48 protein-coding genes (2 of these 48 running past the window's edge) are annotated in these 57,008 nt (G+C 69.8%); 28 read left to right on the forward strand and 20 right to left on the reverse strand.

From position 1 onward, the window contains the following. Positions 1-1,382, reverse strand: partial view of a non-ribosomal peptide synthetase gene (locus T336_RS0107975; RefSeq protein ID WP_026432144.1) — the 5' portion only. It extends 2,968 nt beyond the left edge of the window; 1,382 of the gene's 4,350 nt are visible here — the first part of the coding sequence; the start codon lies at positions 1,380-1,382; the stop codon falls past the left edge of the window. 393 nt (positions 1,383-1,775) lie between these two features. After that, positions 1,776-4,532: a bifunctional [glutamate--ammonia ligase]-adenylyl-L-tyrosine phosphorylase/[glutamate--ammonia-ligase] adenylyltransferase gene (gene glnE, locus T336_RS0107985; protein ID WP_019703439.1), complete on the reverse strand. Its 2,757-nt coding sequence runs from the start codon at positions 4,530-4,532 to the stop codon at positions 1,776-1,778. 101 nt (positions 4,533-4,633) lie between these two features. On the opposite strand from glnE, the gene T336_RS0107990 reads away from it, so the two are divergent. Genes T336_RS0107990 through T336_RS0108005 form a run of 4 tightly spaced genes read left to right on the forward strand, consistent with a single transcriptional unit; the run spans position 4,634 to position 12,477 of the window. After that, a complete protein-coding gene (locus tag T336_RS0107990) occupies positions 4,634-8,884 on the forward strand; it encodes a YhdP family protein (RefSeq protein ID WP_026432145.1) in 4,251 nt (1,416 codons plus the stop codon). Further along, positions 8,884-9,699: a carbon-nitrogen hydrolase family protein gene (locus T336_RS0107995; RefSeq protein WP_035225470.1), complete on the forward strand. Its 816-nt coding sequence runs from the start codon at positions 8,884-8,886 to the stop codon at positions 9,697-9,699. Before T336_RS0107990 ends, T336_RS0107995 begins: the two co-directional genes overlap by 1 nt. A gap of 7 nt (positions 9,700-9,706) precedes the next feature. Next, positions 9,707-11,848, forward strand: a complete 2,142-nt coding sequence (locus T336_RS24905) for an ATP-binding protein (protein ID WP_404821584.1) — start codon at positions 9,707-9,709, stop codon at positions 11,846-11,848. Next, positions 11,848-12,477, forward strand: coding sequence for a response regulator transcription factor (locus tag T336_RS0108005; RefSeq protein ID WP_013596932.1), 630 nt, complete (start codon positions 11,848-11,850; stop codon positions 12,475-12,477). The genes T336_RS24905 and T336_RS0108005 overlap by 1 nt, the downstream gene beginning before the upstream one ends. An 18-nt stretch (positions 12,478-12,495) precedes the next feature. Here T336_RS0108005 and T336_RS0108010 read toward each other — a convergent pair whose 3' ends face one another. Both T336_RS0108010 and T336_RS27495 read right to left on the reverse strand, forming a co-directional pair. After that, positions 12,496-13,149: a YiaD family glycine zipper/OmpA-like lipoprotein gene (locus T336_RS0108010; protein ID WP_019703436.1), complete on the reverse strand. Its 654-nt coding sequence runs from the start codon at positions 13,147-13,149 to the stop codon at positions 12,496-12,498. A gap of 151 nt (positions 13,150-13,300) precedes the next feature. Then, on the reverse strand, positions 13,301-13,435 hold the full coding sequence (locus T336_RS27495; protein WP_258165697.1) for a hypothetical protein: 135 nt from the start codon (positions 13,433-13,435) through the stop codon (positions 13,301-13,303). Between T336_RS27495 and mltA the strand changes: the two genes are divergently transcribed. The 3 genes from mltA to T336_RS0108025 all read left to right on the forward strand — a co-directional run bounded on the left by mltA (position 13,434) and on the right by T336_RS0108025 (position 16,550). Next, the gene (gene mltA, locus T336_RS0108015) at positions 13,434-14,603 is read left to right on the forward strand and encodes a murein transglycosylase A (protein WP_244883899.1); all 1,170 of its coding nucleotides are present in this window, start codon (positions 13,434-13,436) and stop codon (positions 14,601-14,603) included. The genes T336_RS27495 and mltA overlap by 2 nt on opposite strands. 207 nt (positions 14,604-14,810) lie before the next feature. Next, the gene (locus T336_RS0108020) at positions 14,811-15,242 is read left to right on the forward strand and encodes a DUF8788 domain-containing protein (RefSeq protein WP_026432149.1); all 432 of its coding nucleotides are present in this window, start codon (positions 14,811-14,813) and stop codon (positions 15,240-15,242) included. A gap of 258 nt (positions 15,243-15,500) precedes the next feature. Then, positions 15,501-16,550 carry a hypothetical protein gene (locus T336_RS0108025; RefSeq protein WP_244883900.1) on the forward strand — a complete coding sequence of 350 codons (1,050 nt, stop codon included), beginning with the start codon at positions 15,501-15,503 and terminating at the stop codon, positions 16,548-16,550. Positions 16,551-16,584: 34 nt separating this feature from the next. Here the strand turns inward: T336_RS0108025 and T336_RS0108030 are convergent, their stop codons facing one another. The 3 genes from T336_RS0108030 to T336_RS0108040 all read right to left on the reverse strand — a co-directional run bounded on the left by T336_RS0108030 (position 16,585) and on the right by T336_RS0108040 (position 19,506). Next, a complete protein-coding gene (locus T336_RS0108030) occupies positions 16,585-18,309 on the reverse strand; it encodes an MFS transporter (protein ID WP_026432151.1) in 1,725 nt (574 codons plus the stop codon). Between the two features lie 157 nt (positions 18,310-18,466). After that, positions 18,467-19,033, reverse strand: a complete 567-nt coding sequence (locus tag T336_RS0108035) for a hypothetical protein (protein ID WP_026432152.1) — start codon at positions 19,031-19,033, stop codon at positions 18,467-18,469. Continuing rightward, a complete protein-coding gene (locus tag T336_RS0108040; protein ID WP_013596925.1) occupies positions 19,030-19,506 on the reverse strand; it encodes an Lrp/AsnC family transcriptional regulator in 477 nt (158 codons plus the stop codon). The genes T336_RS0108035 and T336_RS0108040 overlap by 4 nt, the downstream gene beginning before the upstream one ends. Before the next feature lie 177 nt (positions 19,507-19,683). Between T336_RS0108040 and T336_RS26570 the strand changes: the two genes are divergently transcribed. Next, positions 19,684-19,839: a hypothetical protein gene (locus tag T336_RS26570; RefSeq protein WP_156957816.1), complete on the forward strand. Its 156-nt coding sequence runs from the start codon at positions 19,684-19,686 to the stop codon at positions 19,837-19,839. Next, positions 19,839-23,414, forward strand: a complete 3,576-nt coding sequence (locus T336_RS0108045; protein WP_026432153.1) for an indolepyruvate ferredoxin oxidoreductase family protein — start codon at positions 19,839-19,841, stop codon at positions 23,412-23,414. Before T336_RS26570 ends, T336_RS0108045 begins: the two co-directional genes overlap by 1 nt. A 22-nt stretch (positions 23,415-23,436) precedes the next feature. On the opposite strand, the gene T336_RS0108050 is transcribed toward T336_RS0108045, so the two are convergent. Further along, complete coding sequence (locus T336_RS0108050; RefSeq protein WP_019703137.1) at positions 23,437-24,129, reverse strand: RES family NAD+ phosphorylase; 693 nt, start codon at positions 24,127-24,129, stop codon at positions 23,437-23,439. Then, complete coding sequence (locus tag T336_RS0108055; RefSeq protein WP_019703136.1) at positions 24,126-24,497, reverse strand: MbcA/ParS/Xre antitoxin family protein; 372 nt, start codon at positions 24,495-24,497, stop codon at positions 24,126-24,128. The genes T336_RS0108050 and T336_RS0108055 overlap by 4 nt, the downstream gene beginning before the upstream one ends. 239 nt (positions 24,498-24,736) lie before the next feature. On the opposite strand from T336_RS0108055, the gene yajC reads away from it, so the two are divergent. The 4 genes from yajC (at position 24,737) to T336_RS0108075 (ending at position 30,665) form a co-directional block, all read left to right on the forward strand. Beyond that, positions 24,737-25,069 carry a preprotein translocase subunit YajC gene (gene yajC, locus T336_RS0108060; protein WP_019703135.1) on the forward strand — a complete coding sequence of 111 codons (333 nt, stop codon included), beginning with the start codon at positions 24,737-24,739 and terminating at the stop codon, positions 25,067-25,069. 182 nt (positions 25,070-25,251) lie between these two features. Continuing rightward, positions 25,252-27,150 (forward strand): protein translocase subunit SecD, encoded by a 1,899-nt coding sequence (secD, locus tag T336_RS0108065; protein WP_026432154.1) that lies wholly within the window; start codon positions 25,252-25,254, stop codon positions 27,148-27,150. Between the two features lie 15 nt (positions 27,151-27,165). Then, positions 27,166-28,119, forward strand: coding sequence for a protein translocase subunit SecF (secF, locus tag T336_RS0108070; RefSeq protein WP_019703133.1), 954 nt, complete (start codon positions 27,166-27,168; stop codon positions 28,117-28,119). A 152-nt stretch (positions 28,120-28,271) separates the two neighbouring features. Next, positions 28,272-30,665 carry a DUF1631 family protein gene (locus T336_RS0108075; RefSeq protein ID WP_026432155.1) on the forward strand — a complete coding sequence of 798 codons (2,394 nt, stop codon included), beginning with the start codon at positions 28,272-28,274 and terminating at the stop codon, positions 30,663-30,665. A gap of 51 nt (positions 30,666-30,716) precedes the next feature. Here T336_RS0108075 and recX read toward each other — a convergent pair whose 3' ends face one another. After that, positions 30,717-31,187: a recombination regulator RecX gene (gene recX, locus T336_RS0108080; RefSeq protein ID WP_019703131.1), complete on the reverse strand. Its 471-nt coding sequence runs from the start codon at positions 31,185-31,187 to the stop codon at positions 30,717-30,719. 65 nt (positions 31,188-31,252) lie between these two features. After that, positions 31,253-32,317, reverse strand: coding sequence for a recombinase RecA (recA, locus tag T336_RS0108085; RefSeq protein ID WP_019703130.1), 1,065 nt, complete (start codon positions 32,315-32,317; stop codon positions 31,253-31,255). Positions 32,318-32,478: 161 nt separating this feature from the next. On the opposite strand from recA, the gene T336_RS0108090 reads away from it, so the two are divergent. The 3 genes from T336_RS0108090 (at position 32,479) to T336_RS0108100 (ending at position 35,278) form a co-directional block, all read left to right on the forward strand. Beyond that, on the forward strand, positions 32,479-33,003 hold the full coding sequence (locus T336_RS0108090) for a MarR family winged helix-turn-helix transcriptional regulator (RefSeq protein WP_051647087.1): 525 nt from the start codon (positions 32,479-32,481) through the stop codon (positions 33,001-33,003). 111 nt (positions 33,004-33,114) lie between these two features. Beyond that, complete coding sequence (locus T336_RS0108095) at positions 33,115-33,789, forward strand: response regulator (protein ID WP_026432157.1); 675 nt, start codon at positions 33,115-33,117, stop codon at positions 33,787-33,789. Between the two features lie 31 nt (positions 33,790-33,820). Further along, a complete protein-coding gene (locus tag T336_RS0108100) occupies positions 33,821-35,278 on the forward strand; it encodes a sensor histidine kinase (RefSeq protein ID WP_026432158.1) in 1,458 nt (485 codons plus the stop codon). Between the two features lie 119 nt (positions 35,279-35,397). Here the strand turns inward: T336_RS0108100 and T336_RS0108105 are convergent, their stop codons facing one another. The 3 genes from T336_RS0108105 to T336_RS0108115 form a co-directional block, all read right to left on the reverse strand. Further along, complete coding sequence (locus tag T336_RS0108105) at positions 35,398-35,763, reverse strand: DUF4148 domain-containing protein (protein ID WP_026432159.1); 366 nt, start codon at positions 35,761-35,763, stop codon at positions 35,398-35,400. 205 nt (positions 35,764-35,968) lie between these two features. Continuing rightward, entirely contained in the window at positions 35,969-36,322 is a 354-nt protein-coding gene (locus T336_RS0108110; protein WP_019703126.1) for a DUF4148 domain-containing protein, read from the reverse strand. A gap of 134 nt (positions 36,323-36,456) precedes the next feature. Then, positions 36,457-38,136, reverse strand: coding sequence for an adenylate/guanylate cyclase domain-containing protein (locus T336_RS0108115; protein ID WP_026432160.1), 1,680 nt, complete (start codon positions 38,134-38,136; stop codon positions 36,457-36,459). A gap of 87 nt (positions 38,137-38,223) precedes the next feature. Here T336_RS0108115 and T336_RS0108120 point away from each other — a divergent pair, with 87 nt between their 5' ends. Beyond that, on the forward strand, positions 38,224-38,964 hold the full coding sequence (locus T336_RS0108120) for a Crp/Fnr family transcriptional regulator (RefSeq protein WP_026432161.1): 741 nt from the start codon (positions 38,224-38,226) through the stop codon (positions 38,962-38,964). Positions 38,965-38,973: 9 nt separating this feature from the next. Here the strand turns inward: T336_RS0108120 and T336_RS0108125 are convergent, their stop codons facing one another. Beyond that, positions 38,974-39,900 (reverse strand): LysR substrate-binding domain-containing protein, encoded by a 927-nt coding sequence (locus T336_RS0108125; protein WP_026432162.1) that lies wholly within the window; start codon positions 39,898-39,900, stop codon positions 38,974-38,976. Positions 39,901-40,021: 121 nt separating this feature from the next. On the opposite strand from T336_RS0108125, the gene T336_RS0108130 reads away from it, so the two are divergent. From T336_RS0108130 to xopAC (T336_RS0108145), 4 genes are all read left to right on the forward strand, one after another. Beyond that, positions 40,022-40,990, forward strand: a complete 969-nt coding sequence (locus T336_RS0108130; protein ID WP_026432163.1) for a tripartite tricarboxylate transporter substrate binding protein BugE — start codon at positions 40,022-40,024, stop codon at positions 40,988-40,990. A 21-nt stretch (positions 40,991-41,011) separates the two neighbouring features. Next, positions 41,012-41,899 carry an N-formylglutamate amidohydrolase gene (locus T336_RS0108135; protein ID WP_026432164.1) on the forward strand — a complete coding sequence of 296 codons (888 nt, stop codon included), beginning with the start codon at positions 41,012-41,014 and terminating at the stop codon, positions 41,897-41,899. A 140-nt stretch (positions 41,900-42,039) separates the two neighbouring features. After that, positions 42,040-43,680 carry a XopAC/AvrAC family type III secretion system effector gene (xopAC, locus tag T336_RS0108140; protein ID WP_026432165.1) on the forward strand — a complete coding sequence of 547 codons (1,641 nt, stop codon included), beginning with the start codon at positions 42,040-42,042 and terminating at the stop codon, positions 43,678-43,680. 255 nt (positions 43,681-43,935) lie between these two features. Further along, positions 43,936-45,378, forward strand: a complete 1,443-nt coding sequence (gene xopAC / locus T336_RS0108145; RefSeq protein ID WP_280513488.1) for a XopAC/AvrAC family type III secretion system effector — start codon at positions 43,936-43,938, stop codon at positions 45,376-45,378. Here the strand turns inward: xopAC (T336_RS0108145) and T336_RS0108150 are convergent. From T336_RS0108150 to T336_RS0108160, 3 genes are read right to left on the reverse strand one after another with little or no spacing between them, the layout of a single operon-like run. Then, positions 45,375-46,124 carry an SPOR domain-containing protein gene (locus T336_RS0108150; protein ID WP_026432167.1) on the reverse strand — a complete coding sequence of 250 codons (750 nt, stop codon included), beginning with the start codon at positions 46,122-46,124 and terminating at the stop codon, positions 45,375-45,377. The two genes, xopAC (T336_RS0108145) and T336_RS0108150, sit on opposite strands and share 4 nt — an antisense overlap. 14 nt (positions 46,125-46,138) lie before the next feature. After that, positions 46,139-46,990, reverse strand: a complete 852-nt coding sequence (locus T336_RS0108155) for a biotin--[acetyl-CoA-carboxylase] ligase (RefSeq protein ID WP_026432168.1) — start codon at positions 46,988-46,990, stop codon at positions 46,139-46,141. After that, on the reverse strand, positions 46,987-47,544 hold the full coding sequence (locus T336_RS0108160; protein ID WP_026432169.1) for an SET domain-containing protein: 558 nt from the start codon (positions 47,542-47,544) through the stop codon (positions 46,987-46,989). Before T336_RS0108160 ends, T336_RS0108155 begins: the two co-directional genes overlap by 4 nt. Positions 47,545-47,659: 115 nt before the next feature. Between T336_RS0108160 and T336_RS0108165 the strand changes: the two genes are divergently transcribed. The 3 genes from T336_RS0108165 to T336_RS24915 are packed head-to-tail and all read left to right on the forward strand — an operon-like array spanning position 47,660 to position 51,441. Continuing rightward, entirely contained in the window at positions 47,660-50,608 is a 2,949-nt protein-coding gene (locus T336_RS0108165; RefSeq protein ID WP_026432170.1) for a DNA topoisomerase III, read from the forward strand. Beyond that, a complete protein-coding gene (locus T336_RS24910; protein WP_035225476.1) occupies positions 50,605-50,883 on the forward strand; it encodes a hypothetical protein in 279 nt (92 codons plus the stop codon). Before T336_RS0108165 ends, T336_RS24910 begins: the two co-directional genes overlap by 4 nt. 42 nt (positions 50,884-50,925) lie before the next feature. After that, positions 50,926-51,441, forward strand: a complete 516-nt coding sequence (locus tag T336_RS24915) for a GNAT family N-acetyltransferase (protein WP_051647088.1) — start codon at positions 50,926-50,928, stop codon at positions 51,439-51,441. Positions 51,442-51,584: 143 nt separating this feature from the next. Here T336_RS24915 and T336_RS0108180 read toward each other — a convergent pair whose 3' ends face one another. Further along, positions 51,585-52,712 carry a Fic family protein gene (locus tag T336_RS0108180; RefSeq protein WP_026432171.1) on the reverse strand — a complete coding sequence of 376 codons (1,128 nt, stop codon included), beginning with the start codon at positions 52,710-52,712 and terminating at the stop codon, positions 51,585-51,587. A 192-nt stretch (positions 52,713-52,904) separates the two neighbouring features. Here T336_RS0108180 and T336_RS0108185 point away from each other — a divergent pair, with 192 nt between their 5' ends. After that, positions 52,905-53,414 (forward strand): RDD family protein, encoded by a 510-nt coding sequence (locus T336_RS0108185; RefSeq protein WP_026432172.1) that lies wholly within the window; start codon positions 52,905-52,907, stop codon positions 53,412-53,414. Positions 53,415-53,539: 125 nt separating this feature from the next. Beyond that, positions 53,540-53,923: a VOC family protein gene (locus T336_RS0108190; RefSeq protein ID WP_019702365.1), complete on the forward strand. Its 384-nt coding sequence runs from the start codon at positions 53,540-53,542 to the stop codon at positions 53,921-53,923. Here the strand turns inward: T336_RS0108190 and T336_RS0108195 are convergent, their stop codons facing one another. After that, positions 53,924-54,784: an alpha/beta fold hydrolase gene (locus tag T336_RS0108195; RefSeq protein ID WP_026432173.1), complete on the reverse strand. Its 861-nt coding sequence runs from the start codon at positions 54,782-54,784 to the stop codon at positions 53,924-53,926. Positions 54,785-54,912: 128 nt separating this feature from the next. On the opposite strand from T336_RS0108195, the gene T336_RS0108200 reads away from it, so the two are divergent. Together T336_RS0108200 and T336_RS0108205 are read left to right on the forward strand one after the other, a co-directional pair. Further along, positions 54,913-55,518 (forward strand): class I SAM-dependent methyltransferase, encoded by a 606-nt coding sequence (locus tag T336_RS0108200; protein ID WP_019702683.1) that lies wholly within the window; start codon positions 54,913-54,915, stop codon positions 55,516-55,518. Positions 55,519-55,611: 93 nt separating this feature from the next. Beyond that, a protein-coding gene (locus T336_RS0108205) for a DEAD/DEAH box helicase (protein ID WP_026432174.1) crosses the window boundary here: on the forward strand, positions 55,612-57,008 show its 5' portion. 451 nt of this gene lie beyond the right edge of the window; the window shows 1,397 of its 1,848 coding nt (coding positions 1-1,397); the start codon lies at positions 55,612-55,614; the stop codon falls past the right edge of the window.

The following is a 57,008-nucleotide window of genomic DNA, read 5'->3' on the forward strand; positions in this document are numbered from 1 at the left end:
GCCGCGGGCTCCGCGTGGACCGTTCCGCCGCACCTGGACAGGAAGGCCGGGCGTTCATCCTCGGTGATGACCTCCACGCACCCGATGGCCTGCGTGGGAAGATCGGTCAGCTTGTCGAGAACCCCGAGCAGCCGGGCCTGGTGGGCTGCCAGTTCGGCGGCGGTGTAGAGATCGGCATGGGTGTCGAAGTCGATCCGCAGGTCCTGGCCATTCCCGTGCTCATACATGAAGATGCCGAGATCCTGGGGGGATCCGTTGGTGAGGTTGCGGGTCTCGATGGTGCAGTCCCCGAGGCGCAGGGCGTAGTCGAAGGGCTCCACGTTGACCATGGTGGTGAAGAGGGGAGAGTCTTTCGCCTGCAGTTCCAGATCCGTGCGCAGTTGCTCGGAGCGGTAGGCCTGGTGGCGCAGGATCTTGCGCATCTGCTGGCTGACCTCGCGCAGCAGGGCCGTGAAGGGCAGGTCGGGCCGCATGGACAGGCGCAGGGGCACTGCGTTGGCGACCATGCCCGGCACGCGCCGCATGCGGTCGTTGTAGCGCGCCGTCACCGGAACGCCGATCACCAGGTCGGACAGGCCCGTCATCCGGTAGAGATAGGTGGCCGTCGCGGCGATGAGGGTTTGAGGCAGTGTGGCGCCGTGCAGTGCGGCCGTGTCGCGCAGCGCGGCGACGCGCGCCGCCGGCCAGTACGCCGTGTGCCGCAGCAGCCGTCCGATGTTGCTGCTGCGCCGTTCGGCGAGGGTCAGCGGCTCGGGGCGGTCGCGCATCCGCTCCATCCAGTATTCGCGGTCTTTCAGGGCACGCGCGGAGTCGCGGTAGGCCTGGTCCTCCTCGATCAGGACGGACAGTGGTTTCAGCTCGGAATCGGCCGGCGCGGCCGTGCCGTTCACCAGTGCCGTGTACAGGTCTGCCGCCCGGATCGCGACGATGACAGCGGCGAAGCCGTCGTTGGCGTAGTGGTGCCCGCGCTGGTACCAGATGTGGTGGTCCGGAGCGATGCGGAGCACTGCGCTGTACCACATGGGCTCCCGCTCGACATCAGTGCGGCGGGCAGAATTTCGTACCATCCATTGTTCCGCCGATGCCCGTGGATCACCGTCGCCACTGAAATCGAGCAGGGAAATGCTGCCCGAGAACTCGGGCTCCAGCCACTGCCGGGGGCCCTGGGGCGTGTCCTCGACACGCAGCCGGAGGGACTCCGTCTCCGCGCACAGGGTGCGCAAGGCCTGCAGAAACAGCTGGGGATCGAAGTTCCCGCGAATCTCGATGGCCTCCGCGATATTGAAGTGGGCATCGGGCGGCGCGAAACGTGTAAGCAGCCACATGCCCATCTGGGCTGCGGTCAGTGGAAGGTAATGGACAGGGGAATGACTGGCGCGCATGGCGGCTCCGTTCGGCTCGTTGACAACGATGGAATGGGAGACGGACCAGCAGATGCCCACGGGCGCGGGCCCGCAGAGTGGTTCGTTGGTACAGCCGCGCACGACGCGCTGAGGGTGCAACCCAGGCGTCGAACGACCGCGTACAGGCAAGGATGCCCTCCCTCCTGACTTCGGCCCCTTGAGAGGCTCTTCACAGTGATGAGTCCGCGTCTCCAGCGGTCATCGGCACGCTGTTGTGTAAGTTCTTGTCGCCTAAACGTATCGTTGCCAAAAAGCTCCCCCGCATCAATGCCCGCCCATTTATGGCTTGGATAAGGGGAGTCCCCCACTTTGCTTCGGGAAAGATGCGAAATGCAGCGGGGGGTGGAGGCGGCTTTGCGCCGCCGCGGGGCATCACGTCGTGGTCGTGTCGCCGAACACAGCGCGCCACAGCGCCATCACGGCCTCGCGCTCGGCGTGCAGGGTGGAGGGCGCCACGCGCGTGGGCTCTTCGTTGAGCCGCGCGCGGTGCTGCACCTGGCGCAGTGTCCGGTAGGCCGACGCGGCGGCCGCGCCCACTCCCGCGGGCAGCAGGCCGGCGGCCTCCGCGCGCTGCAGCAGGGCGATGTTGCCGACGTTGTCGCACAGCCCCGGGTGCTCGCCCGCGTGCGCCAGAACGAGGTACTGCACGGCGAATTCCGCATCCACCATGCCGCCCACGCTGTGCTTCACGTCGAACTGCCCTGGGGGCACCGGATGCGCGGCACGCACGCGCTCGCGCATGGCAACGATTTCCGCGTGCAGGCCGGCGGCGTCGCGCGGGGCCGTGATGACGGCCGTGCGCACGGCGTCGAAGCGGTCGCGCAGCGCATCGCTGCCGAGCACGAAGCGCGCGCGCGTCATGGCCTGGTGTTCCCAGGTCCAGGCGGTGTTGCTGCCGCGGCGCTGCTGGTAGTTGGCATAGGCCTCGAAGCTCGTGACCAGCAGGCCCGAACTGCCGTTGGGCCGCAGGGCGGTGTCGATCTCGTAGAGGTCGCCTTCGCCGGTCTTCACCGTGAGCCAGTTGATGAGCTTGCGCGCGAAGGCGGCATAGATCTCGGGGGCGCGGTCATCGTCGTCGTCGAACACGAAGACGATGTCCAGGTCGCTGCCGTAGCCCAGTTCCTTTCCGCCGAGCTTGCCGTAGCCGATGATGCCGAACTGCGGCACGTCGCGGTGCCGGTTGCGCAGCCGGTCCCAGCACCACGCGGCGGTCACGCGCAGCACGCAGTCGGCCAGGGCCGACAGATCGTCGGCCACCTGTTCCACGGTGATGCGGCGCTCCACGTCGCGCGCGAGGGTGCGGAAAGTCTCCGCATGCTGGGCGCGGCGCAGCAGGTTGAGCAATGCCTCGTCGTCGTCCTCGCCGGTGGAGCGCAGCGAGCCGATGCGCAGCTCCATTTCGTGCTCGAAATCCGCCGGGACGAAGCGCTCGGACAGCAGCGCGTCCCCGGCCAGTTCGTCGATCACGCCAGGATGCTGGAGCATGTAGCGCGCTGGCCACTGGGCGGCGCCCAGGAGGTGCATCAGGTGCTCGTGCACCGACGGTCGCTCCAGCAGCAGTGCGAGATAGCTCTCCCGGCGCAGCAGCGGCTCCAGCCAGGCGACGAGCCGTACTGCGGCGTCCTCGTTCACCCGGCCTTCGGCCAGCCAGCGTGCCGTGCGCTGCACCAGTCGCAGCAGCCGGGCGCGGGCTTCATCGCGCAGCGCGGCCACGCGCGGATGGTCACGCCATTCGGCCACGCGTTCGCGCACTTTCGGGGGGAGTTGTTCCAGCAGCGCGTCGAATTCGGGCACCGGTGCCGATTGCGCGCGCGGTCCGCCGCAACCGCCTCCACTGCACTGGCGCTTGCCGGGGCCGCCCAGCAGCGTGTCGAACTCCTGCGCCACCAGTTCGCGGTGCGCGTCGAGCTGGTGCAGGAAGGCGCAGCAACCGAGCCCCAGCGTGCTGGCGATCCAGGCGAGGTCGTCGTCGCGCGTGGGCAGCACGTGGGTCTGCTGGTCGTCCAGGTACTGGATGCGGTGCTCCACGCGGCGCAGGAAGGTATAGGCCTCGGCCAGCGCATCGGCCGTCTCCTGCGGCATGAGGCCGGCGCGCGCGAGGCGCTGCAGGGCTTCCAGCGTGGGGCGGCAGCGCAGCTCGGGGAATTGCCCGCCGCGCACCACCTGCAGCAGCTGCACGGTGAATTCGATCTCGCGGATGCCTCCGCGCGAGAGCTTGACGTCGTTGGCCCGTTCGGGGTGGCCCGCACTGCGCTTCGCGGCATGGTCGCGGATCTGCCGGTGCAGCGAGCGCAGCGAATCGAACACGCTGTAGTCGAGGTAACGGCGGAAGACGAACGGCAGCACCACCGCGCGCAGGCCCTGCACGGCCGGATGGCCCAGGCCGTCGCGCGGCGCCACGATGCGGCTCTTGAGCCAGGCGAAGCGCTCCCATTCGCGCCCCTGCACCTGCAGGTATTCCTCCAGGGCGGCGAGCGAGACGGCGGGCGGGCCGGAGTTGCCGTTGGGGCGCAGGGCCAGGTCCATGCGGAAGACGAAGCCGTGCTCGGTGGTTTCCCCCACCAGGGCGTGGATGGCCTTCACGGCCCGCCCGAAGTATTCCTGGTGGGAGAGGCGGCCGCGGCCGCCGTCCACCCCGGCGGTCTCGCCCTCGTGCTCATAGACGTAGATCACGTCGATGTCGCTGGACACGTTCAGTTCGCGCGCACCCAGCTTGCCCATGCCGACGATCCAGAGCGCCACCGGCCCGCCATCCGGGCCCTGCGGCGGGCCATGGCGGGCGTCCAGCTCCTGGCGCGCGTGGCGCAGGGCTTCGTCGAGCGCGAGTTCCGCGAGTTCGGTCGTGGCCCGGGTGATGTCGGACAGCGGCGCGCCTTCCTCGCAGTCCAGCCGGATCAGCCGCTCCATGACCAGCTGCCGCAGCACGCGCAGGGCGGCGCCCGTGTCGTGCCCGAGCGCGCGCAGGGCCTGCAGGGCCTCGGCCATGGTCTGGCGGGTGGGGGCGCCCGGCGGCAGCAGCGCGGTTTCGCCGGCATAGCGGCGCTGCAGCCGCTGGTGGAATCGGGAATGGGCGGCCCCGGCGGCATGCGCCGCGGAGGCGCCGCCGGGCTCAGCGAACGGTGTGGACATATGGCAAGGAAGAGGCACTGAAACTGTACATACCGACACCCTTTGGGGCTGAACCCGCACAGCGGGCGCGGGTCATAATTCCTGCCACATCCAAGCCCACCATGATTGAGACGACACCGCACCCCTCCCGCCTGCTCCGATGCATGGCGGGCCTTGCGCGGTGGTCACTGGGACTGCTGGTCGCCTTCTGGCTGCTGGTCGCCGTGGCCTGGGGGGTGCTCCACGGCTGGATTGTGCCGCGAATCGGAGAGTGGCGCCCCGCGCTGGAAGCCCAGGCCACGAAAGCCTTGGGGGTACCCGTGCGCATCGGGGCGCTGTCGGCGCGCTCGGAAGGCCTGGTGCCGGCCATCGAACTGACCGACGTGGCCCTGCTCGATCCGCAGGGCCGCGAAGCCCTGCGCCTGCCGCGGGTGGTGGCGGCGCTCTCGCCGCGCTCCGCGCTGCGCCTGGGATTCGAGCAGCTGTACATCGAGCGGCCCGAACTGGACGTGCGCCGCGAAGCCGACGGCCAGCTGGTGGTGGGCGGCATGCGGTTGCATGGCGGGGCGGGCTCCGGCGACGGCGGCTCGGCCGCCGACTGGGTGTTCTCGCAGGGCGAGGTGGCGCTGCGCGGCGGCACGGTGCGCTGGACGGACGCGATGCGCGGAGCGCCTCCGCTGGAGCTGTCCGACGTGGACATCGTGCTGCGCAACCGGGGCTGGCGGCATGTCATGCGACTGGACGCCACGCCGCCCCCGTCCTGGGGCGACCGGTTCACGTTGATGGGCCGCTTCCGGCAGCCGCTGCTCACCACCCATGGCGGCGCCTGGAGGCAATGGAGCGGACAGTTGTTCGCGCAGTTCGGCCGGGTGGATGTCTCCCGCCTGCGCCAGCATGCGGACATCGAGGGCATCGATGTGGTGCGGGGCCGCGGTGCCCTGCGCGCCTGGCTGGACGTGCGGCGCGGCGAGGTGGCCGGCGGCACGGCGGACGTGGCGCTGGCCGACGTGGAGGCCACGCTGGGAAAGGGCCTGGAGCCCCTGGCACTGGCTTCGGTCGCGGGCCGCGTGGGTGGTCGCTGGCTGGAAGGCGGCTTCGAGGCGTCCACCGAGGGACTGCAGTTCCTGACCCGCGACGGCCTGCGCTGGCCTGGCGGGAACGTGTCCATGCGGCAGGCCGGCAGGGATCCGCGTGCGCCTGAGCGCGAGCAGGGCGAGTTGCGCGCTGACCGGCTCGACCTGGCGGCGCTGGCCCAGGTCGCCAGCCGCCTGCCGCTGGGCGACGCACTGCATGGGGCGCTCGACCGGTTCGGCCCGCGGGGCGTCGTGGAGGAGATCCAGGCGAGCTGGCGCGGTCCCCTGGATGCTCCCCGGCAGTACCAGGCCCGGGGCCGGGTCGCGGGCTTGGCGCTGGCCGATGGCGCGGCGGTGAAGACCTCGGGCGCGCCGGGCGTGCGGGGTGCCGCGGTGGATTTCGAGCTCACCCAGGCGGGCGGCAAGGCGTCCGTCGCGATCGAGGACGGCGCCCTGGTGCTGCCGGAGGTCTTCGAAGACCCCACCGTGCCGCTGGACCGGTTGTCCGCCAGCGTGCGCTGGCAGGTGGAGGGTGAGCGCATCGCACTGCAGGTGCCGGACCTCCAGTTCTCCAATGCCGATGCCCAGGGCGAGGCCCGCGTGGCCTGGACCACCGGCGACCCCAAGCGGTCCGCCAGCCGCTCCCGCTTCCCGGGAGTGCTGGACCTGAGCGGCGAGCTGCGCCGTGCCGACGGCACGCGCGTGCACCGCTACCTGCCGCTGGCCATACCCGCCGAAACCCGGCACTACGTGCGCGATGCGGTGACGGCCGGCACGGCGTCCAGCGTGCAGTTCCGCGTCAAGGGCGACCTGCACGACATCCCGTTCAACCATCCCGGCCAGGGGGAGTTCCACATCGCCGCCAAGCTCCGGGACGTGACCTATGCCTATGTGCCGCCGGGCCTGCAGCATGCGGGCGATCCGGTCTGGCCGGCGCTCACCCAGCTGTCGGGCGAGCTGGTGTTCGACCGCTCCAGCATGGCGGTGCGCGGGGCGACAGGCAGCTTCGCGGGCACGCCGCGGCTGCGCGTGGACCGGGTGGAAGCGCGCATTCCCGACCTCGCCCACAGCGTGGTGGGGGTGCAGGCCCAGGCACAGGGCCCGCTGGCCGACATGCTGGCCTTCATGGCGGCATCACCACTCTCGCGCCTCACCTCGCATGCCCTGGACCAGGCGACGGGCACCGGCAACGCCGGCCTGCAGTTGTCCCTGAGCCTGCCGATCAGCCACATCGACCAGTCGAAAGTGCAGGGCAGCCTGGCGTTCGCGGGCAACGATGTGCGCATCACGCCGGACGTGCCCGTCATCACCCGCACCCGGGGCGCGGTGCAGTTCAGCGACACCGGTTTCACCCTGGCGAACGTGCAGGGGCGGGCGCTGGGCGGCGACCTGCGGCTGGAGGGCGGCATGCGGTCCGCGGCATCCGGGACGAGTGCGCTGGAGTCCTCGGTGCAGGTGCGGGGCCAGGGCGTGGCCACCGCCGAGGGCCTGCGCGAGGCCGTGCAGTGGCCCGGGCTGCCCGAGCTGGCCCGCCATGCCACGGGCAGCGCCGCCTATGCGCTGGCCCTGGGCGTTCGCCGCGGCCTGCCCGAAGTGCTGGTGACGACCAATCTGCAGGGCATGGCGCTGGACCTGCCCGCACCCCTGGGCAAGACCGCCGATGCGGTCCGCCCGGTGCGGTACGAATCGCAGCTCGCCCGGGAATCGGCCGTGCCCGCGGATGCCGGCGCCGAGCCCCCGGTCCGCGAGCAGATGACGGTGGACATCGGCGGCATCGGTTCCGCGAGCTACGTCCTGGACCATTCCGGCCCGGTACCCCGCGTGCTGCGCGGCGCCATCGGCATCGGCCTCGCGCCCGGCGAGTCCGCCGTCATGCCGGAACGGGGGGTGTCGGCCAACGTGCATACCGATCTCCTGGACCTGGACGCCTGGCAGAACGTGCTGGGCCGGCAGGCGGCCGGCCCGGCGCCGGCCTCTGCGCCGGAGGCAGGCGCTTCCGCCGCTGCTGATACCGCTGCTGCTTCGGGCGGCAGCGCGCGCATGCCCGAAGGTGGCGCGCAGGAGTTCCTGCCCACCGTGCTGGCCGCGCGCGCCAAGACCCTGGTCCTGCAGGGACGCACGCTGCACGACGTCGTCGCGGGTGGTTCCCGCGAGGGCGCCACCTGGCGGGCCAACCTGGATGCCCGCGAGCTCAGCGGCTATGTGGAATACCGCGCGGACGGCGAGGGCGAGGAGTCCGGCGGGCGCGTGTTCGCCCGCCTGTCCCGGCTCTCAGTGCCCCAGAGCGAGGCCCAGCAGGTCGAGGAGTCGCTGCTGGACAGCCGCGCCGAAAGCACCACGATGCCGGCGCTGGACATCATCGTGCAGGATTTCGAGCTGCGTGGCCGCAGGCTCGGGCGCATCGAGGTGGAGGCGCAGAACCGCGGCGGCGCAGGCACTCCGCGGGAATGGCGGCTGTCGAAACTCAACCTCACGGTGCCGGAGGCCACGTTCACTTCCAGCGGCAACTGGGTGCTGCTGGGCAGCGGGGCCGCGGGTGCGCGCCGCCGCACCTCCATGGATTTCCGGCTCGACATCCGCGATTCCGGCCAGTTGCTGGCCCGCTTCGGCATGGAGGGCGTGGTGCGCCGCGGCAAGGGCCGGATGGAGGGGCAGGTCGCCTGGATGGGGGCCCCTCTCGACCCCGACTACCGTTCCATGTCGGGGCAGATCAACGTGAACGTGGAGTCGGGCCAGTTCCTCAAGGCCGACCCCGGCTTGGCGAAGCTGCTGGGGGTGCTGAGCCTGCAGTCGCTGCCGCGGCGCCTGACGCTCGACTTCCGCGACGTGTTCAGTGAAGGCTTCGCTTTCGACTTCGTGCGGGGCGACGTGCGCATCGAGCAGGGCGTGGCCACCACCAACAACCTGCAGATGAAGGGCGTGAACGCCGCGGTGCTCATGGAGGGCAGCGCCGACCTGGACCATGAAACCCAGAACCTCCATGTCGTGGTGGTGCCCGAGATCAACGCCATGACGGCATCGCTCGTGGCGACGGCCATCAATCCCGTGGTGGGGCTCGGAAGCTTCCTGGCACAGGTGTTCCTGCGGGGGCCGCTCATCCAGGCGGCCACGCAGGAGTTCCGCATCGACGGTACCTGGACCGACCCGCGCATCGTGCGCGTGCCGCGGCGCCGCGCGGGGGCGGAGCCGCCCGCCGCCGCATCCCCGGAAGAGGCCGCCGCTCCGGCTTCGGGGCCGGCTTCCGCAGTTTCCCAGCGCAAGGCGCCCGCATCCAAGGGCGCAGAGGAGAAAGAGCCATGATGAACGCCGCCGCACTGCAGATGGTTTCCGGCCTCCAGGTGCAGGACAACCTCCGGCAGGCCCGCCGCCTGCTGGAGGATGCCGCTGCCCGGGGCGTCGAGCTGGCGGCCCTGCCCGAATATTTCTGCGCCATGGGCGCCCGCGATACCGACAAGCTGGCATTGCGCGAAACCTTCGGCGAAGGGGTGATCCAGGGGTTCCTCGCGCAGGCGGCGCGGGAGCTGGGGATGTGGATCGTCGGCGGCACGCTGCCCATGCGCTGCGGCAGCGAGCACCACGTGCGCAACACGACCCTGGTGTTCTCGCCCGCGGGCGAGTGCGTGGCGCGCTACGACAAGATCCACCTGTTCCGGTTCGACAACGGGCGCGAGCGCTTCGACGAGGCCGCCGTCATCGAGGCCGGCGGCACGCCCGCGCGCTTCACCATGACGGCCCGCGACGGCTCCACGTGGCGCGTGGGGCTGTCGGTGTGCTACGACCTGCGCTTTCCCGAGCTCTACCGCGATCACGCGCGTGCGGGCGCGGACGTGCTGCTGGTGCCCAGCGCCTTCACCCACACGACGGGCCAGGCCCACTGGGAGGTGCTGCTGCGCGCCCGCGCGGTGGAGAACCTCGCCTACGTGGTCGCGCCGGCGCAGGGCGGCACGCACGAGAACGGCCGGCGTACCTGGGGCCACAGCATGGTGGTGGACCCGTGGGGGCAGGTGCTGGCGCAGCAGCCCGAAGGCCCTGCCGTGGTGGCGGCACCGCTCGACGAGAACCGCCTGCGGCAGGTGCGCGCCCAGCTGCCTGCGCTGGACCACCGCGTCCTGTGAATACGCCGTGAGCACTGCCCCGACGCCTGAGGCCGGCGCCGACGCCGCCGGGCCCACGCCGCTGCAGCCGCCGGCGGCGGGCGCGCTGGCGCGCTGGCCCTGGCGCCGGTGGCACATCGCATGGCGGCGCTGGTCGCTCTGGACCGCGCTCGTGCTGCTCGTGGCCGGCATGCTGGTCACGCAGGTGTGGCTGGCAGGGCGCTACGAAGCCTCCGAAGTGCAGAACCGCCTCGACCGCGACGCTGCCGACGCCGTGGCCGACATCCGCACGGGCTTCACCCACAACCTGCAGAACCTCCAGGCGCTGCAGGCGGGCGGCCCCGACAGCGCCAGCTGGGAGGCGCGCGCCGCCCAGCTCCTGGGCAGCCGCCGCGAACTGGTGCGCATCGAATGGCGGGACCCCGCCCTGCGCGTGCGGGCGCATGCCGAAACGCCCTACCGGCCCGTGCAGTGGGACGCGGAAACCCGCAGCGGCACGCACTCCAACACCGCCCTGGCCTGCGGCAATGCGCGGCGCGTGGGCGGACCCTCGTATTCGGGCAGCTACTACCAGCCGCTGGGCGAGGGCCGGGGCGCGGAAATGATGGAGCTGTGCATCCCCTTGACGAACGAAGGGGTCAACACCGGCTACCTGGTCGCCACGTACTCGCTGCAGAACGTGCTGGTGGAGATGGTGGTGCCGGGGCTCAAGCGCGGCCAGGAAGTGTCGTTCACCGAGGCCGACGGCACCCGGCTCGCCATGGTGGGCGCCAACCGGCGCGGCACGCGCATGTTCAGCACGCAGCAGCTCTTCGACCTGCCCGGCACGGCCCTCGTGCTGCGCATGGACAGCTGGCACAGCGCGCCCAGCGTGTTTCCCAACGTGCTCACGGCGGTGGTCACGGCCATGTCCATCGCGCTGATCACCGTGCTCGTGGTGCTGGTGCGCGACAACCGCCGGCGCCTGCGCGCCGAGCGCGACCTGGGCGATGCGCTCGCCTTCCGCAAGGCCATGGAGGATTCGCTCGTCACCGGACTGCGCGCCCGCGACCTCCAGGGACGCATCACCTACGTCAACCCCGCCTTCTGCGAAATGGTCGGCTTCTCCGCGCAGGAGCTGCTGGGCCAGGCCGACCGGCTGCCCTACTGGCCGCCGGAGTTCGCCGACGAGTACCTGCGGCGCCAGCGGGTCCGGCTGTCGGGGCAGCATCCTCCGCCGCGGGAGGGCTACGAATCCACGTTCATGCGCAAGGACGGCACGCGCTTTCCGGTACTGATCTTCGAGGCACCGCTGATCAATGCACAGGGCCTGCACACGGGCTGGATGAGCGCCTTTCTGGACGTGAGCGAACAGCGCCGCATCGAAGAGCTCTCGCGGGCCTCCCAGGAGCGCCTGCAGGCCACTGCGCGCCTGGCCACCGTGGGCGAGATGGCATCGCTGCTGAGCCATGAACTCAACCAGCCACTCGCAGCGATCGCCAGCTACGCCTCCGGGTCGATCAACCTGCTGGAATCGGCGGAAGCCGCGCCAGGTGTCCACGGCCCGGCGTCGTTCCTGCCGGACGTGCGGGTGGGCCTGCAGCGCATAGCGCAGCAGGCAGAGCGCGCCGGACGGGTGATCAAGAGCGTGCATGACTTCGTGCGCCGCCGCGACCAGACCCGCGAGCCCGTCGCCGCGGAAGACCTGCTGGACGCCGTGCTGCCCCTGATCCGCCTGCAGGCGCACAAGCTGCGCGTGCAGATCCGCATCGGCGTGGAGCCGCAACTGCCCCGGGTGCTCTGCGACCGCACCATGGTCGAGCAGGTGCTGCTCAATCTCGCGCGCAATTCCATGCAAGCCATGGACGAGCCCGGCACACCGCACCGCCTGCTGGAGCTGAGGGTGCGACGCGCGGCGTCCAATGCACAGAATGCGTGGCTCGAGTTCCAGGTGATCGACGCCGGCCCCGGCATCCCGGACGACGTGGGCGCCAAGCTGTTCACGCCGTTCTTCACCACCCGTGCGGAAGGCATGGGACTGGGGCTGAGCCTGTGCCGCACCGTGGTCGAGCAGCATGGCGGCTTCCTGGGCCACGCGCCGCATGCACCGCGTGGTACGGTATTCACCTTCACCCTGCCGGCCTGTCCTTCCGCCGGCGCCGAACCCGACACCGAACCCCGGAACGCCTGATGGAACCCGTCTCCAACGCCACCGTGTACATCGTGGACGACGACGCCGGCGTGCGCGAAGCGCTCGCCTGGCTGCTGCGATCGCGCCGCGTACCCAGCGAGTCCTTCGACAGTGCGGAGGCCTTCGAGGCCATGCTGGGCGACAGGCCCGTGCTGCGCCAGCCGTGCTGCCTGCTGCTGGACGTGCGCATGCCCGGCATGAGCGGGCTGGCGCTGTTCGACCGGCTGGCCGAGCGCGGGCTGATCGGGGCCCTGCCGGTGATCTTCCTCACCGGCCATGCCGATGTGCCCACGGCTGTGGCCACCGTGAAGCGCGGCGCCTTCGATTTCTGCGAGAAGCCTTTCTCGGACAACCTGCTGGTGGACCGCATCGAGCAGGCCCTGGCGCAATCCGCCCGGTACCTGGAAGAAGCGCACCAGCGCAACGACCTGCGGCACCGGCTCGCCGAACTCACGGAGCGCGAGAGCGACGTGATGCGCCTGGTGGTGGAAGGCCTGCCCAACAAGCTGATCGCGGACCAGCTAGACATCAGCGTGCGCACGGTGGAGGTCCACCGCGCGCGCGTTTTCGACAAGATGCAGGTCAAATCCGCCGTGGAGCTGGCGAACCTGCTGCGCTCGGCCGGTTGACCGGGCAGCAGGCAGGCGTCAGCCCTGGCGAGGGCGCTCGCCCACGTAGATCTCCACGCGGCGGTTGCGTGCGCGGCCGTCGGCCGTGTCGTTGGTGGCCACGGGTTCGCGCGCGCCCCGGCCTTCCACCTGGATGCGCGCCCCGCTCACGCCGCGGGAGGTGAGGTAGTTGCGCGTGCTGGTGGCCCGGTCGAGCGACAGCGGATTGTTGATGGAATCGTTGCCGGTGGAGTCGGTGTAGCCGACGATGCGCACCTCGGCATTGGGATTGTTGCGCAACCCTTCGGCGAAACGGTCCAGCACCGGGGCGAAGTTGGGCTGGATGTCGGAGCGGTTGGTCGCGAACGAGATGTCGCTGGGAATGTCGAGCTTGAGCTGGTTGTCCTGCGTCTGGGTGACCACCACGCCGGTGCCCTGCGTTACCTGCTGCATTTCCTGCTTCTGGCGCTCCATGTGCTGGGACCAGATGTAGGTGCCCAGGGCGCCCACGCCAGCGCCGATCAGCGCGCCGGTGCCGGCATTGCCGCCCGTCACGGCGCCCAGGACGGCGCCGCCGGCGGCACCCACGCCCGCGCCGGTGGCGGTGCGGCGCTGGGTATCGGTCATGTTGGCGCAGCCGCTGGCGAGCAGCACGGCAGCGGTGGCGGCGATGAGTGTGCGGGAAGTGCGCATGGAAGTTCTCCTGTTGTCGTTCGGTGGGACGCCATGGCCAGCCCGCAATGCAGCGGAGTGCGGCCGGCACGGCTGGCGCCTGGAGGCATTTTTCGCGTGCCCGAACCCATCCGTGACCCGGCGGAGGCCGCCTGCCCTTGCAGGCCCCGTCCTACTTTCCGTCGTCCGGCGGCCGGCTGTCCGGCGGGGGCAACTCGCCCCGCCGCCGCCCGGAGAACATGGTCCACCACACGATGGCGACCAGCACGGCGAGTGCCAGCAATGCTTCAAGCAAAATCAGCCCCATGAATCTCCGTCTCCTGCGCCTGGTGACAACGGCGCTGATTGTAGGAACGCTGGCTGCCTGTTCCACGCCGCCGCCCGTTCTGCCGCCGGCCACCACGCCTTCCGGCCCGCTCATCACCCTGCCTCCGGGCCCTGGCGTACCGCTGCCGCCGGAGCCGGGCGGGCCGCTTCCCCCCCCGATGGCGCAGCCCAAGAGCCGCTGGATCCCGGTGCACTGGTCCGAGTTGCCCGGGTTTTCCACCGACACGCTCTACGAGGCCTGGAACGCCTGGCTGCGCAGTTGCGAGCGCCCGCTGCCGGCCTTCGCGGCGCTGTGCCCCGAAATCCGCCGCCTCTCCATCGCCACGCCGGAAGAACAGCGCGAATGGATGGTGTCGCGCCTGCAACCCTACCGCATCGAGTCGCTGGACGGCAATGCGGACGGCATGCTCACCAGCTACTACGAGCCTTACCTCGACGCCAGCCGCACGCCGGGCAACGGTTTCACCGTGCCGCTGTACGGCCTGCCGGCAGGCTACGGCCAGCGCAAGCCCTGGTACACGCGCCAGCAGATCGACACCCTGCCCGAGGCCCAGGCCGCCCTGGCGGGCCGTGCCATCGCCTGGGTGCGCGACCCGGTCGAGGCGCTGGTGGTGCACATCCAGGGCTCGGGCCGCCTGCGCATCCAGGAGCCCGACGGATCGGTGCGCCTCGTGCGCGTGGCTTTCGCGGGCACCAACGACCAGCCCTACCAGAGCGTGGGCCGATGGCTGCTCGACCAGGGACTGGTGCGCGACGCGACCTGGCCCGGCATCCGCGCGTGGACGCTGCAGAACCCGCAGCGCGTGCCGGAGATGCTCTGGGCCAACCCGCGCTACGTGTTTTTCCGCGAGGAGCCGCTGCCGCCGCTGGACGCCGCCTTCGGCCCGCGCGGTGCGCAGGGCGTGCCGCTCACCCCGGGCCGCTCCATCGCCGTGGACCGGCAGAGCATTCCCTACGGCACCCCCGTCTGGCTGGCCTCTTCCGGCCCCACCGCACAGCTGCAGCGCCTGGTGCTGGCGCAGGACACCGGCTCGGCCATCCTGGGCGCCGTGCGGGCCGACTATTTCGCCGGTTGGGGCCAGGAGGCCGGCGACCTGGCGGGGCGGCTCAAGCAGGGGCTGCGGCTGTGGGCGCTTTGGCCGAGGTGAGCCGGGCGGCGCAGCAGAGCCTTCAGAACGTTTCAGGAGCTTTCAGCCGTCGCGAATGGCGCCACGGTTTTCCACGCAGCAGAATGAGGATGCCGATGCCGCCAGGCACGGGCCCGGCCAGGGACGGAAATGGCCGTTCCCTGGCTGGAAGCCTGCGCAGATGTCCTGCGCGGACTTTCAAAATCCATAAATCTGAGAGGGAAAGCTATGTCCAACATCAACGTTCTCGTGGCCATCAATGTCGGCAAGGCGCTGACCAGCATCGCTGCTGGAAACACCAATATCGGCAACTATGTCTACATGGTCGATTCGACCGGCCAGGCCAATAGCGGCCAGGGAGGCAACGAGCTCGTGACCACGGTCACGGTGGGCGATACCCTCATCTGGCAGGTCGTGTCCATCGACCCGTCCGAACAGGTCATCATTACCCAATTCACGGGCGATGCGATTGGTACAGGGGGCAGTCACATCGTGAATCCCGTTCAGTATCCTCAGTACAACCCTACCGGAAGCGTCTGGGGAGGCTACGTGACCGCCACGACGAATGGCGGCAAATCGCAGTACTCGCTTCAGTTGCTGCTCAACGGCCAGTCCCATGGCTGGTTCGATCCGTTCATCATTTCCAAGGCGCCGCAGTAAGCTGTTTGGCCACTGATCCGAGGGGGGTGGCCTGCGCTGCCTTCCTCGCTTCTTTCTCTGGTTGGGCAGCATGGGAGAAATGCAATGCATGGATTGATTCGCATCATGGCGTGCACCGGAGCCCTTCTGGCTTGTTCGGGGAGCGTTAGCGCACAGAGCGCCACAGGTCCTGTCCTCCGGCCGGACACCACAGGGCGCTTCATCCCCTTCGTCGCCCCCCTGGGCGAAGCGTCCCGGCCACCGAAACTGCAGTTCGAGGTGCGCACCCCGCCCGGCAGCACGCAACCCGCCGTCCGGAGCTTCGCCGTCACGATGGACACGGGCTCCACCGGGGTGGTGATCTCCGCGACCGATCTTCCCGGTTATTCCGACGATGAAGCGGGCCCGGCGGGCTGGGAGTTCCTGTCAAGCAGCAAGCGGCTGTGGGTGGGGCGCTGGGTGGTGCGCGACCTCCTGTTCCGCGCCGCGGAGGGCGAGGTCGTGGCCCGCGTGCCCGTCCTCGCGGTCCAGAAGGAAATGATCTGCCCCTGCTGGGACGAGAAAGCCAACCAGCCGGTCTGCGAGCAGCCCACGAAGACCACGGTCCGCCCCAAGGGGATCGTGTACATGGGCGTGGGGTTCGGGCGCGAACACGATGGCCAGCCGCAGGGCACGCCCGACAAGAATCCACTGCTCAACCTCGTCGCCATCGACGGCCGGCCCGTGCGTGAAGGCGAAGTGCATGCCGGCTACATCGTCACGAAATCCGGCGTGCACGCCGGGCTCACGCCGGCCAATGCCGCGGGCTTCGGGGCCACCAGGCTGCAGCCGGGCAGCCTGCTGGCCAACGGCCAGCCGGCATCCAGCGACCCGCGGGACTGGCAGCAGGCGTCCATGGCCGTGTCCGTGAATGGCCGGGCACCCGAGGCGGGATCGGTGCTCGTGGACACCGGCATCGCGCAGATGTACCTCACGGTGACCGACCCGGCGTCGTTGCCGACGCAGCAGATCCCCAACCCCAGCCGTCCGGGCCACACCAGCAACGGGCTGAAGGACGGCACGCCGGTGCAGGTGCTGTTCCCGGATGCGCGGGCGCCGGTGGCCCTGTATGCGTTCGACGCGGGCGGAGCCGGTGCGCCGCGGGCCGTGCTCGTCAACCGGCCATCGCGCTCCGCATGCCCCGCCGGCAACGCGGTCGCCCAGGGCCCGGCTGCGCAGGTGTTCGGTCGCCCCGCCTTCGTGAACACCGGCATGAACCTGCTGCAGCAGTACGACGTGCTGTTCGACGCCGAAGGGGGCTGGTTCGGCCTGCGGCCGCTGCAGCGGTGAGGAGGGGGGCTGGTGCGAAGCGGCGCCAGCCGGCTCAGCGCTCCAGCTCGACCAGGTAGCGCGTCACCACCGGCGGCGCATCGGCCACGTGGAATGCCAGCTTGCGGTCGCGCAGCGCCACATCCGAGGCGGTGACGCGGTCGAAGCGCCGCAGGTGTTCCGTCCAGGACTCGTCCACGATGCGCTCCACATAGCGGGCCGGATCGGCGATGTCGTGCTGCAGCTGCCAGTCGAGCGCGCCCTGGCGCAGGCGGCTGCGGCGGCTTTCCTGCATGGTGTCGCGGAATTCCGCGGCACGGGCCGGGTCGATCACGTATTCGATGGTCACCACCACGTGGCCCTGCTCGGGCGTCGTGGGGGCGGTGGGCACCTTGAAGGCGCGTGAGGGGCTGAGGTCCTCCTCCATCGAGCGATCCGCCACGGTGCGCTGCACCAGGGCCATGGCCGCGGCGCCGGTGAGCGCGGCGAGCGCCAGGCTCACGTGCACGCTGGTCACGGAGGCCACCTGCCCCCAAAAGGCCGCGCCCGCCGCCGTCGCGCCCATGATGGCCATCTGGTAGATCGACATGCCGCGCGCGCGCACCCAGTTCGGTAGCGCCAGCTGTGCCGACACGCTCAGCGAATTCGCCGTGGTGATCCAGGCCATGCCGCCCACCACCATCGCCGGCACGGCCACGTAGACATTCGGCGCGATCGCGACCACCGACGTGGCGAGCGCCTGCAGCAGCGCCCCGCGGCCCACGAGCGTGTCGCGCGGCATCGCCTGGCGCAGCCGCGGCAGGAACATCGCCGCCGCGATGGCCCCGGCGCCCATCGAGGCCAGCAGCAGCGTGAAGGTGCCCGCGCCGCCGCCCTCCAGGTCGCGCGCCACCAGCGGCAGCAGCGCGAGCAGGGCGGTGGCGTGCAGGAAGAAGATCGAGATGCGCCAGAGCACGGCGCGCATGCGCGGCGATTCGCGAACGAACTGCACGCCCACGCGCATCGCGCTGCCGAGCCGCTCGCGGCCCAGCGGATTGGGCACGTGCGTGCGCTTCCAGCGCATGATCGTGAAGCCCGCGATCACCGACAGCACGGCATTGAGCACGAACACCCAGGCGCTGCCCGCGCTCGCGATGATCGCGCCGGCCAGCAGCGGCCCGACGATGCGCGAGGCATTCATGGCCACGCCGTTGAGCGCCAGCGCCGCGGGCAGCTGCGCGCGGCTGACCAGTTCCGGCACGATGGCCGCGAACACCGGCCACCGCATCGCCAGCCCGATGCCGTTGGCAAAGGTCAGGCCCAGCAGCAGCGGCGCCGTCATGCCGCCTGCCAGGATCGCCAGGCACAGCACCAGCGCCACCGCGGCCACCCAGAACTGCGTGGCGATGAAGTAGCGCCGCCGGTCCAGGATGTCCGCCAGCGCGCCGCTGGGCAGTCCCAGCAGGAAGACGGGCAGCGTGGAGGCCGTCTGCACCAGCGCCACCAGCACGGGCGAGGTGGTGAGCGTCGTCATCAGCCATGCGGCCGCGACGTCGTTCATCCACATGCAGGTATTGGCCGCGAGCCAGGTGAGCCACAGCATGCGGAACACCGGCACCCCGAGCGGGGCGAGGGGAGAAAGCTCGGCACGCCGCGCGGCGTCCTGGCCGAGCTGCGCGGCGGCGGCGGCCTCGGCGGAGGCGGCTGTCCGGGCGGCGGGCGTGGCGGCCGGGTCTTCGATCAGGCGGCCAGGGGGCGGGAGCGTGGAGGAGGAACTGTCATGGGGCGGCTCGGGTGGCATGTCCTTCCGATTCTGCGGGAGTTAACGGCGATGCGCCATGGCTGATGCGTTCTTTCCACTCGCGCCCCAGGGCATGCGCGGGATGAGCGGCACGGAAAGCAAGCAGATCGGCGCTCCAACCACAAGCTGCCCTGGCATTGCCGGCGCAGCAAGCCCGTCACGGCAATACGAGCTCTTCGGCGTCTTCCCCGATCCCCAGCCGGGATTGCAGATCCGGACCCAGCCTCGACAGCGCCGGTCCTGCGCACGCATGGTGCGCCACCATGGCGCCGTCCTTACAGACCATCACTCCGTATTTTTCGCCCCAGCGGCCGAAGGCACTGTAGACCACATAGGCATAGGGCCCGCGATCGACGCGCAGATAGTTGCCCCCGCCTGCCGAGTACCAAAGCCGCTTGGCCTTGAATTGCTCACGCCAGTTGCTGCTGGCCGCCCTGTCGGGAACGTTGATCTCCAAGTTCCCGGGCTTGCCGAAGCGGTATTGCACATAGCCCCGTGGGGCCCCGGGCTTTTCAGAGGCACAGACGGCAACTGCTTGGTGATTCTCGATGGCGCATGCGAAAACGGGCTCTTCTCCCGATCGGCAGAGCGAAGTTCCGAGGTTTTGCGCTGCGGCAGCGTGGCCGGTAGCGATGGCGGTTACGCAGGCCACACGGCCTGCTGTCCAGATGAGTTTCCAGAAAGGATGCATAGCTTTGCTGCAATTATTCAAATGCATCGTCATCGCCGCAAATGCGCCAGCGGCAGTGCCCCTCCCGCCTTCACCTCCCCCAGCGAAAAGCTCGTGTGCATGTCCTTCACGTTCGGCAGGTTCAGCAGCACGCCACGGGCAAACTGCGAGAAGCTCTCCAGGTCGCGGGCCACCACCTGCAACTCGAACGTACCGGTGCCGCTGATGTAGTGGCAGGCCACCACTTCGGGGATCTTGGCGATGGCCTCTTCCATCTCGCGCGTGAGGCCGCCGGTGCTGCGGTCGGCATCCAGCCGCACGAAGGCCAGCACGCCCAGGCCGATCCGGTGGCGGTCTATCTCCGCGTGGTAGCCCTTGATGAAGCCAGCCTCCTCCAGGGCCCGCACACGCCGCCAGCATGGCGCGGCCGAGAGGCCCACGCGCTGCGCCAGCTCGGCATTCGTCAGCCGGGCATCCGCCTGCAGTTCCGCGAGGATGGCGATGTCGAATTTGTCGAGTTCTTCCATTTCGCTATTGTTTTCAGAAAGGATCTTTCTGAAACGAGGGTAAACACGGCACGAAAACGAAAGGACATATCCTGCGCTCCTACCTACACTGGCATGCAAAGCCCGCCCCACCGGGCGCGCCGCCCTGCCCGCGCCCACGAGGCCGCGGCACCCCCCGACGATGATGGAGAGACATTCATGAACGCCCCGCTGCCCGAGCACATTCGCCGCGCTCTCGAAACAGTAACGCTCGAGGACAACCCGCAACGCGGGTTGCAACACAATGACGCGGCGGGCGGCAACGCCGCACGCTGTGGATTTGGCGTCGAGCGTGTGTGCGAAGGAGGTGTGTGATGAACGCCCCGCTGCCTGAACATATTCGCCGCGCTCTCGAAACAGTAACGCTCGAGGACAAATACACGCTGCCGGAGGGCCGGGCCTTCATGAGCGGCGTGCAGGCCCTCGTGCGCCTGCCCATGCTGCAGCGCCAGCGCGACGCCATGGCCGGGCTCAACACCGCCGGCTTCATCAGCGGCTACCGGGGCTCTCCCCTGGGAGGCTACGACCAGGCGCTCTGGGCGGCCCGGAAGCACCTGGCGCAGAACCACATCGTCTTCCAGCCCGGTGTGAACGAGGAACTGGGCGCGACGGCCGTCTGGGGCACGCAGCAGCTGGATCTCTATCCCGACAAGAAGAAGTACGACGGGGTGTTCGGCATCTGGTACGGCAAGGGCCCCGGCGTGGACCGCTGCTCCGACGTGTTCAAGCACGCCAACATGGCCGGCACGGCGAGGCACGGTGGCGTGATCGCCATCGCGGGCGACGACCACATCAGCAAGAGCAGCACCGCGCCGCACCAGAGCGACCACATCTTCAAGGCCTGCGGGCTGCCGGTGTTCTTCCCGAGCAGCGTGCAGGAGATCCTGGACATGGGCCTGCATGCCTTCGCCATGAGCCGCTTCTCGGGCGTATGGTCGGGCATGAAGACCATCCAGGAAGTGGTCGAGTCGTCCAGCAGCATCTCGGTCGATCCGGACCGCGTGAACATCGTGCTGCCCGAGGATTTCGCGATGCCTCCCGGCGGCCTGCACATCCGCTGGCCCGATGCGCCGCTGGAGCAGGAAGCGCGCCTCATGGACTACAAGTGGTACGCGGCCCTCGCGTACATCCGCGCCAACCGGCTCAACTACAACGTCATCGAAGGGCCGCAGGACCGCTTCGGCATCATCGCCAGCGGCAAGGCCTACAACGACACCCGCCAGGCCCTGATCGACCTGGGCCTGGATGACGCCACCTGCCGGCAACTGGGCATCCGCGTGCACAAGGTCAACGTGGTCTGGCCGCTGGAGGCCACCATCACGCGCGATTTCGCCCAGGGCCTGCAGGAGATCCTGGTGGTGGAGGAGAAGCGCCAGGTCATCGAATACCAGCTCAAGGAAGAGCTCTACAACTGGCGCGCCGACGTGCGCCCCAACGTGCTGGGCAAGTTCGACGAGGTGGAGGGAGACAACTCCGGCGGCGAGTGGAGCATGGCCAACCCGAGCCAGAACTGGCTGCTGCGCCCGAAGGCCGACCTGACGCCCGCGATCATCGCGCGCGCCATCGCCAGGCGGCTGAAGAAGCTCGGCGTGTCCGACGACGTGGTGGCGCGCATGGACGCGCGCCTCTCCGTGATCGACGCACGCGAGCGCTCGCTCGCCGAGACCGCCGCCGACACGGGCGACCGCACGCCGTGGTTCTGCAGCGGCTGCCCGCACAACACCAGCACCCGCGTGCCCGAGGGCTCGCGCGCCGTGGCCGGCATCGGCTGCCACTACATGGTGAACTGGATGCCAGGCCGCAACACCTCCACCTTCACGCAGATGGGCGGCGAGGGCGTGACCTGGGTGGGCCAGCAGCCGTTCTCGCTGGACAAGCACGTCTTCGCCAACCTGGGCGACGGCACGTACTTCCACAGCGGCCTGCTCGCGATCCGCCAGAGCATCGCAGCCGGGACCAACATCACCTACAAGGTGCTCTACAACGACGCCGTGGCCATGACCGGCGGCCAGCAGGTGGGCGAGCGGCCCGAAGGCCACTCGGTGCTGCAGATCATGAACAGCTTGAAGGCCGAGGGCGTGGCCAGGCTGGTCATCGTGACGGACGAGCCCGCCAAGTACGACGGCGTGCCGCTCGCCGAGGGCGTGACGGTGCACCACCGCGACGAGCTGGACCGCATCCAGCGCGAGTTCCGCGAGGTCCCCGGCTGCACGGCCATCATCTACGACCAGACCTGCGCCACCGAGAAGCGCCGCCGCCGCAAGCGCGGCACGCTCGCCACGCCCGACAAGACCGTGGTCATCAACGAGCTGGTCTGCGAGGGCTGCGGGGATTGCTCCGTGCAGTCCAACTGCCTCTCGGTCGAGCCGCTGGAAACCGAGTTCGGCCGCAAGCGCCGCATCAACCAGAGCACCTGCAACAAGGACTACTCCTGCCTGAAGGGCTTCTGCCCGAGCTTCGTCACTGTCGAGGGCGGCACGCTCAGGAAGCCGAAGAAGGAGAAGAAGGGCGACCTGTCGGCGCTGCCGCCGCTGCCCGAGCCGGTGCTGCCCGCGGCCGAATCCGCCTGGGGCATCGTCGTGGCCGGCGTCGGCGGCACGGGGGTGATCACCATCGGTTCGCTGCTGGGCATGGCAGCGCACCTGGAGGGCAAGGGCGTCATCACGCAGGATGCCGCCGGCCTCGCCCAGAAGGGCGGAGCCACGTGGAGCCACGTGCAGATCGCCAACCGCCCCGAAGCCATCTACACGACCAAGGTCGATACCGCCAAGGCCGACCTCATCATCGGCTGCGACTCCATCGTCGCCTCCCTCAAGACCACCATGGCCGCGATGCAGCCGGGCCGCACCTTCGTGGCGCTGAACAACCATGGCTCGCCCACGGCATCCTTCGTGAACAACCCCGACTGGCAGTTCCCGGGCCAGCACTGCGATACGGCCATCGCCTCGGCCGTGGGCGATGAACTGCTGGGCAGCTTCGATGCCGAAGAGGTGGCCGTGCAACTGCTGGGCGACAGCATCTACACCAACCCCCTGATGCTGGGCTATGCGTGGCAGAAGGGCCGCGTGCCGCTGTCGCGCGCAGCGCTGATGCGCGCCATGGAACTCAACGGCGTGCAGGTCGATAACAACAAGGCTGCCTTCGAATGGGGCCGCCGCTGCGCGCACGACCTGGCCGGGGTACGCGCGCTGTTCCAGACGGCGCAGGTCATCCATTTCGCGAAAAAGCCCGCGCTCGCCGAGATCATCGCGCGCCGCGAGGAATTCCTCACGGGCTACCAGAACGCCGCCTACGCGGCCACCTACCGGGCCTTCGTGCAGAAGGTGCAGGAAGCCGAGTCGCGCTTCGGATCCGCCACCCGCCTCACCGAGGCGGTGGCGCGCTACCTCTTCAAGCTCATGGCCTACAAGGATGAATACGAGGTGGCCCGCCTGCACACCGACGGTGCCTTCGCTGGGAAGATCGCCGGCATGTTCGAGGGTGACTACCGCGTGGTGCACCACCTCGCGCCGCCGCTCACCGCGAAGAAGAACGAGCGCGGCGAACTGGTGAAGAAGGCCTATGGTCCGTGGATGCACAAGGCCTTCGGCGTGCTGGCGAAGATGAAGGGCCTGCGCGGCACGGCGCTCGACCCGTTTGGCCGCACCGAGGAGCGCCGCACCGAGCGCGCGCTGATCCAGGAATACCGCGCCTGCATCGAAGAGCTGCTGGCCGGGCTCACGGCGGAGAACCTGCCGCTGGCTGTGGAGATCGCGCGCATTCCCGAACAGATCCGCGGGTATGGCCACGTGAAGGAGCGGCACCTGGAAGCGGCCCGCAAGCAGTGGCAAGGACTGATGGCGCGCTGGCGCCTGGGCCCGGCCGGGGCGGCGCTGCGGCAGAGCGCCTGAGGAAGAGGCCCCGGTTGCCAGTTCAGAAATCCCACTCGAAGCGATCGGCATCGCCGATCAGCATCACCTTGCTCCGGGTCGCTTTGCAGATCCATCGCTGGCGCGTTGCGTCTATCCCCTGAGGGGGTTCGAACAATGCGTCCTGGACCAATGCAACGGCGCAGGCTTCATGGGGGGCTCGCACCGACTCGTACTTGAGCCATAGCACGCCCCTGTGGCGGGCCTCTGCGGCCAAGGCGTGGGTGGCGGTGTAGTCGCTGCCATGGGTCCATTGCTCCCTGCGGCGGTTCCAGGGCTCCTGCATCAGATCGATCGAAAGGCCCCGCATCTGCGCCTGAAACAGCGTGTGTTCCGTCAGCAGGTCTTCGTTCAGCAAGCCTGTGCTGTCCAGAAGAAACCGGTGGCGCCAGTAGGCGATCTCGGCGCAGACGGCCACCTGATTCTTCGCGCCATACCACTGTCCGTGCTCATGGGCCGGGCGGAACCGGTGAGGATGCGGTGGCGTGTACCGGAAGGGCGTGAACAGCAGGTAATGCCGTTCTTTCGCGATGGGGGGCTTGCTGGCCTCCAACATCTGCTCCAGCAAGTCCTGCTCGTCCAGGGAGTCGACCAGCCTGACTGTCGCTGCTGCGTATTGCGACTCCACCCCGCGCCATACCAGAAGCTGGCGCAACCGCAGGCTTTCGTCGAACCACCGCGGATCCCATGCGCTCATGTTGGCGCACGCATGGCGTCGAGATACGACAGGGTCGCCACCAGGCCATCCACACGCTGGACCATCTGCAAAGGCACACCGCCCAGGGCCTTGTTGAATCCCGTCATCCATGCCTGCCGCTTGCCGTCGTCCGTGCCGACCAGGGCATCCAGGGAACGGTAGACGCGCACGAGCAGCAACGCCAGTTCGCCTTCCTTGCTCGCCGGATCGATGGGCTTTTCCGCTTTGAGAATCCGCGACACCGTGGGTTCGCTCAGGCCCAGCGCCTTGGCCAGCATGACCCCGTTCATCCCGAGCAGCCGGCTCGCACGGGCCGTGGCCTTGGCAAGCACCTGGCCGGGGTCAGGTTGGGCAATGGCTTGTTCCATGGCAGGCTCCTTTAGATTTCTATGGAAATATTATGCGCGAGAACCAAAATATTTAATATCACGATCCATGGGGCGCAACCCGGGCATAACCCAACGGCCCGCGGGTTATGCCGCCAAGTCGCTGAAACACGCCGCATACAATCCCCTGTTGCCCTGCGGCAGGCGCCCATGCGCCCCTGCGTGCACGATCGGTCCGTCGAACGGACCGGACGACCCTCTTTTCACCGGAGCCTGTAGCCGTGTTTATCTCTTCCGCTTTCGCCCAGACCGCCCCGGCCGCCGCGCCCGCCGGCGGCATGATGTCCTCGCTCACGAGCATGCTGCCGCTGGTGCTGATGTTCGTGGTGCTGTACTTCATCATGATCCGGCCCCAGATGAAGCGCCAGAAGGAGCACCGCGCCATGATCGACGCGATCGCCAAGGGCGACGAGGTGGCGACGGCCGGCGGCATCCTGGGCCGGGTCACGCGCCTGTCCGAAGGCTTCCTGCACATCGAGATCGCCTCGGGCGTGGAGGTGCAGGTCCAGCGCAGTTCCGTGTCCCAGGTCCTGCCCAAAGGCACGGTGAAGTGAGGGGCAACCCCCTGAGCGGCTGCGCCGCTTCCCCCTTCTCTCGCGCTGCGCGCGGGAAGGGGGACGACGCCAGCGCGGCGGGGCGGCCCTTGCGCGGCGTCTGCTGGCCTGCGCCGCGCCCATTCCAGGCGCCGCCGATGGTGCGGCACGCCGTGGTCAACTGAGATGATAAGAGCGCGATCATGAATCGTTATCCGGTCTGGAAGTACGCGATCCTCGTGGTCGTGCTGCTCGTGGGGATCCTGTACTCCCTGCCCAATGTGTTCGGCGAGGCGCCCGCGGTGCAGGTGTCCTCGGCCAAGGCTTCGGTCAAGGTCGATGCCTCGCTGCAGCGGCGCGTCGAGGAGGCGCTGCAGGGCGCCGGCATCACGCCCGACGCGGTGAGCCTCGACGGCAACTCGGTGCGCGCGCGCTTCGACACGCCCGACACCCAGCTCAAGGCCAAGGACGTCATCCAGAAGGCCCTGGTGCCCGACGCGGGCGATCCGCAGTACATCGTCGCGCTGAACCTCGTCTCCCGTTCGCCCGCATGGCTCACGGCGCTGCATGCGCAGCCCGTCTACCTGGGCCTGGACCTGCGCGGCGGCGTGCACTTCATGCTGCAGGTGGACATGCAGGCGGCGCTCACCAAGAAGGCCGAGTCCTTCGCGGGCGACCTGCGCACTTTCATGCGCGACCGCAACATCCGCCACGGCGGCATCAGCCGCGACGGCCAGACCATCGAGGTGCGCCTGCGCGACGAGGCCGCGGCCACGGCCACGCGCAACCTCATCTCCGACCAGTTCCCCGACCTCGTGGCCACCTCCAGCCCGGACGGGCAGGGCGTGATCGTGCGCGCGACCATCAAGCCCGAAGCCCTGCGCAAGGTGCAGGACCAGGCGCTGAAGCAGAACATGACCACGCTGCACAACCGGATCAACGAACTCGGCGTGGCCGAGCCGGTGATCCAGCAGCAGGGCACGGACCGCATCGTGGTGCAGTTGCCCGGCGTGCAGGACACCGCCAAGGCCAAGGACATCCTGGGCCGCACCGCCACGCTCGAGGTGCGCATGGTGGACGAAAGCACCGAGGCGCGCGGCGCCGAGCGGGGCTCCGGCCCGGTGCCGTTCGGCAGCGAGCGCTACCCCGACCGCAACGGCCAGTTCGTCATCGTCAAGAAGCAGGTCATCCTCACGGGCGAGAACCTGACCGACGCGCAGCCCGGCTTCGATGGCCAGACCCAGGAGCCGACCGTCAACCTGACGCTCGACGCCAAGGGCGCGCGCATCTTCAAGGACATCACGCGCGAGAACATCGGCAAGCGCATGGCCATCGTGCTCTTCGAGAAGGGCAAGGGCGAGGTCGTGACGGCCCCGGTGATCCGCTCCGAGATCGGCGGCGGCCGCGTGCAGATCTCCGGCCGCATGACCACGGCCGAGGCCAACGACACCTCGCTGCTGCTGCGCGCCGGCTCGCTGGCCGCGCCGATGGAGATCATCGAGGAATTCACCATCGGCCCCAGCCTGGGTGCCGACAACATCAGCCGCGGTATCCACAGCGTGGTCTGGGGCATGGTGGCCATCGCCGTGTTCATGTGCGTGTACTACGCTCTCTTCGGCGTGTTCTCCACCATCGCGCTGTCGGTGAACGTGCTCATGCTGATCGCCGTGCTGTCCATGCTGCAGGCCACCCTCACGCTGCCCGGCATCGCCGCCATGGCGCTCGCGCTGGGCGTCGCCATCGACTCGAACGTGCTGATCAACGAGCGCATCCGCGAGGAGCTGCGCGCGGGCGTCGCGCCGCAGGCGGCCATCCATGCGGGCTACGAGCGCGCCTGGGCGACCATCCTCGACTCCAACGTGACCACGCTCATCGCCGGCCTGGCGCTGCTGGCTTTCGGTTCGGGTCCGGTGCGCGGCTTCGCCGTGGTGCACTGCCTGGGCATCCTGACCAGCATGTTCTCGGCCGTGTTCTTCTCGCGCGGCCTGGTGAACCTCTGGTACGGCCGCAAGAAGAAGCTCAAGAGCGTGTCCATTGGCCAGGTGTGGAAGCCCGGTCCCGACACCCCGGCGGTGCCCTCCGTGCCGGCCAAGACGAACTGACCGAAGGAAGACGCCATGGAATTCTTCCGCATCAAAAAAGACATCCCCTTCATGAAGCACGCGTTGGTCTTCAACGCGATTTCCTTCATCACCTTCGCGCTGGCCGTCTTCTTCCTCTTCACGCGCGGGCTGCACCTGTCTGTGGAGTTCACGGGCGGCACCGTGATGGAAGTGGCCTACACCCAGGCGGCCGACACCGGCAAGGTGCGCGAAGCCGTCTCGCGGCTCGGATACTCCGACGTGATCGTGCAGAACTTCGGCACCTCGCGCGACGTGATGATCCGCCTGCCCGTGCAGAAGGGGGCGACCTCCGCGCAGCAGAGCGAGCAGGTGATGGGGGCCCTCAAGGAGCAGGACCCGGGCGTCACGCTGCGCCGCACGGAGTTCGTCGGTCCGCAGGTGGGCGAGGAACTCGTGCACGGCGGCCTCATGGCCCTCGCCATGGTGGTGGTCGGCATCGTGGTGTATCTCGCGTTCCGCTTCGAATGGAAGTTCGGCGTCGCGGCCATCATCGCCAACCTGCACGACGTGGTCATCATCCTGGGCTTCTTCGCGTTCTTCCAGTGGGAGTTCTCGCTCGCCGTGCTGGCGGGCGTGCTCGCGGTGCTGGGCTACTCGGTGAACGAATCCGTGGTGATCTTCGACCGGATCCGCGAGGCCTTCCGCAAGTACCGCAAGATGTCCACGCACGAGGTCATCGACCACGCCATCACGAGCACGATGAGCCGCACGATCATCACCCACGCTTCCACCGAGGCGATGGTGCTGTCGATGTTCTTCTTCGGCGGCCCGAGCCTGCACTACTTCGCGCTCGCGCTGACCATCGGCATCCTGTTCGGCATCTACTCCTCAGTGTTCGTCGCCGCTGCCATCGCCATGTGGCTGGGCATCAAGCGCGAGGATCTGGTAAAGGCGCCGGCCCGCAAGGAAGGCGACCCCAACGATCCCAACGCCGGGGCCGCGGTCTGAGCTTTTACGCCACATTCCGGCTCCGCGCGGGCTGCCGCAAGCGGCCCGTTTAGCATTTGGGCCGATGGAATTCCGCGGGGCGGATCGTCCGTTGGATCTCTGCAGATTCCCGTATGCCGGCAGGCCTGTAGCGCGCTCATAATCCGCGGCGTATGGAGATTTCGTCCACCTTCCCGTCGAACGCGAGGCGCCTGGCCCGCCTGGGGCGCCAGCGTTTCATCGAGGGACTGGGCGAAGGCCTGCCCGGCCTGGACGCCGAGCTCCAGGAGTTCACTACCCATCTCATGGGGCTGACGGCCACCCAGCGCGTCATGCAGGAGCGCCGCGACCTGTGGATGCGCTACCAGCAGTTCCATGGTGCGTGGATCGCCGGCGCGGCGCGGTCGCTGCGCGATGCGGTCACCACGCTCCCCAGCACGCGCAGCGCCGCGCTGTCCGGGGGCTTTTCGCTCGCAGGGCTCGAGCTGGTGAGCGACGACGTGGTGGAAAACAAGATCCTCGCGTCCCGCATCGGCCTGTCCGTGGCGGAGCGGGCCGGCCCTGCCTTCGACGCGGTGCGCAGGCACCTGCAGCATCTCGAAGGCGAGGAGCCCGGCGAACGGGATCTCCTGCGCCCCGAAGTCCTGGCCCTGCATCTCGTGGATCCGTGGGTGGCCTGTGGCCTGCTGCGCGCGGACCTGCAGGCCCTGCTCGAGCCGTTGCAGCGCGCCCTGGGTGCGCTGGTGCTCGCGCAATACGAGGCCCTGGTCCGCTTCTTCGAGGAGCAGGGCGTGCGACCGGACGACGACCTGCGTTCGCGCGTGCGCCGTACGGGCGGGACGACGGTACAGGGAGGGCTGGGGTCCCCTCCTGTCTCCGGAGTGGGGGCAGGCATGGCCATGCCGCAGGCCGGGGACCCGTCCACCGGCGGTGGATTGCGCGCTCCTTCCCGGCCCATGGGGACCATGCCGGGCGGGGTTTCGGGTTTCGCAGGCACGCAGGCCGCTGCCTACGGCTCGCCCCTGGCCCGGGCCCGCCAGCGCGCGCAGGGCGTGATGGGGCAGCTGCGCCGCATTCTCGTGCAGCCGGCCATCGCGGCGTTCAGCCCCTCGGGCGCCGGGCGCATGGCGGGTGCTGCGGGCGATGCTCCTGCTCCGGCGGCACCGGCGTCGGCGGCGCTGCAGCAGGCACTCGCGGAACAGCGGCTGATGGCCGACAGCTTCTACCAAAGCGAGATCGCCACCCTGGTCCTGGACTATCACAGCCCCGCTGCAGTGGTGCAGGTGGCAGGCGCTGCGCGCGAGCGCACCGCGGAGCTCAAGGCCAAGGCGGAAACGCCGGGCGAGAAGGCCATCATCGAGGTGGTCGCGCTGATGTTCCAGAGCATCCTGAGCGAAGACCGCATCCCGCCCGCGGTGCGCGTGTGGTTCGCGCGGCTGCAGGTTCCCGTGCTGCGGGTGGCCCTGGCCGAGCCGGAGTTCTTCAGCGACATGGCGCATCCCGCCCGCCAGCTCATCGACCGCATGGGCGGCGTGGTGCTGGGGTTCGATACCGCGGCGATCCAGGGCAGCGCCCTGGAGGCCGAGATCCGGCGCGTGGTGCAGGTGATCGAGCAGTATCCGGAAACCGGACAGCGGGTGTTCCAGCTGGTGCTGTCGGAGTTCGAGGCCTTCATTTCGCGGTTCCTCACGGCGCCCCAGGCCACCTCGCGCATCGTGAGCGTGGCGCAGCAGGTGGAGCAGAAGGAGACGATGGCGATCCAGTACACCATCGAGCTGCGCAACCTGCTCAAGGACATGCCGGTGCGCGACGAGATCCGCAGCTTCCTGTTCAAGACCTGGGCCGAAGTGCTGGCGCTGTCGGCCGTGCGCAGTGGCGCGCAGCATGCGGACACCGCCGCGTTCAAGCGGGCGGCCACCGACCTCGTGTGGGCCGCCAGCGCCAAGCCCCAGCGGGCGGAGCGCGCGCAGGTCATCCAGAGCCTGCCGGGCCTGCTGCAGCGGCTGCGGCAGGGGCTGGAACTGCTGGGCGTGACCGGCGCGCCGCAGGACGTGCACATCAAGATCCTCACCGACACGCTCGCCGACGCATTCCTCTCCAAGACGGCATCCATCCCGCAGGCGCACATCGACGCGATGGCCCGGCGACTGGACCACCTCGAGGACTACATGAGCGACGCCACTCTGGGTGACATGCCGCTCGACGCCGACTACCTGGAAATGATGCTGGGCATCGATGCCTCGTCCATCCACGTCGCGGCGGACAACGGCACGCCCGTGGACGAGGCCATGGTGACCTGGGCGCGCGAACTGCTGCTGGGGGCGTGGTTCACGCTGGACCACAACGGGGCCTCGGCGCAGGTGCAGTACGCATGGCACAGCGAGCGCCGGCAGCTGCATCTTTTCGCGGCGCCGGACGGCAGCAGCTACCTGCTGCAGTTGCGGCGGATGGCCGCCTACCTGCAGGCGGGCCTGCTGGTGCCCCAGGAAGAGGAAGCCCTCACGATGCGCGCCACGCGCGACGCGCTGGCCAAGATCGACGCGAATCCGGAACGGCTGCTGGGGTAGCGCCGTTCTTGCCTGCCACAGATGCCCGGGCGGGCCGCCATGGTGGCTTCTTCATTCCGGCAGATCGTCGTCGGCCTCCATCCGGCCGCCGATCACGCGCCGCACTACGTCGCCCGGGAAGCCGCGAGCCGCGAGGAAACGCATCTGGCGTGCCCGCTCCTGGGGTGTTTCCGGGGGCGTGCCGAAGCGCTGGCGCCAGACGGCGAGGGCGCGCGCCGCCTCGCTGCCGCGCAGGCGCTCGGCCGTCTCGCGCACCAGCGCATCGTCCAGCCCCTTGGCGCGCAGTTCCTGCACCACGCGCTGCGTGCCCAGCCGCGCCGCGCGGCGGTGCACCACGGATTCGGCCACGCGGCCGGCATTGATGAAGTCCCTGGCCTGGAGTTCATCGAGCACCGCGTGCAGGTCGTCGCCTTCCTGCACATGCCGTGCAAGCTTCGCCTCGAGTTCGGAGCGCGAATGCTCGCGCTGCGCCAGCAGGCGCAGCGCGCGGCCCTTGAGGGAGAGGGGGGAAGAAAGACCCATGGGAGTCGCAGCCACGCCGGCCCGCTGCGCAAGGCGGCAGGCCGGCGCTTCGGAGGCCCTGCGTGTCAGGCCTCGTCGCCGGCCGCAGCGCCGGCTGCCACGGGCGGCAGCAGCGAGACGCCCAGGCCGTCGCGCACCTTGTTCTCGATCTCGCGGGCCAGGTCGGCGTTCTCGCGCAGGAACTCGCGTGCGTTGTCCCGGCCCTGGCCGATCTTCTCGCCGTTGTAGGCGTACCAGGCGCCGCTCTTCTCGATGATGCGGGCGTTCACGCCCATGTCGATGATCTCGCCCTCGCGGCTGATGCCTTCGCCGAAGAGGATGTCGAACTCGGCCGTCTTGAAGGGCGGGCTGACCTTGTTCTTCACCACCTTGACCTTGGTCTCGTTGCCGATGGCCTCGTCGCCCTTCTTGATGGTGCCGGTGCGGCGGATGTCCAGGCGCACGGAGGCGTAGAACTTCAGCGCGTTGCCGCCGGTGGTGGTTTCGGGGCTGCCGAACATCACGCCGATCTTCATGCGGATCTGGTTGATGAAGATGACCATGCAGTTGGTCTTCTTGATGGTGGCGGTGAGCTTGCGCAGCGCCTGGCTCATCAGGCGGGCCTGCAGGCCGGGCAGCGCATCGCCCATCTCGCCTTCGATTTCGGCCTTGGGGGTCAGTGCGGCGACGGAGTCCACCACGATCAGGTCCACGGCGCCGGAGCGCACGAGGCTGTCCACGATTTCCAGGGCCTGCTCGCCGGTATCGGGCTGGCTGATGAGCAGGTCGGGCACGTGCACGCCGAGCTTCTGGGCGTACTGGATGTCGAGCGCATGCTCGGCATCGACGAAGGCGCAGGTGCCGTTCTGCTTCTGCATCTCGGCGATGACCTGCAGCGTGAGCGTGGTCTTGCCGGAGGATTCGGGGCCGTAGATCTCGATCACGCGGCCGCGGGGCAGGCCGCCCACGCCCAGGGCGACGTCCAGGCCCAGCGAGCCGGTGGAGACAACCTGGATGTCCTCGATGGCTTCGCCTTCGCCCAGGCGCATGATGGTGCCCTTGCCGAACTGCTTTTCGATCTGGGCGAGGGCTGCCTGCAGGGCCTTGGCCTTTTCGCTATTGGCGGCGTTGTTCTTGACGGGTGCGTCCATGGAGTGCTCCTGAAAGAGGAAAACGTGGAAGGGAAGGCCGGCGAATGCGATGCCAGAGGGTGGCTGTCTTCAATCACAGGCTGGATGCTTGACCAGTAGTGTAGGGGCGAGATACTTTTCAAACAATGCAATTTTTGGTCAGTTTGCCTGACAATTGAGGCATGGCTTTTTCCCCGTTTCCCCAGCCTCCGTCGGCCACCCTGGCCACTCGGGACGACGCCTGGCGCCTCACCCACCTGGGCCGCCTGCTCGGCCACGCCATGCGCCGCTTCGACGCGCGCGTGCTCGAGCTGATGGCACACGACGTGCAGGTCCCCCTGGCGCTGTCGCACCTGGCTGCCCGCGACCAGGTCAGCGCGGCCCACATCCACATCACCCGCCACCTGTCGCTGCAGGGCGACCGGCTCACCGACCTGGCTGCGCGCGCCGGCATGGCCAAGCAGTCGATGGCCGCGCTGGTGGGCCAGTGCGAAGCCTGGGGCCTCGTGGCACGGGAGCCCGACCCGCACGACGCGCGGGCGCGACGGGTGCGTTTCACCGCCACGGGCCTGGCCTGGCTGCAGGCCTTCCGCAGTGCGGTCGCGCAGGCAGAGGCGGAATTCGGCGCGGAGGTGGGCGATGCCGTGGCCGCCGTCGTGCGGCTGGGCCTGGAGGCGTATGCGGGAGGCGATGGCGTGGAGCCGTGAACTGCGTGCGTCCCGTCCCGCCCACCGGCCGATGTCCCTAGAATCGGCGGGACGCCCGGATGCCGGCCAGACCGGCTGCGGCGCAATCCCACGAACACCGGAGACAGGCCCATGCGCATCCTCATTGCCGAAGACGATCAGGTTCTGGCGGATGGCCTGCTGCGCACGTTGCGGGGGTCCGGCGCCGCGGTAGACCATGTGGCGAGCGGCAGCGATGCCGACACCGTGCTCGCGACGACGCAGGAGTTCGACCTGCTGATCCTCGACCTCGGCCTGCCGCGCATGCATGGGCTGGACGTGCTCAAGCGGCTGCGCGGCCGCGGCTCGGCGCTGCCGGTGCTGATCCTCACGGCGGCCGACAGCGTGGACGAGCGCGTGAAGGGCCTGGACTACGGTGCCGACGACTACATGGCCAAGCCTTTCTCTCTGCAGGAGCTGGAGGCGCGCGTGCGCGCCCTCACGCGCCGCGGCATGGGTGCCACCAGCAACACCATCCGGCACGGCCCGCTCGTCTATGACCAGGCAGGGCGCATGGCCACCATCGACGGCAAGCTCGTGGAACTGTCCGCCCGCGAACTGGGCCTGCTGGAAGTGCTGCTGCAGCGCGCCGGGCGGCTGGTGAGCAAGGAGCAACTGGTGGAGCGGCTCTGCGAGTGGGGCGAGGAAGTGAGCAACAACGCCATCGAGGTGTACATCCACCGCCTGCGCAAGAAGATCGAGCGCGGGCCGATCCGCATCGCCACGGTGCGGGGGCTGGGCTACTGCCTGGAGAAGGTCGCCGCCTAGCGCGACCTCCTGCTGCCGCGGGCGACGTGCCTTGAAGATCTTCCAGCGCGAACAGCGGTCGCTTTTCGGGGAGATCCTCGACTGGATGCTCACGCCGCTGCTGCTGCTGTGGCCGGTGAGTTTGGCGCTGACCTGGCTCGTGGCCCAGGGGCTGGCGAACAAGCCGTTCGACCGGGCGCTGGAGTACAACGCCCATGCGCTCGCGCAACTCGTCACGGTGCAGGACGGCCGCGCGCAGTTCAACCTGCCGCAGCCCGCCGGCGAGATCCTGCGCGCGGATGAATCCGACATCGTCTACTACCAGGTCCTGGGCCCCCGGGGGGAGTTCCTGTCCGGCGAGCGCGACCTGCCCCGGCCGCCGCCGCCCGACGACGATCGCCCGCTGTCCGGCCAGGTGCGGCTGCGCGACGCGGAGTTGCGCGGCATCGAAATCCGCGTGGCGGCCATCTGGGTGCGTCTGCCGGTGCCGGGGACTCCGGCTGCGCTGGTGCAGGTGGCGGAAACGCGGGAAAAGCGCAGCGTGCTCGCCACCGAGATCATCAAGGGCGTGATGCTGCCGCAGTTCGTCATCCTGCCGCTCGCCGTGCTGCTGGTCTGGCTCGCGCTGGCACGCGGCATCCAGCCGCTGCACCGGCTGGAAGAGCGCATCCGCGCACGCGATCCGGACGACCTCTCGCCGCTGGACCACCGGGCGGTACCGCTGGAGGTGGCTCCGCTCGTGGACTCGGTGAATGATTTGCTGCGGCGGCTGCAGGATTCGCTGGCCACGCAAAAGCGCTTCCTGGCGGACGCGGCCCACCAGCTCAAGACCCCGCTGGCGGGCTTGCGCATGCAGGCCGACCTCGCGCAGCGCGAAGGAACCAGCACGGAAGACCTCAAGCGCTCACTGCAGCAGATCGGCCGCGCCAGCGTGCGTGCGACCCACACGGTCAACCAGCTGCTGGCGCTGGCGCGCGCGGAAGCGGGTGGCGCCGTGCTGGCGCGGCAGCCGGTGGATCTGGCGCGCCTGGTGCGCGAGGCCGTGCGCGACTGCGTGCCCCGGGCGCTGGAGAAGTCCATCGATCTCGGCTACGAGGGCGCCCAGCCGGCGGACCCCGGCGTGTGGGTGGACGGCAACCCGACCCTGCTCAAGGAACTGGCGCGCAATCTGCTGGACAACGCGATCAACTACACGCCTTCCAGCAGCGGCCGGCCCGGGGTGGTGACCGCGCGCGTGCTGGCCGATCCGTTCGGCCGCATCGTGCTGTTGCAGGTGGAGGATTCCGGCCCCGGCGTACCGGAGACGGAGCGCGAACTGGTGTTCCGCCCTTTCTACCGGGCGCTGGGCACCGACGCCGATGGTTCGGGCCTGGGCCTGCCCATCGTGCTCGAAATCGCGCGCCAGCATGGCGCGCAGGTGCGGCTGGAGGACGCCCATCCCGGGGCGAATCCACCGGGGGCGTGTTTTTCGGTGCGGTTTTCCGCCGGGGACGATCCGCAGCCTGCATGAGCCGGCAGCCCTGCCGAGAAGCTGCGGCAGGCACGCAAAAGCCCGCCGGGCGTTGCCGGGCGGGCTTTTGCATTACCCACGGCTCCCGGGGGCGGGAGCCACGGGCGCGGGCATGGTCATCAGTTCGTCATCGGCACGGTGCCGTGCTCGTACATGCTGGCCACGGCGCTCACGTCGCCACCCAGGCGGCGGACTTCGGCGATGTATTCAGGGCCGCTGCGCAGGCGCTGGTACTCGGCCAGGCGCTCCTGGTACATCGGATCGCTGGCGGGAGAGCGCTCGCCCACCTGGTACTTGTCCAGGCCGGCGCGATGCCACAGGTTGGCATCGGCGATCACTTCAGCGCGCGACAGGGGCTGCTGGCTGGACTGCGCGGCCACCGGGGTGGGGCCGGCCCATTCTTCCTGGGACATGGGGGCTGCCGTGGCGGCGGTGGCACCTGCGAAGGCGATGGTTGCGATGGCGATGAGATGCTTGCGATTCATGGCGATAAGTCCTTTCTTCGACAAGGGGAACAATGTGCAGCGCGCCGGATTGCGTTCTGCATGGGACGAAGTTTGCGCCTCATCCCTGCCGCTGCATGTGCGAAAACGCACGGATTCGTGTAGGCCTGTGTCCGACCGGCCTGTGCTCCCGGGAGCTCCTCTGCGTGGGAGAACAGGTGGTTTCAGACGCAACGACAGGTGTCGCTCAGTTGCCGCCGGCGGCGGTGCGCTGGCCCGCCACGGTGCTTGCTTCTCCGCCCTGGCGGCGCACTTCGGCCAGGTATTCGGGGCCGCTGCGCAGGCGACGGTACTCGGCCAGGCGCTGCTCGTTGGCGGGGTCCGCGATGAAGCTGTGGTCGCCCTGGCCCACGTTGCGCAGGCCGGCACGGTTCCACAAAGCGAGGTCGGCGGCCACTTCGGCGCGCGACAGCGGCTTGCCCTGCGCGGCGGGCTCGGCGCCGAACCAGTCCTCCTGCGAAGCGGGTGCGGCCGACGCGGCACCGGCGAAAGCCAGTGCGGCCAGGGCGAGGATGAGGGCGGAGGGACGGCGTGCGTTCATGGTGTGGTTCCTTTCGGTCGGGTCATCGCCGCGTTGCGTTGTTGCGTTGCGGCATGGAGGCAAGTGTGTCCTCGCGACCCTGTCCAGGTCTGTGCGAAAGCGCACAGCTTGCGTCAGATGGCCGGGGCGGGGGCTCAGCCGGCGCAGGGCGTGCGCAGGGATGACGGCCGCGCCACGTGCAGCACATCGAGGGGCTGCGAGCGCCCCCGCACGGTGATCGCGCCGGGCGTGCCGAGCCGGTCCTGCATGCCCGCCAGGCGTGCCACGTCCGCCGAGAGCACGAGCCGCGCGCCCACCACCTTGGAGTGGTCCTGCAGCCGGCTCGCGGTGTTCACCACCTCGCCCACGGCCGTGAAGGTGGTCGTGTCCTCGAAGCCCACCTGTCCGACGGCGACAGCACCCGCATGCAGTCCCATGCCGAAATCCAGCGCGTGGCCGAACTGCGCCTGGAAGGCTTCGTTCCAGGCCTCCATGCGTTCCTCGATGGCCGCGGCGGCGGCCAGCGCCTGGCGGCAGGCCGCGGGAAGGTCGCAGTCCAGACCGAAGAGCGCCATCACGCTGTCGCCGATGAACTGGTTGGGCAGCCCCCCGGCCTCGCGCACGGCGCTGCCGACGCGCTCGAAATACTGGTCCAGCACCCATGCGAGATCGAAGGGCCACTGGCGCTCTGCCAGTCCCGACCAGCGGCGCAGGTCCACGAACAGCACGGCCACCTGCCGTTCGCTGCCCAGCCGCGCTGCCGCCGGGCCGGCGCCGGGCTGGAAGAGCGGCGTGACGCGCACCCGGCCCTGCGGCCGCAGCTGGCAGGCCAGGCGCACGCCCTGCGGTGCGTTCACCCGCTGCAGCGTGCGCAGTTCATCGCGCTGCGGCGGCGGCAGGCTGCCGTCCTCCGCTTCCACGCGCACGCGGCAGGTGGAGCAGCGCGCCCGCCCTCCGCACAGGGACAGGTGCGGGATGCCGTGCAGGCGGCTGGCGTCCAGCACGCTGGTACCGCGGGCCACCTGCACGGTGCGGCCGGGGTACTGCAGCGTCACGCAGCCTTTGCCGCGCAGGCGGCGCAGCGCGCCCGCCGCGAACCGGGCGGCCACGAGGGCCGCCAATGCCATCAGCCAGCCGAGCTGCAGGCCCTCGCCCAGCGAGCGTGCGGCCTCCGCTGCCGGGCGCGGCGGCCCGGGGGAGCGCAGGGCCTGCGCGGTCCAGGCGATTTCCCGGCCCATGGCCAGCGTGCCCAGCAGCGCGAGCACCGGCAGCAGCACGGCCGCCGCCAGCAGCACGGCCTGGTGGCGGCGCCATGCCCCGCGGTGGCGCATGGCCAGGTGCAGGCCGAGGCAGCCATGCAGCCAGGCGAGTGTCAGGAGCAGTGCCTGGCGCGCCAGGGACTCGGGCGACCAGATGGCGCGCACGATGCGCAGGTAGGAAGGCTCCACGCCCCAGGTGCTGGCCAGCCAGCGCGTGCCCACCACGTGCGTGACCAGCAGCAGCGGCAGCAGCAATCCCAGGGCGATGCGCAGCGCCTCGACGGGCGGCATGCGCCAGCTGCGCCGCTGCCAGAGGGCGGTGCCGGCCATGGCGAGGTGCACGGCGAAGGCGCCGTACAGCAGCACGGTGCCGGGAGCCGTGGCCCACGCGGCATGCACCGCGCGGCGCAGCGCCTCGGCCGCCTGCAGCGATACCAGTCCCGCGGCATGCGTGGCCAGGTGCAGCGCCACGTAGAGCCACAGCGTCAGTCCGCTCGCCCAGCGCAGGTCGCGCGCCGAGGGCCGGCGGCGTGGGCGGGCGGGGAGGTCGGCGGGATCGGGGGCGGAACGGGGCATCGGTGAGGGAGCGCGGCGGCTGAGCATAATGCCCCGAGGCCGGCGGTGTCCGCCAGCCGGCCCGTTCCCTTTTTCCGTGGTTTTCTCATGGTGTCCGCCCCCCGACGCAGCTCCTCTCCTGCCGCCCCCGTTCCCTCGAGTTTCGCTCTGCGGGGAGTGGCGCTGTTCGAGGGGCTGGATGCGCAGCGGCTGGACCGGATCGCCCGGCAGTGCCGCTGGCAGCAACTGCCCGCGCGGCGGCGCCTGTTCTCCCGCGCCGCCGCGGAAGCCGAGGTGTATTTCATCCTCACCGGGCAGGTGCGCGTGACCACCTATTCGGCCAACGGCCGGCAGGTCACTTTCCGCGACTGCGGCCCGGGAGAGCCCATCGGCCTGCTGGCCGCGCTCGACGGCGGCGCGCGGTCTGCCGATGTGGTCACCCTGGCGCCCACGCTGGCGGCGAGCCTGCCGCCGGAGGACTTCCGCCGGCTGATGGCCGAGGAGCCCGCCGTGGCGCAGCGCGTGGTGGAGGGCCTGTGCGTGCTGGTGCGGGAGCTGTCGGAGCGCGTGATCGATCTCAGCACGCTGGGCGTGCAGAACCGGCTGCATGCGGAGCTGCTGCGCATGGCCCGGGCCTCGGGCGGCGCGGATGCCGCAGGCCGGGCGCGCATCGACCCTGCGCCGGCACATGCGGAAGTGGCCAGCCGCATCAGCACCAACCGCGAGCAGGTGACGCGCGAACTCGGCGTGCTCGTGCGGCAGGGGCTGCTGGAGAAGGCGGGCCGCGCTTTCGTGGTGAACGATCTGGCGCGGCTCGAACGCATGGTGGCGGAGGTGCGCGGAGGCTGATCCCGCCGGTCAGGCCGCCGGGGCCGGGGGCGATTCGGCCTGCTGCAGCAGCCAGGCGCGGAAATGGTCCAGCGCGGGTGGCTGGGGGCGCCCGCCCTCATGGCAGAGCCAGTAGCCCCGCCGGGCGTTGAAGCTGGCGTCCGGCAGCGGTTCCGTGACGGTGCCGGCCGCGATCTCGTCGCGGACGAGGCAGCGGGGAACCAGGCCCAGCCCCAGGCCCATGGAGACGCCGCGGATGATGCTCTCGAACAGATCGAGCACCGGGCCGTCGAAGCGGCTCAGCCCCGGCACGCCGTGGCGTTCGCCCCAGTGCTCCCAGGCATCGGGTGCCGACACGTGCCGCAACAGCGTGTGCCCCGCGACGTCGGCGGGGCTGCGCAGCGCCGGCACCGGGTGCTCCGTGTCGCCGGCTCCGGGCGGCGGAGCGATCAGCGCCACGTCGTTGCCGGCGATGTAGTGGGCATGCATGCCGGGCCAGTGCCCGTCGCCGAAGAGGATGGCGCAGTCCGCCTCCGGGCCTGGCAGGGTATTGATGACCGGTTGCGTCAGGTGCAGCGTGATGCGCGGATGCCGCTGCCGGAAATCCGCCAGCCGGGGCACCAGCCACTGTGCCGAGAAACTGGGCAGGGCGGCCACCTGCAGGGCGCCGCCGTCGTACCCGCTGGCCACCAGCTCGAGCGTGGCGGCTTCCAGGCGGACGAGCAGCGACCGCACCGCCAGTTCGTAGCGCTCGCCCGCCGGGGTGAGGATCAGGCGCTGGCGGCTGCGCTCGAACAGCGGCACGCCCACCCAGCGCTCGAGTTCCTGGATCTGCTTGCTGACGGCGCTCTGGGTGAGGCCCAGGGGTTCCGCCGCCGCCGACACATTGCCGCAGCGGACCACGCTGCAAAGCGTACGCAGCAGGTGCAGAGGGGGATTGAGTCGGCGCAGGGGCATGGAGGCAGGGTTCCGGGATGGGGGCGATGAGGGTATGCCGAATCGGAATGCTAACCGGCACGCCCTTTGCGTCATTCGTGCAGTTATTCCATTAATCTCATCGATAACCTCAAAGGAAACCATGCAGCGTCGTTCCTGGCTCGCGGCCCTGGCCGCTTCCCCTTTCATCGGCAACTTCGCAAGGGCGCAGGAGGGCCGGCCGATGCGCATCGTCGTGCCCTTTCCTCCGGGCGGCGCGACCGACATCGCGGGACGCGTGCTGCAGGAGCCGCTGCAGCGCCTGCTGGGCCATCCGGTGGTGATCGACAACCGTGCCGGCGCGGGCGGCTCCATCGGCATGGCCGAGGTGGCACGCTCCCCGGGCGACGGGCTGACCTTCGGCGTGGCGACCGTATCCACGCATGGCGTGAACCCCGCCGTCTTCTCGCGGCTGCCCTACGATCCGGTCCGCGACTTCGCCGGGGTCACCGAGATCGTGAAGGCGCCGGGCATCCTCGTGGTCAATCCGCGGGAAATGCCGGTGCGCGGCTTCGGCGAGTTCGTGGCCTACCTCAAGGCGCGGCCCGGCCAGGTGTCCTACGCGTCGCCGGGCAACGGCACCATCGGCCACATGTGGGGCGAGCTGTTCAAGATCAGCACCGGCACCTCCATGGTGCATATTCCCTACCGCGGCGCCGGTCCGGCGGTGAACGACGTGCTGGCCGGCCAGGTGCCCGTGTATTTCGACCAGGTCGCCTCCGCGCTGCCCTACGTGAAGAGCGGCCGGCTGCGGGCGCTTGCCGTCTCCTGGCCACAGCGTCTCGCGGACGTGCTGCCCGAGGTGCCCACCTACGGCGAGCTCGGCCATCCGCAGGCCAACGAGCCGTCCTGGTTCGGCCTGGTGGCCCCCGCCGCCACGCCGCAGGCAACGGTGCTGCGCGTGCAGCACGCCGTGGCCGCTGCCCTGCAGGAGCCGGCGGTGCGCGACCGGCTCGCGGGCCAGGGCCTTTTTGCCACGGGCACCGCGCCCGCGGAGTTTTCCCGGCAGATCGAGCAGGAGATCGCCAAGATGCGGAAAATCGCTGCCTATGCCCAGATCCACCTCGACTGACCCGATGAACGGAGCCCGCCGATGCCCGACCCGCAGCCGATGAGCCCCGGGGCCGCCGCCGTATCGGTGGTGCCGGGCCACACGCCCCTGGTCCTCGATTCGCCGCACAGCGGCACGGATTACCCCGACGACTTCCGCGCCGCGCTGGCCCTGGACGTGCTGCGGCGCGCGGAAGATACCCATGTGGAAAAGCTCTACGCCTTCGCGCCCGCCCTCGGCGTCGCGTGGGTGGAGGCGCATTTCCCCCGGATCTACCTCGACGCCAACCGCGACACCACGGAGATCGACACCACGCTCTTCGATGCCGAGTGGCCCGACCCCGTCACCGCCGACCCGGCGGTGCTGCAGAAGGTGCGGCTCGGCAAGGGCCTCATCTGGAAATGCACCGACGAGGGCCTGCCCATCTATGACCGGCCCCTGTCGGTGGCCGAAGGGCGCGCGCGCATCGAGCACTGCTGGCGGCCCTACCATGCCGCGGTGCAGCAGGCCATCGAGGCCGCGCATGCGCGGCACGGCTACAGCCTGCACTTGAACTGCCATTCGATGCCCTCCGTGGCGGCCAGCCACGCCACATTGCATCCCGGCCTCGTGCATGCCGACTTCGTCATCGGCGACCGCGACGGCACCACCGCGGACCCGGCGCTGTCGCAGGCGCTCTGCACCTTCCTGCGCGGGCGCGGCTACGGGGTGGACTACAACCATCCCTACAAGGGCGTCGAGATCGTGCGCCGCTACGGAGACCCCGCCCGCGACCGGCACAGCATCCAGGTGGAGATCAACCGCCGCCTCTACATGGACGAGCACACGCTGGCACTGCTCCCGGAGGGCTTCGCGCGCCTGCAGGCCGATCTGCGCGCGCTCGTGGAGTGGCTGCTGACGCTCGATCCGCGGCGCCCCGCGGGCGACTGACGCGGCGCCGCGCACCGCAGCAGGCCGCGCGGGCGGTTTCGCATTTCGCGACGCCGCGTCGTGCGGGGCGGGGCAGGAGGGGGGAGCGCGCCCTAGATTGGAGGCGAGCCGCTTTCCTTGTCCTTCACCGCCCCGCTGCCATGACCTCGCCCCTGCTCACGGCGCCTTTCGGCGCCTCCGTCCTGTCCTTCATGCCCCCGGAACGCGGGGGGGCCGCCGCAGCGGCACGCCAGGCCGCTGCATCCCCCGGCACACCCCTGCTGCACGCCTGGTACGAGGCGCTGCAGGCCTGGTGCGAGGCCGGTGCGGCCCGGCAGCCGCCGTGGCAAGCAGGTACTTCCGAGGGATTGAGAGGGCTTTTTTCGGCGCGGCGGAACAGGGGCGCCGTCCGCGATGAGCGGGCCGAGGCGTTTGCCGGCCGCTGCCGGGAATTCGCCGCGGCCGCCGACCGGATCCTGGAACGGGGAGACGCCGCGTTCGGCGCCGCACAGGGCGGCATGGAGTTGCGCGAGATCGCCGTGGGCCGCCTGTTGCTCGCCCATGCCGAGGGCGCTCCCGCGCTGGACCTGCACGGCCTGGGGCTGACGGACCTGCCGCCCGGCCTCGAATCCCTGGAAACCCTGGAGCGGCTGGATATCTCCTGGAATCCGGGGATGGGAGCGCTGTCCGAGCGGCTCGCCCGCTGCCGCGGACTGCGGGCGATCGATGCGCGCCACTGCGGCATCACCGACGTGCCGCCGCAGATTTTCTCGCTGCCCCGGCTGGAGACGCTGGACCTTTCGGAGAATGCGGAACTGCGCGCGCTTCCTGCCGAAGCCGCCCGTGCTCCCGCGCTGCGGACGCTGCGCGCCTCGCAGTGCCGGATGGACCACCTGCCCGCCGGCCTGGAGCGCATCGCCACGCTGGAGCGGCTGGAGGTCGCGCACAACCCGCGCCTGCAGGAATTGCCTGCCGGATGGCGCCTGGACGACCCGCGCCTGCGGCTTGAAGGAACACCCCTGGAGGGCATCGCCGGCCTGCTGCGCCCCCTGCCGCTGACGCCGCGCCAGCGCGGCACGCTCGCGGAGCATATGGACACCATCGCCCGCTCCTGGCCCCTGCTGCAGGCCCGCATGCGGGCGGAGCCCCGCCTCGCGGACCAGGTCGGCCTGCTGCGCGCCCGGCTGTCGCTCGCGGTGCGCACCGACGGCATGGGCACGCAGGAAGCCTGCGAGGACGCGCACCAGGCCATCGCGGAGTGGCTGGACAACGGGGATACGCTGACGACCGCACGGATGATGGAGCTGGGCTGGCGCATCAACTTCCGCCCGTCCGGCACGGGCCTCCTGCGAACGCAGGATTACGCCGACGATCTGTCCGGCCCCCAGGGAGCCGGAGCGGCTGCCGGTGCGGGCCGTCCGTCTCCCGGCGCGCTGCCGCCGCTGCTGGCGGCGGTCGAGTCCTGGCTCTCGGCGGGCGATGCTTCCGGTACGGCGCTCGACCCGCTGTCCGCCATGGAGCGCGCCGTGCTGCTCTACCGCGTCCTGGTCGTCCTCCGCCCGCTGCACAAGGGCAACGAGCCCACGGCCCTGGCGGCCATGGACTGGGCCCTGCAGGAGCAGGGCCTGCCGCCGGTCCTGCTGCCCGACGACCCGGCCCTGCCCACGGCGGTCCTGTTCCGGTTTTCGGGCATCGCGGCAGCGGATGCGGCGGCAGAGCTGCTGCAGGAAACCGTCCGGCACATGGACGCGCTCATGGCGCGACTGGTGCAGCATGGCCTCGCAGGTGACGCGGATGCATAGCGCATGGTGCGCCCGTGTGATGGCGGCCGCCTCGCGCACGCCGTCTTTCCATTCCCGATTCCAGCTGCCATGACTCCCTCCCGCATCACAACGACTTCCGAGCCGCGGCGCACGCGCTCCTATCCTTTCGGGCCGTCCCAGGCGAGTGGATCGAGCCCGCGCAGCGAACCCGGTGCCTCCAGGGCGCGGAGCGCTGGATGGCTGGCCGGACTGGAGCCCCGGCATGCAGGTCCGGCGCGCGAAAGCGCAGGGGCCATGCGCAGGGGCCGATGGGCGGGGTCGCCGAACGCCGGGAACGCGGAGTGGAGCCGGGCCCTGCGTGATTGGTGTGCCGCGGACCCCCATCGGGTCCCCCAGGGCGGATTCTGGTCCCGCATGGCCGGCAGCTTTTCACGGCAATCCGACCTGCAGGCCCGCCATGGAAGCTTCGTCGAACATCGGGAAGAAGCCGCGGCACGCATACTGCAGGCCCATGCGGAGCGCTCCACTGCGCTGGACCTCAGCGGTCTTGCGCTGTCGGAGTTGCCCCCCGGGCTGGGGCGGCTGGACCGTCTGGAAACGATCGACCTGTCCGACAACACCGGGTTCTATCGCCTGCCCGAAGTGCTGGCGCAATGCACCGGCCTGCGCGCCATCTCCGCCCGCAACAGCTTCGTCACCGAAGTCCCTGCTGCGCTGTTCGCGTTGCCCCACCTGGAAACGCTGGATCTGTCCGCGAATTTCGAACTGTGCGAACTGCCGCAGGAGATCGGACAGGCCGTGCGGCTGAGGCAGTTGCTGCTGTCCCACTGCCTTTTCTCCACGTTGCCGGCTGCCGTGGTCGCGCTGCCTGCGCTGGAGCTGCTGGACCTGTCCCACAATCCGCGGCTGCACGCCGTGCCCTCCAGCGCCGGGCCGGGTGCCTGCCGGGTGAAACTGCAGGGCACGCCTGCCGGATTCACGGCCCAACTATTGCGCCCGCCCGCGTGGACCCAGGCCGAGCGCGCCGCGCTGTCGGACCGCCTGGGCACGATGGCATCCCGCGCCACCGCCATGCAGGGTGCCTCCGGCGCGGCCTTTGACGATGGGCCGCGCCTCGCGTTGTTCCTGCAGGACCGGGGAGACGGCACGGCCACGGCGCAGTCGTGGAAGGATGCCGCGCGCGTGGTCGATGCCTGGGTGGGGGCGGAGCGTCCTTTCAGTGCGGATGCGTTGCTCGAGCTGGGCTGGATTGCCAACGGCCGCCCATCGACGGGGCCGAGCCTGCGCGCGCACGAGTTCCAGCGCGTGCCTGCCGGCGGCGGGTCCGGCCTGACCCACCGGGGCGAGCCCGCCGTGGCGGCGTTCCGCAGCTATCCCCCCGTGCAGTCGTTGCGGGGCCAGATGGAGGAAATCGCCGCGCGGCTGGAGCGCCGGCTTTCCCAGGACGACCCCCTCGCGGCCGTCGAGTGCGCCGTGATGCTCTACCGGGCCTTTGTCAGCTTGCGCCCACTGCCCGCGGGCAATGCGCCAGCCGCCTTGCTGGCGATGGACTGGGCGCTGCTGCGGCAGGGGCTGCCTCCCATGCAGCTGCCTGCGGGTGATGACGAACTGTACGATGCCATGATGTTCTCGGACGGCAGGTCTCCGGACGGCGCACGGGAACTGGTCCACCAGGTGGCCGAGGGCCTGGCGCAATGGGAGGCCCCGCGAGCCCCGGGCCGGGCTGCCGCAGATTAGCCGCAGTTGCGCAGTGGCCGGCCCGCGAGGGCCGTGCGCAGTTGCGCTTCGGCCTGGGCACGCAGCGCGGGCGTGGCCGCCGGCAGCCGCAGCACATGGCCGGTGGCTTCCGAGCGCTCCTGCACCACCCGGGCCGTGCGCACGCCCTGCGTGCCCAGCGTCGCCAGCGCCCGCTCGGCGGCCTCCTCGGTCGAGAAGCGGCCCAGGGACAGGCCCGGCTCCAGGGCGGGGCCCGGCCGGTCGTAGGCCACCTTGCGCGCACGCAGTTCGGCGCGCTTTTTCTCCAGCGCGTCTTCGTCGGCGAAGCGCCCCATGTACACCATCCACCGGCTCGCGACCGACACGGGCTCCAGGCTCCAGCTGTTCGCGGGCAGGGCGGCGGCGGCCGTGCGCAGCGCCTCGGTCTGGCGCGCGTCGAACGGGCCGGCCTGCAGGCAGGCCGTGCTGTCGGCCGCTGCGGCCTGTGCCGGCCCTGCTGAAGTGGGGGGCGGTGCGGGGTGGGATGCCTCGCTGGCCGGGGTGGCTGCGGAGGAGGGTGCCGCGGGCGGCGGGGACGAGGGAGCAGAGGCCGCATCGCCGGACACCGGGCGGCCGATGCGCAGGTTCTCGGGCTGGATCTGCTGCTCGAGCCGCTGGGGCTCGGACTGTTCGGCCGGCGCGAGGCCCCAGTCGCGCAGCAGGCCCTGTGCCCAGGCGTAGTAGCCGGCATTGGCCAGCAGCAGAACGAGGACGGCGGCGCGCAGCATGGTGGAAGGATCCTTCAGTTCCGCGGCAGTGCCTGCCCGGCTGGCCGCACGCTGATCTCCGCGCTGGTGACGGCCTGCAGGCCCTGTGCCGTGCGCACCAGCAGCGCGCCGTCGTTGGCCACTCCCTGTGCGGTGCCGGCGCCACCGTCGCTCAGGACCACTTCGCGGTCGCGCAGCACGTCGCGCTGCAGGAAGCGCGGCTGCACCGGCGCGAAGCCATGGGCTTCGAACGACTGCAGCATCGCGACCAGCGGAGGCACGGTGCGCAGCAGCGCCGCGGGGGCGTCGAGCCGGGCGTCGATCTCCTGCAGGCTGCCGGGCGGCGTGGACAGGCCCTCGGCCGGCGGGGGCCGCACGTTGATGCCCACCCCGGCCACCACGTAGCGCGCGGCGCGGTCCGGCCGGCCGCCGCCCCAGGCACCGGCTGCACCCACGAGGCTGGCGGTTTCCACCAGGATGCCTCCCAGCTTGCGGCCGTCGTCCAGCCAGAGGTCGTTGGGCCATTTCAGGCCCAGGCGGGGCTGGCCGGGAGGGGGCACCGGCTGCAGGCTTTCCGCGATGGAGACCCCCACGGCCAGCGACAGCCCGGACCAGTCCGCCGGTGCCAGCGGCAGGCCCAGCGAGAACATGAGCGAATCGCCCGCGGCGTTCTGCCACGCGCGGCCCAGGCGCCCGCGCCCGGCGGTCTGCACCTCGGCCACGAGCAGCGTGGGCTCGCATTGGCCTGCGCGCGCACGGCGCATGAGTTCGGAGTTGGTGGAATCGATGCTCGGCAGCACTTCGACGGTGAAGCCCGGCAGCAGCGGGGCCACGGCCTCCCACACCGCCTCGGCGGGCCAGCGCAGCGGCTGCACCGTGCCGGTCATCGGCGTGCGCCCTTGCGGCCGGCCTTGCCGGGCGGCGGCGCGGAGGGGCCCGGCGGCGCCCAGCCGCGCTTGGGCGCCAGCAGCGTGCCGCGGCAGCTGGTGCTGCCGCAAAAGCAGGGGTACTCGGCCTTGAGCTTCGGGGTATAGCGCTCGTCGATGATCAGGCCGTAGTCGTAGTTCAGTTCCTCGCCCGCATGGATGTTGCGCAGCGCGGTGATGTAGATGCGGCCGTCGCGTTCATCGGCATAGCAGTTGGGCGCGCAGCTGTGGTTGATCCAGCGCGATGCATTTCCGCCATGGTTGGCATCGATGACGCGGTCTTCATCCACGTGGAAATAAAAGGTATGGTTCGGCTGCTGCGGATCGTGCGGGTGGCGGTCCTGGGCCTCCTGCCAGCTGATGATCTCGCCCGTGTATTCGATCAGCACTTCGCCTTCGGCGATATCCTGCACTGCGAACACGCCCTTGCCGTGCACGCCCGAGCGCCGCACCTGGATGCGGCGGCCGCCCCTGGCGGCGGAAGGGTCGGCGGCGGGCGTGGCGGTTCGGGGCATGGCGAAACTCTGTTAGTTTGAATAGGCACACATGCGCAGGCGCGCGTGTGCATGCGCGTGTATGCGCGAGAGACCGGAATTGTAGAAGCGCCCTCCGGGGCCGACCCCACAGAAAATGACCAAGACCCTGGTAATCGCAGAAAAACCGTCGGTGGCGCAGGACATCGTGCGCGCGCTCACCCCCGTGGCCGGCAAGTTCGACAAGCACGAGGACCATTTCGAGAACGACCGCTACGTCGTCACGAGCGCGGTGGGCCACCTGGTCGAGATCCAGGCGCCCGAGGAATTCGACGTCAAGCGCGGCAAGTGGAGCTTCGCCCACCTGCCGGTGATCCCGCCGTACTTCGACCTGAAGCCGGTGGACAAGACCAAGAGCCGCCTGAACGCGGTGGTCAAGCTCGCCCGCCGCAAGGACGTGACCGAACTCGTCAACGCCTGCGACGCGGGGCGCGAGGGCGAACTGATCTTCCGCCTCATCGAGCAGTACGCGGGCGGCGCCAAGGGCGGCCTGAACAAGCCCGTGCAGCGCCTCTGGCTGCAGTCGATGACCCCGCAGGCCATCCGCGACGGCTTCGGCAACCTGCGTTCCGACCAGCAGATGCAGGGCCTGGCCAGCGCCGCGCGCAGCCGCTCCGAGGCCGACTGGCTCGTGGGCATCAACGGCACGCGCGCCATGACGGCCTTCAACTCGCGCGACGGGGGCTTCTTCCTCACCACCGTGGGCCGCGTGCAGACGCCCACGCTCTCGCTTGTCGTCGAGCGCGAGGAGAAGATCCGCCAGTTCGTCAGCCGCGACTACTGGGAAATCCACGCCGGCTTCCATGCCGAGGCCGGCGAATACCTCGGCAAGTGGTTCGACCCGCAGTGGAAGAAGGTCGCCGACGACCCCGAGGCCCGCGCCGACCGCGTCTGGAGCTTCGAGCGCGCCCGCGAGATCGCCGACGCCGTGCGCGGCAAGGCCGCCACCGTCACCGAAGAGAGCAAGCCCACCACCCAGGCCTCGCCCCTGCTGTTCGACCTGACCAGCCTGCAGCGCGAGGCCAACGGCAAGTTCGGCTTCTCGGCCAAGACCACGCTGGCGCTGGCGCAGAGCCTGTACGAGCGCCACAAGGCCCTGACCTACCCGCGTACCGACTCCCGCGCCCTGCCGGAAGACTACCTGCCCGTGGCGAAGGACACCTTCGGCATGCTGGCCACCAGCGGCATGCGCCACCTCGCGCCCTACGCCCGGCAGGCGCTGGACGAGAACTACGTGCGGCCGAGCAAGCGCATCTTCGACAATGCCAAGGTGAGCGATCACTTCGCCATCATCCCGACCACGCAGGCGCCCAGCGGCCTCTCCGAGGCCGAGCAGAAGCTCTACGACCTGGTGGTGCGCCGCTTCATGGCCGTGTTCTTCCCGAGCGCCGAATACATGGTCACCACCCGCATCAGCCAAGTGGTGGGCCATTCGTTCAAGACCGAGGGCAAGGTGCTGGTCAAGCCCGGCTGGCTGGCCATTTATGGCAAGGAAGCCGCCAACGAGGTCGAGGACGGCAAGGCCGGCGACAAGGGCCAGCCGCTGGTGCCCGTGAAGCCCGGCGAGATGACGCACACCGAATACGCCGAGGCCAAGGCCCTGAAGACCAAGCCGCCGGCCCGTTACTCCGAAGCCACGCTGCTGGGCGCCATGGAAAGCGCCGGCAAGCAGGTGGAAGACGAGGAACTGCGCTCGGCCATGCAGGAAAAGGGCCTGGGCACCCCGGCCACGCGCGCCGCCATCATCGAAGGCCTGCTCACCGAGAAGTACATGCTGCGCGAGGGCCGCGAGCTCATCCCGACGGCCAAGGCCTTCCAGCTCATGACGCTGCTGCGCGGCCTGGGCGTGGAAGAACTCTCGCGCGCCGAACTCACCGGCGAGTGGGAATACAAGCTCGCCCAGATGGAGAAGGGCCAGCTCAGCCGCGAGGCCTTCATGCAGCAGATCGCCGCCATGACCGAGCGCATGGTGAAGAAGGCCAAGGAATACGACCGCGACACCATCCCCGGCAACTACGCCACGCTCTCCACCCCGTGCCCCAACTGCGGCGGCGTGGTGAAGGAGAACTACCGGCGCTACGCCTGCACGGGCGCCGACGGGCGCGGCGACGGCTGCGGTTTCTCGTTCACCAAGTCGCCCGCGGGCCGCACCTTCGAGCCCGCCGAGGCCGAGGCCCTGCTGCGCGATCGCCGCATCGGCCCGCTGGAGGGCTTCCGCTCCAAGGCCGGCTGGCCGTTCACGGCCGAGGTCGCCATCGTGCGCGACGAGGAGGCCGGCAACTTCAAGCTGGAGTTCGACTTCGGCGACGACCGCGCGGGCGAGGCATCGGGCGAACTGGTCGAGTTCACCGACGAGCCGCTGGGCCCGTGCCCCATCTGCGGCGCGCCCGTGCACGAGCACGGCAGCAACTACGTGTGCAGCAAGGCCGTGCCCACCCCCGCCCAGCCCACGCCCAGCTGCACCTTCAAGAGCGGCAAGGTCATCCTGCAGCAACCCGTGGAGCGCGAGCAGATGACCAAGCTGCTCGCCACCGGCAAGACCGACCTGCTGGACAAGTTCGTGAGCATGCGCACGCGCCGCAACTTCAAGGCCTTCCTGGCGTGGGACAAGGAAGCCGGCAAGGTGAACTTCGAGTTCGAACCGCGCGAGAGCAAGTTCCCGCCGCGCAAGTTCGCCGGCAAGACCGGCGCGGCTGCCGGTGCGGCGAAGGCGGGCACCGCGGCCGCAGCCAAGAAGGCCGCCAAGCCCGCAACCAAGGCCGCCGCCAAGAAGTCCTCCGCCGCCGCCAAGGCCCCCCGCAAGACCGCGGCCGGCAAGCCGCCGAGCGCCGCCCTGGCCGCGGTGATCGGCCCGGAACCGGTCGGCCGGCCCGAGGCAGTGAAGAAGATGTGGGAATACATCAAGGCCCACAATCTGCAGGACCCCAAGGACAAGCGCACCATCAATGCCGACGCCAAGCTGCGCGAGGTGTTCGGCAAGGAATCGGCCGGCATGTTCGAGCTGGCGGGCATCCTGGGCAAGCACCTGCAAGGAGATTCCGAATGACGATGACCACGACGATCACCGGCGAACGGCTGCGCCGCCCCTCGGATGCGGTGGTGCCCCAGGGTCATGGGCGGCAGCAGCGCCGGCCTGTCGCGGCCATGGCAGCTGGCGTGCTGGCCTGCGCCGCTCTGGCGGTCCTCACCGGTTGCGGCACTGTGGCCCCGCGCCCGGCCAATGACCCGGCCACCGGCACGGGCGCCCAGGCGGGGGAAAGCGGGGTGACGGTGTTCGGCACGATCGATACGGGAGTGGGGGCAGTGCGGTCGTCGCGGTGAGGGGCTGGCGCACTGAGCGATGATTGCCCCTGGAGACAGGACATGAAGGCTCGCATCCGAACCCTGACCACTCAAGAAGCGGCGGCCGCATGCAGCGTGGTGCGGGCATCGATTGCCGAATGCTGCTTTCCGGACCACCGTGGCGACCCGAAAGTCATGCACACGTGGCTCGCCAACAAGACCCCCGAAAACTTCGAAGCGTGGTTTGCAGCGCCGCAGGCGATACCGCTCGGTGCGTTCGATGGTGCCCAGTTGGTCGGCGTGGCCCTCGTATCCGGCTCCAGCCTCAGCCTCTGCTACGTGACTGTCGCAACGCTCCATCGCGGCATCGGCAGAAGTCTTCTCCATGCAGCCGAAGACCTGGCCCGTGGCAGGGGAATCGAAGAACTGCATCTGGAAAGCACGCGCACTGCGGAAGCCTTCTACCTGCGTAATGGATTTCAGCCCTCCGGGCCGGTCAAACTCTGGGCAGGCATGCAAGCGCTGCCAATGAGTAAACACCTGGGTAAGGCGTTGGGGGACTCCCATCCTGGCCAGACCCGGCTCTGCCATATGTAAGCTCGGCTAACACCACCGGTCCACGAATGGACATCAGGCGCTACATCAAAAGGTGCCCGTGTCGTGGGCCATGTCGCCTTGCAAGGCATCTTCTGCTGTTGGGCCTCACCGAACAACGACGCCCGGCGGTGCAAGCGCCGATCTCACTGGACTAGCGCATAGGCCACATTCCTCCCCCCACCCTCCACCCGCACCAACACGCCCTTGCCCAGCAGATCGGTGATATCGCGCAGCGCGGTATCCGACGAGCATTTGGCAATGGCCGCCCACCGGGCGTTGTTCAGCTTCCCCTCCATCCCATCCAGCACACGGTTCAGCACCAGCGTCTGCCGGGCATTCATGGGCACATCCGCCCAGCGCTGCCAGAACTGCGCCTTGGCCAGCACATCGGCCACCAAGCCGTCGGCGCCCTGCACGGCACGCAGCAGGCAGCCCAGGAACCAAGCCAGCCAGGGCGTGACGTCGAGCGTGCCGCGCTGCGTGGCTTCCAGCTGTTCGTAGTAGCGCTTGCGTTCGCGCTGGATCTGCGCGCTCAGGCTGTAGAAGCGCTGGGCGCTGCCTTCGGCGCGGGCCAGGGCCATGTCGCCCACGGCGCGGCTGATGCGGCCGTTGCCGTCGTCGAAGGGGTGCAGCGTGACCAGCCACAGGTGCGCCAGCCCGGCATGCACGATGGGGTCGCCTGCCGGTGGCGCATCGAACCAGTGCAGGAAGGCGGCGGTTTCTGCGTCCAGCGCCGTGGCGGGCGGCGCTTCGTAATGCACCTTCTCGCGACCGACAGGGCCCGAGACCACTTGCATGGGCCCCGCCGCATCGTCGCGCCAGGCGCCGGTGCGGATGCGCAGCCGGCCGCTGTAGCCCATGGGGAAGAGCGCGGCATGCCAGCCGAAGAGGCGTTCCGCGGTCAGCGGCTCGGCAAAGCGCTGGGTGGCGTCCAGCACCATGTCCACCACGCCGTCCACGTGCCGGTCGGACGGCGCCAGTGCGCCGATGTCCACCCCCAGGCGGCGCGCGATGGACGAGCGCACGGCGTCCAGATCCAGGGATTCGCCCTCGATGGCGCTGGTGGTGACGACTTCCTGGGTCAGGGCGCGCAATGTGGCCTGGTCGCGTTGCGCCAATCCCACCCCGGCCATGCGCCCGGCCAGGTGGCCCTGGGCGCGGTGCACCTCCGCCAGGGGCGCGGCGAGCGCCAATGCGTCGAAGCGCCACTGTGGCCAGTCGGGGCGCTGCCAGACGTAGGTACGGCGGCGGGGGGCGTTGTCGGACCACATGCGGTGATTATGAGGTTTATTCACCGCAGAATCTGCGGCGAATAAGCTCCGGCACGGTTCGGCCACCACCCGAACCGGACGCTGCATTGGCGAAGCGCCGTCCGCCATCGCTCCAGGATCCTGCGCGAGAATCCGGCACCGAACCCGGCCCGACCGTGGGCCCACTCCATCCAGCCATCAGCGAGCGATGCCATGACCCTCCCCGCGAGTGCACCCCCGGACGACCGCGTCGATGCCTCCGACCTCGAATACGTCGGCTTCTGGGCCCGCCTGGGCGCGACGCTGCTCGACACGGTGCTGCTGCTCGTCGTCACCGTGCCGCTGCTGGCGGCGGTCTATGGCTGGGACTATTTCAAGCAGACGGAGCGGCTGGTCGCGGGGCCTGCGGATTTCCTGATCTCGTGGGTGCTGCCCGCGGTGGTCGTGCTGCTGTTCTGGTTCTGGCGGCAGGCCACGCCCGGCAAGATGAACATCGGTGCCCGCGTGGTGGATGCGGAGACGGGCCGGCCCATGACGCCCGGACAGGCGGTGGGGCGCTACCTGGCGTACTTCGTGTCGGCGATCCCGCTGTGCCTGGGCTTCGTGTGGGTGGCGTTCGACCGGCGCAAGCAGGGTTGGCACGACAAGCTGGCGGGCACGGTGGTGGTGCGGCCGAAGCAGCGCAAGTCCGAGGCGGTGTTCTTCGTCAAGGGCCGGTATTAGCAGCGGCTGCGCGCGCGCATGCGCGACGCATGGCCGGCCTGGCGGCCGCTACGATCCCTATCCCGGCCAGCAGCCCGGCCCACGGTCCGGCCTGGCCGGCAAGGCCATCACAGGAGACACATCGCATGTTCAGCCACGTCATCGTCGGCGTCACCGACCTCGAGAAATCCAAGCGCTTCTACGACGCCTTGCTCGGCACCATCGGCGTGCCGCCCGGCATGGCCAACAAGAATCGCTATTTCTACCGCAGCCCCGGGGGGCTGTTCGGTATCACGCTGCCGATCAACGGCGAGCCTGCCACGCACGGCAACGGCAGCACCATCGGTTTCGCGATGCAGTCGCCGGAGCAGGCCGATGCCTTCCATGCGGCCGGCGTGGCGAACGGCGGCACGACCTGCGAAGACCCGCCGGGCTACCGCGAAGGCCCGGTGGGCCCGCTGTACCTGGCCTACCTGCGCGATCCGGACGGCAACAAGCTCTGCGCGATGTACCGGCCGCCCAAGGCCTGATCACGGCAGGTCCGCGAGGAAGCGAGCGACGCGCTCCGCGAGCTCATGCGGCCGCTCGCGGTGCGGCACATGCGCCGCGCCGGGCAGGATCTCCACGCGCGCAGGCCCGGCCGCCCAGCGGGCGATGAGCGCGGGCTGATCGAGGGAACCGTATTCGTCCCGGTCGCCGTGCAGGGCGAGCACGGGGCAGGCCACGCCTGCCAGCACGTCGGCCTGCGACCAGCCGGCGAAACCGGGATCCAGCCAGGTATCGACCCAGGCGTTCAGCACCCACCGCGCCTTGTGCTCGTCGCCGCCATGGTGGCGGGCGAGCCGCTGCAGCGCCTCGGGGCTGCGCTGGAACTGGTCACGTGCCTCGCGGATGCCCGCCAGGGTGCGCTCTTCCACGCAGGCCTGCGCGGCCACGGTGACGAGGGCGACGCAATCGCCGGTGCCGCTGCCTTCCGCCGCGCAATGGGCGGCCATGGCCCCGCCCACGCTGTGGCCGAGCGCCACGTAGCGGCCGATGCCGAATTCCGAGCGCAGCGCCGGCAGGCTGGTGCGCGCCTCGGCCGCGATGAAATCCGGCGGCAGCGCACCCGTGCAGAGGTCGGCGCGGCCGAAGCCGGACCGGTCGTAGGCGATCACGTCGCGGCCGGTGGCCCGGCACAGTGCTGCGGGAAAGTCGCGCCACAGCGCCACGCAGCCCAACGAGTCGTGAAAGAGGATCACGGGGGCCGGCGCGATGGCGCGGGGTGCATCGTACGGCGCAGGCTGCCAGCGGCGGGCAAACAGCCGGCCCCGGGCCGAGTCCACCCAGGCATCGTGCGCGGTCGGCTCCGGCAGGGCGGCGGCGGGCAGGGCGGGCGGAAGGGCGCTCATGTCCGGCATTGTGCGGTGGCCGATGGCGTGCGGTCGTCCCCGGGGTGCCAGGCTCCGGGAGCGATACGGGATACTCCTGCCGCCAAACCTCTCCCATCTTTTTCCATCCAGCCAGCAAGGACCCGCCTTTGAAATCCGCCAGCGCCACCCTGTTCGACGAGGCCTACTACCAGCGCTTCTATTTCGACAAGAAGACCAGCGTGGTGGACCCGCAGCACATGGAGCGCCTGGGCCAGTTCGTGTGCAGCTACCTCAAGTACCTGCGGGTGCCGGTGGAGCGCGTACTGGACGTGGGCTGCGGCATCGGCCTGTGGAAAGACATCGTGGCGCGCCATTTTCCGCAGGCGCGCTACCAGGGGGTGGAGTTCAGCGCCTACCTGTGCGAGCGCTACGGGTGGCAGCAGGGATCGGTGGTGGACTATGCGGCCGGCGAGCCGTCCGACCTCGTGGTCTGCCAGGGCGTGCTGCCCTACTTGAGCCCGCCGGACCTGAAGGCTGCACTCGACAACCTGGCGCGCCTGTGCCGGGGAGCGCTTTATCTCGAAGCGGTGACGCGCGAGGACTACGAGCAGGACATCATCGATGAGGACCTGACGGACCCCGCGCTGTTCCGCCACCGCGCCGAGGCCTACCGGCGGGGGCTGTCGCGCCATTTCCGGGCCGTGGGCGGGGGGCTGTGGCTGCGGCGCTCGCTGGAGGTTCCGCTGTTCGAACTCGAATACGCCGGCGAATAACCGCCGGCACTGTGCTTTCCATCAGGCAGAAAGAAATTGTTTATCGCATAAAATTTCAAATAGATACAAATTGACAGAGAGAAGGAGGCTTCCGTGGTGACTTTCATACCCGCCATCGGCAGCTGTACATCCCGCATGACCGCGGGCGAACGCCGGCTGGCCCAGCGGCTGGAGCGCAAGCTCGACAGCGACTACTCGGTCTGGTACGACGTGCCGGTGGGGCCGAAGCAGACCTACCCGGATTTCGTGGTCATGCACCCGCGGCGCGGGGTGCTGATCCTGGAAACCAAGGACTGGCACCTGGAGACGGTGCGCAAGGCCACGCGGCAGTACTGGGAGATCGCCCCGGACGGCGGCGCTCCCAAGATCGTGAAGAACCCGCTGGAGCAGGCCCGCCATTGCGCGCTGGAGGTGGTGCGGGCGCTGGAGCGCGATCCGCAGCTGGTGCAGCCCTCGGGGCCGCACCAGGGCAAGCTGGCATTCCCGTGGGGCCACGGCGTGGTGTTCACGCGCATCACGCGCCGGCAGTTCGAGGCGGCGGGGCTGGCCGAGGCGATCGCGCCGGACTACGTGGTCTGCCAGGACGAAATGCTCGAGGACGTCGAGCCCGAGGCTTTCCAGCAGCGGCTCTGGCGCATGTTCCCGCATGCCTTCGGCGGTGCGATGTCGCTGCCGCAGATCGACCGCGTGCGCTGGCACATGTTCCCCGAGGTGCGCGTGCCCGTGCAGGGCGCGCTGTTCGCGCAGTGCGGCGGCGTGGACGAGGTGCCCGACCTGCTGCGCGTGATGGACCTGCAGCAGGAGCAGCTGGCGCGATCGCTGGGCGAGGGCCACCGGGTGATCCATGGCGTGGCCGGCTCGGGCAAGACCATGATCCTGGGCTACCGCGCTGAGCACCTCGCGAAGCTGCACGGCGCGCTGCCCGATGGCGCCAAGCCCGTGCTGGTGCTCTGCTACAACGAGCCGCTGGCCGTGAAGCTGGCCAGCGCCATGGAGGCCAAGGGGCTGGGCGAACGGGTGCACTGCCTGCATTTCCACAAGTGGGCGCGCGCGCAGCTCGTGGCCTACGGGCAGGGCCTGCCGGCGCCGTCGCTGCCGCGCGATGCCTTCTTCGCGGACATGGTGGACCGCGTGGTGCGCGGCGTGGACACGGGCCACATTCCCAGTGCGCAGTACGCCGCCGTGCTGATCGACGAAGGGCACGATTTCGAGCCGGAATGGCTCCGGCTCGTCTCGCGGATGGTGGACCCGGCCACCAACAACCTGCTGGTGCTCTATGACGACGCGCAGAGCATCTATGCCCGCGCGCGGCAGAAGCAGTTCAGCTTCCGCAGCGTGGGCATCCAGGCCCAGGGCCGCACGTCCATCCTGAAGATCAACTACCGCAACACGCGCCAGATCCTGCAGACCGCCCACCTGATCGCAGCCGACCTGCTCGCGCCCGAAGACAGCGGCGAGGACGGCGTGCCCCTGCTGCAGCCCGTGAGCTG

It is taken from the genome of Paracidovorax oryzae ATCC 19882 (assembly GCF_000687165.1).
In the GTDB taxonomy this organism is placed as follows: Bacteria; Pseudomonadota; Gammaproteobacteria; order Burkholderiales; family Burkholderiaceae_C; genus Paracidovorax; species Paracidovorax oryzae.

Coding starts and splice junctions, on each gene's coding strand:
- glnE (WP_019703439.1), bottom strand. CDS start 4,532: ATGTCCACACCGTTCGCTGAGCCCGGCGGCGCCTCCGCGGCGCATGCC.
- T336_RS0107990 (WP_026432145.1), top strand. CDS start 4,634: ATGATTGAGACGACACCGCACCCCTCCCGCCTGCTCCGATGCATGGCG.
- T336_RS0107995 (WP_035225470.1), top strand. CDS start 8,884: ATGAACGCCGCCGCACTGCAGATGGTTTCCGGCCTCCAGGTGCAGGAC.
- T336_RS0108005 (WP_013596932.1), top strand. CDS start 11,848: ATGGAACCCGTCTCCAACGCCACCGTGTACATCGTGGACGACGACGCC.
- T336_RS0108010 (WP_019703436.1), bottom strand. CDS start 13,149: ATGCGCACTTCCCGCACACTCATCGCCGCCACCGCTGCCGTGCTGCTC.
- mltA (WP_244883899.1), top strand. CDS start 13,434: ATGAATCTCCGTCTCCTGCGCCTGGTGACAACGGCGCTGATTGTAGGA.
- T336_RS27495 (WP_258165697.1), bottom strand. CDS start 13,435: ATGGGGCTGATTTTGCTTGAAGCATTGCTGGCACTCGCCGTGCTGGTC.
- T336_RS0108020 (WP_026432149.1), top strand. CDS start 14,811: ATGTCCAACATCAACGTTCTCGTGGCCATCAATGTCGGCAAGGCGCTG.
- T336_RS0108030 (WP_026432151.1), bottom strand. CDS start 18,309: ATGCCACCCGAGCCGCCCCATGACAGTTCCTCCTCCACGCTCCCGCCC.
- T336_RS0108035 (WP_026432152.1), bottom strand. CDS start 19,033: ATGACGATGCATTTGAATAATTGCAGCAAAGCTATGCATCCTTTCTGG.
- T336_RS0108040 (WP_013596925.1), bottom strand. CDS start 19,506: ATGGAAGAACTCGACAAATTCGACATCGCCATCCTCGCGGAACTGCAG.
- T336_RS26570 (WP_156957816.1), top strand. CDS start 19,684: ATGAACGCCCCGCTGCCCGAGCACATTCGCCGCGCTCTCGAAACAGTA.
- T336_RS0108045 (WP_026432153.1), top strand. CDS start 19,839: ATGAACGCCCCGCTGCCTGAACATATTCGCCGCGCTCTCGAAACAGTA.
- T336_RS0108050 (WP_019703137.1), bottom strand. CDS start 24,129: ATGAGCGCATGGGATCCGCGGTGGTTCGACGAAAGCCTGCGGTTGCGC.
- T336_RS0108055 (WP_019703136.1), bottom strand. CDS start 24,497: ATGGAACAAGCCATTGCCCAACCTGACCCCGGCCAGGTGCTTGCCAAG.
- secD (WP_026432154.1), top strand. CDS start 25,252: ATGAATCGTTATCCGGTCTGGAAGTACGCGATCCTCGTGGTCGTGCTG.
- secF (WP_019703133.1), top strand. CDS start 27,166: ATGGAATTCTTCCGCATCAAAAAAGACATCCCCTTCATGAAGCACGCG.
- T336_RS0108075 (WP_026432155.1), top strand. CDS start 28,272: ATGGAGATTTCGTCCACCTTCCCGTCGAACGCGAGGCGCCTGGCCCGC.
- recX (WP_019703131.1), bottom strand. CDS start 31,187: ATGGGTCTTTCTTCCCCCCTCTCCCTCAAGGGCCGCGCGCTGCGCCTG.
- recA (WP_019703130.1), bottom strand. CDS start 32,317: ATGGACGCACCCGTCAAGAACAACGCCGCCAATAGCGAAAAGGCCAAG.
- T336_RS0108090 (WP_051647087.1), top strand. CDS start 32,479: ATGGCTTTTTCCCCGTTTCCCCAGCCTCCGTCGGCCACCCTGGCCACT.
- T336_RS0108095 (WP_026432157.1), top strand. CDS start 33,115: ATGCGCATCCTCATTGCCGAAGACGATCAGGTTCTGGCGGATGGCCTG.
- T336_RS0108105 (WP_026432159.1), bottom strand. CDS start 35,763: ATGAATCGCAAGCATCTCATCGCCATCGCAACCATCGCCTTCGCAGGT.
- T336_RS0108110 (WP_019703126.1), bottom strand. CDS start 36,322: ATGAACGCACGCCGTCCCTCCGCCCTCATCCTCGCCCTGGCCGCACTG.
- T336_RS0108115 (WP_026432160.1), bottom strand. CDS start 38,136: ATGCCCCGTTCCGCCCCCGATCCCGCCGACCTCCCCGCCCGCCCACGC.
- T336_RS0108120 (WP_026432161.1), top strand. CDS start 38,224: ATGGTGTCCGCCCCCCGACGCAGCTCCTCTCCTGCCGCCCCCGTTCCC.
- T336_RS0108125 (WP_026432162.1), bottom strand. CDS start 39,900: ATGCCCCTGCGCCGACTCAATCCCCCTCTGCACCTGCTGCGTACGCTT.
- T336_RS0108130 (WP_026432163.1), top strand. CDS start 40,022: ATGCAGCGTCGTTCCTGGCTCGCGGCCCTGGCCGCTTCCCCTTTCATC.
- T336_RS0108135 (WP_026432164.1), top strand. CDS start 41,012: ATGCCCGACCCGCAGCCGATGAGCCCCGGGGCCGCCGCCGTATCGGTG.
- xopAC (WP_026432165.1), top strand. CDS start 42,040: ATGACCTCGCCCCTGCTCACGGCGCCTTTCGGCGCCTCCGTCCTGTCC.
- xopAC (WP_280513488.1), top strand. CDS start 43,936: ATGCGCAGGGGCCGATGGGCGGGGTCGCCGAACGCCGGGAACGCGGAG.
- T336_RS0108150 (WP_026432167.1), bottom strand. CDS start 46,124: ATGCTGCGCGCCGCCGTCCTCGTTCTGCTGCTGGCCAATGCCGGCTAC.
- T336_RS0108155 (WP_026432168.1), bottom strand. CDS start 46,990: ATGACCGGCACGGTGCAGCCGCTGCGCTGGCCCGCCGAGGCGGTGTGG.
- T336_RS0108160 (WP_026432169.1), bottom strand. CDS start 47,544: ATGCCCCGAACCGCCACGCCCGCCGCCGACCCTTCCGCCGCCAGGGGC.
- T336_RS0108165 (WP_026432170.1), top strand. CDS start 47,660: ATGACCAAGACCCTGGTAATCGCAGAAAAACCGTCGGTGGCGCAGGAC.
- T336_RS24910 (WP_035225476.1), top strand. CDS start 50,605: ATGACGATGACCACGACGATCACCGGCGAACGGCTGCGCCGCCCCTCG.
- T336_RS24915 (WP_051647088.1), top strand. CDS start 50,926: ATGAAGGCTCGCATCCGAACCCTGACCACTCAAGAAGCGGCGGCCGCA.
- T336_RS0108180 (WP_026432171.1), bottom strand. CDS start 52,712: ATGTGGTCCGACAACGCCCCCCGCCGCCGTACCTACGTCTGGCAGCGC.
- T336_RS0108185 (WP_026432172.1), top strand. CDS start 52,905: ATGACCCTCCCCGCGAGTGCACCCCCGGACGACCGCGTCGATGCCTCC.
- T336_RS0108190 (WP_019702365.1), top strand. CDS start 53,540: ATGTTCAGCCACGTCATCGTCGGCGTCACCGACCTCGAGAAATCCAAG.
- T336_RS0108195 (WP_026432173.1), bottom strand. CDS start 54,784: ATGAGCGCCCTTCCGCCCGCCCTGCCCGCCGCCGCCCTGCCGGAGCCG.